The following is a 57,671-nucleotide window of genomic DNA, read 5'->3' on the forward strand; positions in this document are numbered from 1 at the left end:
CTCGATGTCACCATTCAGGCGCAGATTCTGCATATCATCAAAGATTTGCAGAAAGAGCTTGAAATGGCTGTCATTTTCATCACGCACGATATGGGCGTGGTAGCCGAAATGGCAGACGATGTTGTCGTCATGTGGAAGGGCAAAAAGGTTGAAGAAGGTCCGGTTGGCCGCATCTTCGACGCGCCAAAGCATCCATATACACAGACACTTTTGTCGGCAGTTCCGAAACTCGGCAGCATGACGGGCGAAGCGTTCCCGAAGCGTATGCCTGTCATGGTGATTCGCGATGGCGTACCTGTTCTGTCGGGTGAAGAGCGTATTCAGGACACGGCACGCTATAGCGACAAGCCGCTTCTTGCTGTCGATGATCTTTACGTGCGCTTTCCGATCAAGAAGAACATGTTGGGCAAAGTCACCCATGTTTGCAACGCGGTCTCGAAGGTTGCTTTCGACATCTATCCGGGTGAGACGCTGGCGCTTGTCGGTGAATCCGGTTCAGGCAAGTCGACCATCGGCCGTACGATCCAGCAACTCCAGTCGCCGCTTTCCGGTGACATCCGCTTTAATGGCAAAGCCTATTCGCAAATGAGTTCTTCTGAGCGCTATAAGATGCGCCGTGAGGTTCAATATATCTTTCAGGATCCGTTTGCCTCGCTTGATCCGCGCAAAACTGTTGGTTTCTCGATTGCAGAGCCGATCCGCACCCACGGCCTTCTTGATAACAACAAGGAGATCAATGCGCGCGTGGCGGAACTACTGGAACGCGTTGGCCTTGGTCCGGAATATGCTTCGCGTTACCCGCATGAGTTTTCCGGCGGTCAGCGTCAGCGTATCTGTATTGCGCGTGCGCTTGCTTCAAAGCCGAAGCTTATCATCGCTGATGAAGCGCTTTCGGCGCTCGATGTTTCCATTCAGGCGCAGGTTATCAACCTGTTTATGGATCTGCAGAAAGAACATGGGCTGGCTTATCTCTTCATCAGCCATGACATGGCCGTGGTTGAAAAAATGAGCCATCGCGTCGCTGTGCTCTATCTTGGACAGATTATGGAGCTTGGCTCACGTCGTCAGGTTTTTGAAACGCCAACGCATCCTTATACGCAGCGCCTGCTTTCAGCTGTGCCGGTTGCCGATCCTTCGGCACGGACTGAACGCGCAGCGCTTGAAGGAGAAATTCCAAGCACGACGCGTCGGATCGACGACAAGCCAACGATCTACAATCACCGCGAGGTTTCATCGGGCCATTTCGTCGCCGAAAGCGCCTGAGATATTGCCGCTTTTTTCATCGCATTATCCAACGAAAAACCGCTTCACACTTTTGCTGGAAATGCTTCAACTAAACCCAAAGGGGAAAATAATGATAAAGAAAGCACTGAAAGCCGCTCTTCTGGCTTCTGCCCTGTCGGCAGCTGTGATTGCATCGGCACCGGCTTTCGCCGCAGGCAAACTCACCGTTTCGTCGCCGCAGGATCCGGGCAGCTGGGATCCGATTGATACGTTCCTCGTCAACTGGGCGTCGGTCGCAACAAATATTTTTGATGGTCTCATCTATCGCGGCCCTGATCTGAAAATCGTACCAGGTCTGGCAACGTCGTGGGAAGAACTCGACGAAGGCAAACGCATCCGCTTCAATCTGCGTGAAGGTGTGAAGTTCCACGATGGCGAGCCATTCAACGCAGAAGCGGTGAAGTTCACTTTTGATCGTCTGCTTGGTGAGGAAGGCGCGAAAGGTCCGCAGCGTTCCAACTATATCGCAATCGAAAAGGTCGAAGTCATCGACGAAAAGACCGTCGATTTTCACCTCAAGACGCCAGATCCGGTGTTGATCACCAAGCTTGCCGGTTACGGCGCGATGATCGTTCCACCGAAATACATCACCGAAAAGGGTGATGATTATTTCAACACACATCCAGTCGGCACTGGCCCATTCAAGTTCGTATCCTATGAGCCAAAGGTCAACATCAAGCTTGAAGCTTTTGCTGACCATTGGGGCGGTGCTCCGAAGCTTTCGGAACTTGAATATCGTTTCATTACTGAGCCTTCGACAGCTGTAGCTGAACTTCAAGCTGGTCGCGTTGATCTGGTCATTCCACCAACTATCCCAATCGGCATGATCCCGACGATTGAAGGCGATCCAAAGCTTGAACTTGTTACAGCCTCGGGGCCGTCGGTTTATGCCCTTCGTTTCAACACGCGTGACGGCATCACCAAGGATGAGCGCGTACGTAAGGCGTTGATTATGGCTGTCGATCGCGATGCGATCATCCAGTCGATCCTTGCCGGACAGGCTGAAGCGATCGCAAGCTTCCAGGGTTCACTGTCGTTCGGTTTCGATCCAAACATGAAGCCGCTGCCTTATGATCCTGAGCAGGCTAAGAAATTGCTTGAAGAAGCAGGTGTTCAGCCTGGCGCAACGGTGCAGATTGACGTGCGCGGTCAGGATGCGAGCTTCAACGAAGTTGCACAGGCAGTTGCAAGCTTCCTGCAGATGGTTGGCGTGAATGCAACCATCAAGCCTTATGACACGAATGTTCTGCTCAATGACATTATCCCACAGGGCAAAACGGGTGCCATGTTCCAGCAAGCATGGGGTGGTTGGACCTTCGATTACGATAACACCGCTTACTCGATGTACCATTCGGGTGAAAAGTGGAACCCGTACGACAAGGATGAAAAGCTCGACAAGATGCTTGAAGCACAGCGTTCGGTTCTCGACCGTGGCGAACGTGAAAAGATGCTTCAGGAAATCGCGCATTATGCTGCCGACCGCGCGCTCGAAATGCCTCTCTACAACCTGAAGGCAATCTTCGGCGTCAATAAGCGCGTGAAGAACTTCGTGCCTGTTCCAGATAGCCGTCTGCGTCTCACCGACGTAACCGTCGATTAAACCAACTGATACGGCAAGCCGTTCATCGGCTTGCCGCTGCATTTCGGAGGCGCTCTGGTGGCTGGATTTCTTATAAAACGAATTTTGCAAGCGTTGTTCGTGTTGATCGCGATGACGTTGCTTGTCGCATATGCGATCCGCCTGACGGGCGATCCGGCGCTGATGTTGACGCAAGGTGCGGGCAGTATCACGGAAGCCGATCTCGAGCGCATCCGCGAGGGGTTGGGTTTGAACCAGCCATTCCTGGTTCAATATTGGCAATTCCTCAAAGGTCTGTTTACACTTGATCTTGGACGCAGCTTCCTCGGTGGTACGCAGGTTTCCGTTTTGGTCGGAAGCGCGCTGCCAGCCACACTTATGCTGGCTTTCGCCTCGCTGTTCGTTTCCATTGTAATTTCGGTGCCACTTGGCATCAAGGCGGCAGTTTCGCGCGGTAAATGGGCTGATCAGCTCATTCGCATCTGCTCACTTGTCGGTCTGTCTTTCCCGAACTTCTGGCTTGCGACGATGCTTGTCCTGCTGTTCGGCATTTATCTGCAATGGCTACCGCCAAGTGGTATGAGCGGTATTGCAAGCTTCGTGATGCCTGCGCTGACAATGGGCATTATTCTGACTGCAACCAACGTTCGTCTTGTGCGCACGTCGATGCTCGAAACACTGCAGTCGCAATATATCATGGTGGCTCGTGCCAAGGGTCTGAGCGAAAACAAGGTGCTCTATAAGCACGCGCTGCGTAACTGCGCTATTCCGCTGATTACCTATATCGGCTTGCAGTTCGGTGGCCTCCTGGGCGGTATCGTTGTGGTTGAACGCGTCTTCAACTGGCCGGGTATGGGCACGCTTGCATTCGATGCGGTTGCCGGACGCGACTATCCGGTCCTGCAGGCAACAATCGCAATCCTTTCGATGCTGATTATCGGCGTCAATCTTCTGGTGGACATCGCTTACGGCCTTGTCGATCCGCGAATTCGTACGGAGTAGAGCCTATGGCGACTAAAGTGGCGACCAAAACCTCAACACTCCAGCTTTCCCGCTTTGCCAGTCTGGAATTTATTGTTGGTTTTCTTCTCACCGGAACCATCTGTCTGGCAGTCATTTTCTCGAGCTATCTGTTTCCAGCCGGCGCGAACAAGATCGACCTGATGGCACGTCTGATGCCGCCATTCGTCAATCCGGCTCATATTTTCGGTGCTGACCCGCTCGGCCGCGACGTGCTTGCGCGTGTCGTTATCGGCGGCAAAATCTCACTTTTTGTGGGTTTCATCTCCGTCATTGGTTCGGTGATCATCGGCACGATCATGGGCTTGGTGGCAGGCTATTATCGCGGCTTCTGGGATATGGCGCTGATGCGCTTTGTCGATGTTCAGCTTGCGATGCCGTTCATCTTGCTGGCGATCACCTTCATGGCCATTCTTGGCGGCGGACTGGTCAACACGATCATCCTGCTGATTGTTTCGCAATGCGTGCAATATGCCCGGCTGGTGCGCGGCTCAGTGCTTTCGCTGCGCGAGCGCGAGTTCATCCTGTCTGCGCGCGCTATTGGCGTGAAGGACTGGCGCATCATTTTCCAACACCTGCTGCCAAATCTGCTCGGCCCGGTCATTGTTCTGATGACGCTGAATGTGGCCAACAACATCCTGCTTGAATCCAGCCTTACCTTCCTTGGCTTTGGCATTGATTCAACCATTCCAAGCTGGGGTGGAATGCTGGCCGATGGCCGCACCTATCTCCAGACTGCGTGGTGGGTGAGCCTGTTCCCTGGCCTTGCCATTCTTTTCACGGTGCTTGGCCTCAACCTTCTGGGTGACTGGCTGCGTGACAGCCTCGATCCAACTGGCAGGACTTCGCGATGAGCGTGATTTTTGAAAAGACCTATCCGCGTTCAATCAATGTGTTGATCGAACGCTTTTCAAAGCCGGAAATGCGTGGCGCTAACGTAGAAGTCTGGCTGTTCGATGACCAGCCAAGCCGCTTTGCTGCTGAAACAAAGCTGCGCGAGGCGGGCATCGATGCGCGTCTGCGTTCAGCCTATAAGCCGCTTCTGCATTTCTTTCTTGAAGAAGTGGACGGGACAGCACTCAAGGCTGCAACAATTCGCTATCCGCGCCATGACAATTGCGTAGAGAACCGTTTTCTGCTGGAAACCTATCCGCTGACAGCACTTCTTCCCGAAGCAAAGATCAGCTTCAGTGCGTCCGGTAAGGATGATTTCTTTTATGAAGTCGACCTCACATTTGCCGATGGTCGCACTGAAAATCATCGTGTTTTCGCACCCAATCGCGTGCATGAAGATTTTATCGGCGAAACGCTTGTCTCACCAACTGGCTGGCTGATTGTCGAGCATGAAGGCAGCGTTGAAAACGCGCGCTTTGAGACCGCTTATGAAAAGCTGTTTCATGATACGATTTCGACCATTGCCACCCATGACTGGGGCAGGGGCGAGCCCTATTTTGAAGAGCTGAACATTTCGGTCAACATGCCGATTACTGATCGACGCCTTGCCTATGATGAGGAAGCGCTGAGCCTGACGGAAGCTCTGCACGAGGATATCTATTTTTCGCTGCTCGAAGTTTTCCAGAAAAAGTCTGGTCGTCCGGTCGGTGATCGTGGCTTACAGCCCGGTCAGATCGTACCCGAAGTCCGCTTCCGTGATGCCGAGCCAACTGTAAAAGTGGAAACACGTCCGCTGGCAAGGTCAGATGCACTGACTGCCGAGCAAGTTCTGGAAAATGCGCAGGCTCCCCTTTCGGCTGACCAGATCCGCCGAGAGATTGCAAAGCTTGGCGGCTCACTTTTTGAAGCGAAGACTCGTGCAGGTCGCAGCGTGCGCGCGACCTATGTTTCGGGCCATGAAACGGCGATGATGATCAGTGCCGGGCAACATGCCAATGAAACGACTGGCATCGTCGGAGCGTTGCGTGCCGCGAGCCGCCTTAGCGCACGCGATGGCGCGCACTTCACGATCTCGCCGCAGGAAAACCCGGACGGATATGAAATCCATAAGCGTCTGTGCGTTTTGCAGCCACATCATATGCATCATGCGTCGCGCTATACTGCTCTGGGTGATGATCTTGAATATCGCAGCGGCGAGGGGCTTTTTGAGAAAGCAATCCGTGTAGAGGCGGAGGCGCGCACCAATGCGAAGCTGCATGTCAATTTACATGGCTATCCGTCGCATGAATGGACACGCCCGCTGTCTGGATATGTTCCTCGATCCTTTGCGATGTGGACGCTGCCAAAAGGCTTCTTCCTGATTATTCGCCATCATGCGTCATGGGAAAAAGAAGCCGAACAGCTGATGGATCACGTGACCAGGCATCTTGGTGCCATCGATGGTCTGCTTGATTACAACGATGCGCAGATCAAGCTTTTCGAGCAACATGCAGGCGAAACAGGTTTCCGCATTATCAACGGCTTCCCATGTCTGGTCGGTGTTGATGATCGTCACACAGTTCCGCTGACGCTGATTACCGAATATCCGGACGAAACCATCTATGGCGATGCCTTTGTCAAAGGCCATACGGCGCAGATGGAAACCGTGCTCTCGGCTTATGGAGCCTTGCAGCTGCTCTTTCCGAGCGAGCCGATTGCCTAACTAAAAGCGCATCCCGAAAAGTGTGAAGCGGTTTTCGGAAAAGATGCGCGTTAAAGAAAATTTTAGAGCGTTGAGCTGATTTAATCGGATCGGCGCTCTAAAGATAGTAAATGCCAATGCGATTGCCCCCGATCATTTCGACGGCAATCTCCATCTCGTAAATATCCCGCAGAATATCGGGCTGAATGAGTTCTTCCGGTGATCCCTGATGGACGACCTTGCCCTTGCGCATCGCAACGATATGGTCTGAATAGCAGGATGCGAAATTGATGTCGTGCAGCACCAGCACGACTGTCTTGCCCAGTTCATTTGCCGCACGCCGTAGCAGTTTCATCATCGAAGCAGAGTGCTTCATGTCGAGATTGTTGAGCGGCTCATCCAGCAGAACGTAATCTGTGTTCTGGCAGAGAACCATCGCCACGAAAGCGCGCTGGCGCTGTCCGCCCGAAAGCTCATCGAGAAAACGGTCGCTTAGCTCTTCTAGCTCGAGATAGCCGATTGCCTGATCGACGTGGTCGAGGTCTTCTCGTGTCGGGCGGCCCTTGGAATGCGGATAACGCCCGAAAGTCACCAAATCGCGTACTGTTAGGCGCGAGTTAATGGCATTGTCCTGCCTTAAGATCGAAAGCCGTTTTGCCAGCACATCACCCGACGTGGTCGATACATCCAGCCCATCGACCGTGATGCGGCCTTTACACATGGGAAGCAGGCGGCTGACCATGGAAAGCAAGGTGGACTTTCCAGCACCATTCGGTCCGATGATCGAGGTAATGCCGCGTGCTGGCAATTGCAGCGTCACATCATCAACGACGATCGCATCTCTATAGGATTTACTGACCTGGTTTATTTCGATCAACGTGCGTTTCCCCTGACGAGAAGGATGATAAAGACGAGCCCGCCCAGAAACTCGATGATGACACTGAGCGCAGTATCGAACGAAAAAACGCGCTCAAGAATGGTTTGTCCGCCGACAATGCATAGGATTGCGAGCAATACAGCAATAGGCAGCACGATACGATGCTTGGATGAACCAGCAATCATGTAAGCCAGATTGGCGACAAGCAGACCGAAGAAGGTGATAGGGCCAACGAGTGCTGTTGAGACGGAAACAAGGATCGTGACGATCAGCAGAATGCGATGCACAACGCGGCTATGATCGACGCCCAGATTGATTGCCGGATCGCGTCCCAGCGATAAAACATCAAAGACATTGAGAAAACGCAGGCCGTAAAGCGTGACCACTGCCACGATAATTGCTGCGAGCAACAGAATATCCGCGTTAACACTGTTGAAGCTTGCAAAGAAACGGTCCTGAAGCACGGCGAATTCATTCGGGTCGATCATGCGTTGCATGAGGTTCGACAGGCTTCGGAAGAAAACACCGAACACAATGCCGACAAGCATGACCAGATGCAGGCTGCGCGCAGCACCTGAAAACAGCCAAGCATAAAGTGTGCTGGCAAAGACCACCATTATTGCCGTCTCGGCGAAGAAACGGCCATTTGGGCCGATCCCGTTCACATGGATAGCGCCAAAGGCGAAAACTGCCAAAGTTTGGATCAGAATATAAAGCGCATCAAACCCCATGATGGAGGGAGTGAGAATGCGGTTGTTGGTGACGGTCTGAAACAGCACGGTCGAGACAGCAATCGAATAGGCTACCAGCACCATTGCCGCAAGCTTGGTGCCGCGGAAGGTAAGGATGAAAGACCAACTGCCCTTAGCTCCCAGCGTCATGAAAGCTGCGCAGGAAATAATGACGAGGATCGAAAGAAGCGCGATGATGAAGCCGGGACGTTTAAGCAAGGCGTGATCCCCGACGCAAAAGCAGATAGAGGAAGATCGCGCTGCCAACGACGCCCATCATCGTGCCGATGGGGATTTCATAGGGAAAGCGGATGATGCGCCCGACGATATCGCAGGCTAGCACCAGTCCAGCGCCAAGCACGGCCACCCATGGCACGGCGCGGCGCATATTATCGCCAATGAACATGCTGACCACATTTGGTACGATGAGGCCCAGAAAAGGGATCATGCCCACCGTCACGACCACGCTGGCACTTACCATAGACACGATCACAAGCCCGAGGGTCACAACGCGTCGATAGTTGAGACCGAGATTGGTCGTGAAATCTTCGCCCATCCCAGCGACTGTGAAACGATCAGCCGCAATATATGCGATGACGGTGAGGGCGAATGAAAGATACAGCAACTCATAACGACCGCGCAGCACGCCCGAGAAATCGCCGGTTGTCCATGAATTGAGCGCTTGCAGCAGATCATAACGATAGGCGATGAAGGTCGTCACGGCGCTGATTACGCCGCCCAGCATGATGCCGACAAGCGGCACTACGAGTACCGAACGCAATGGAATGCTGCGCAGGATGCGCAGAAAAAGCGCCGTGCCTGCAAGGGCCGTAACGGATGCTACCAGCATCTTGCCGAAAACCGGTGTGTCAGGTGCAAACAGAATAACGAGCAGAATGCCGAGGCTTGCAGATTCAACCGTTCCGGCTGTTGACGGCTCAACAAAACGATTGCGGGTCAGCATCTGCATGATCATTCCGGCCACAGCCATCGACATGCCGGCAAGAATGATTGCAAGCGTACGCGGTATGCGGCTGATCAGCAGAACTTCTGCTGCGCGATCAGTGCTATTTGCGCCAAACAATGTGCTGAGCGATACATCGCTGACGCCGATAAACGGGCTGATAAAAGCCAGTATGACGACAACAACTATAGCTGCGGCGAGTGCCTTCACGCTTAATTCCCGTTCTCTTGCCTTGTCATGAAATCGGGCCACAAATTGTGCGGCCCGAAATGACTGGGTCAGAAGATATTATTTCGCTTTGTCAAAAGCCGCTGAAAGCTGCTGGATCGTGTTGTGCAGTGCACCAAGGCCACCGCCGACGAGATACCAGTTCTGCGCGTTCAGATAGACGACCTGATCGTTCTTCCAGGCGTTGGTCTGACGCACGAGTTCATTGTCGAGCAATTGCTTAGCGGAAGTGCCTTCACGACCGATGGCTGCATCGCGGTCGAGCACGAAAAGCCAATCCGGATTGGTTTCAAGAATGAATTCCGAGCTGACTGGCTGGCCATGATTGCCGACAGAAAGATCGGGCGCTGCTGGTTCAACGCCGAAGCTGTCATGCAATACGCCGAAGCGTGAACCCGGACCATAGGCGCTGATTTTACCGCCGGACGTCAGGATCATCAGACCCTTGCCTTTGCCCTTGGTCTTTTCTTTCAGTGCTGCGAGTTCGCTATTGAGCTTGTCGACTTCAGCCTTGGCTTCGGTTTCCTTGCCAAAAATCTGGCCCAGCTTTTCGATATTGGCTTCGGTGCCGGAAATGAATTCCTTGGCTGGAACAGTCAGATCGATGGTCGGTGCAATCTTTGCGAGCTCACCATATTTTGCAGCCGAGCGACCGCCGACAATGATCAGGTCAGGTTCGGCTGCATTAACCGCTTCATAGTCAGGTTCAAAAAGCGTGCCGACTTTCGTGTAATCTGCGCCGTCGTATTTCTTGAGATATTCCGGGAAAGCGATGCTGCCAGGAACGCCGATGATCTTCACGCCAAGGCGATCAAGATTGTCGAGCGTTGCGAAATCGAACACGACGACTTTTTCAGGATTGGTTGCAACCGTTGTTTCGCCTTGGGCGTGTTTGACTGCCACATCAGCAGCGTTCGCGCCGGAGGCAAGGGCTGTGGCAACAAGTGCTGCGCCAAACAGACGGGAAAAATGTCGGCTGATTTTCAGCATGGCGTTCAATCCTTTCGTCAATCTTGTGCTTTATAGTCCGGTTTTCTTCCAGTCAAAGCCGGAAGACCACAATTCAGTTGTTTTGTTGGTCTGGGCTCTCATTGAGCAGGATGAATTTCAAGCTGTCTTCGACCGTGAGCGGGATCATCGAACCGTGGCTTTCGTTATCGAAGCGACGATAGGCGACCTCAAAGCCCGGAAGTTGTTTCAACTCGGTCTGAATGTCTGCACCCGAAGGTCCGCCGCGCAGCTTCTTCAGACGCTCAGTATCTTCCTTTGACTGACCTGGGCGTTCGCCGCGCTTGCCGGATGATTCAACAAGCAGTCGCATCGGTTTCGGATCGGCTTTGAATGCCTCCACAAACCGATCCTTGTCGGTGAGAATCGAGCGTCCATTCCACCAGATCGATGGGTCTGCGGCAGCATAAGTCTGAAATGAATCCGAATGATTGAAGAGCGCATAAAGCGTGAAAAGCCCACCCAGCGAATGCCCAAAAAGAGCCTGCTTGTTCTTGTCGATAGCAAAACGCTTTTCGACTTCCGCTTTTACCTGATGATCAATAAAATCGAAGAACGCGTCACGTCCGCCAGTTTTCGGAATATTGGTCTGAACAGGGATCAATTCGTCTGGTGTCGAAGGCGTGAGATCGAAATAGCGCAGGCGGACGATTTCGTCCTTGTCTTCGGTCGGATAACCGATGCCGACAAACACTGCGTTGAGCTGAGGATTATCTTCCATCAGCTTGGCTGCGATTGGCAACATCCGATTGCCATCACTCATATAGACAACGGGAAAACCATTGGCAGGCGCTTTTTCAGCGGGTGCAGCCACGAAAATTCGATAGTCGATGCCGTTCGCCTGCATGTCAAAGGAGTCGACTTGCGGCTTTCCAGCATGTGCAGAGGCGTTCACGAGAATGCTTCCGAACATGAGGCAGACCTTCAAAATTACGTTCTTTGTCTTGCTCACGGGAGCATCCATTTCATAAAGAAATGACGCCAGCCAAAATCAGCTGGCGTCATAATGTGCGTTAGAAGCGTGAGGTCATGCCGAGCCAGAGACGACGGCCTTCAACCACATTGTTGATTTCGTCCACTGTGACCTTCTTATCGAAGATGTTGTAGACGGCAGCATTGAGTGTGACGTTCTCACTGAATTCATAAGAGCCACCGAGGTCGAAAGTGGCATAGCCCTTATATTTGCGGGCGATAACCTGACCTCTGCTGTTATAGGCATATGGCTCACCAACAGTGCCGATACGCAGACCGGCGTTGATTTCAGGGCCGTGATAGTTACCAGCCGCCCATGCAGTCAGACCATCGACTGGTGTTTCCCAATCTGCGCGGATGTTTGCCATGTGCTTTGGCGTGCGAGCCAGAGGCAAACCTGCATATTCGCCGGTCTTCTGTTCAGAGTCGGTATAGGTATAGCTACCGCGCAGCTTAATCGTGTCGGTCGCTTCCCAATCTGCCGTCAGTTCTACACCCTGAATTGTCGCTTCATCGATGTTGTAGCTGTAATAGAGGACGTAGTTCGGGTCCTGAGCCCAGCGCAGTGGCTGGCCTGTGATTGGATCATACTGAATGTTGCTGGCGATCTTGTCTTTGAAATCGGTGTAGAAGTATGTCGCACCGAGACGCAGACCCTGCTGGTTGTCCCAAAGCGCACTGGCTTCATAGCTGGTGCTCTTTTCTGGCTGAAGGTTTGGATCACCGATAATGACGCCGCAGTTTCCGGTCGGGCCGTAGGTACAGTTGCCGCCGCCAGTCGTGTAAGCATAACCGGGTGCAATAGTGCGAATTTCAGGGGCGCGGAAGCCGGTTGAAATGCCGCCCTTGAGGGTCAGCTGATCCGTGGCGTGCCAAACGGCATAGCCACGCGGGCTCCAATGCGAACCGTAGATTTCGTGGTGATCCATGCGCAGGCCACCGGTCAGCGCAAAGTCTGGAGTGATCCACCATTCATCTTCAGCGAAAAGTGCCCACTGCTTGATCGTGAACTCTTCGTCCAAGCCTGTACGACGGCCCGGGTTCTGATCTGTCAGCGTGCCTTCGATAAACTGGCCGCCGGTTACAAGTGTGTGGTTGCCATAAAGCTCGAACGGAGTGGTGAACTTGCCGTCCAGTGTAGAGTTACGGATATGCGGTGAACGCAGGCTTTCAACAAAATCACCGCGAGTCTTGTTCCAAGTGTAGTTTGTTCTCTGAGCAGTTTCCTGCATGAAAGAGAACTCGGAAGTTGTTGGACCCCAACGGCCTGTGTGACTGATCGACCAGTGGTTTCGGTCGTTCATATTATAAGTGTCGAGCGGTGCCGTGCTGCCGGTTGCTACAGGGTTGATCGTGTTTCCAACCGATGAATCGCGGCGCAAGCGCGTCTTGCCAGCTTCAAAAACGATGTCGTGATCGGCGTTTGGCGTAATCGTCACGCGACCGGTGATGTCGATATCACGCTGCTCTGGCGTGCCGCTGATGATTTTGTCTTCCTGACGCTTGAGGCCGCGTCCCCACAGCTGCACACCAACCAAATTCGGAACGAGAGGGCCGGTCATGTAGTATGAGCCCTGTAGCGAATTACCGAACTTCGAGTGCTGCTGAACCGTCGTGTCGAAGCTCAGCGAGCCGCTCCACTTGTCCGAAACCTTCTTGGTGATGACGTTGATCACGCCGCCCATGGCGTCGGAACCATAAAGCGATGACATCGGGCCACGAATAACTTCGATGCGTTCGATAGCGTTGGCTGGCGGCAAGAAGCTCTGTTCAAAACCGGAGTTGCCGTTGGTGCGCGCGTCGCGTGTGCTCTGACGCTTTCCGTCAACGAGGATCAGCGTGTAGCTGCCCGGAAGGCCGCGAATGAAGATGTCACGTTCTGCTGCAGCCCCCGTCACAGCAACGCCCTGAACATCGCGCAATGCATCGCCTAGATCGCGATAAGAGCCTTTTTCAAGTTCTTCACCCGGTACAACCGAAATGCTCGCTGGAGCATCGGTTATGTTCTGCTCAAAACCTGTCGCCGAAACAACGATCTGGTTAAGCGTGATACCACCGGCAGCGTTTACCTGTTCGGTCGCCTGGGCTTCAGCCTGTTTCTTTTTCGCGGCTTCTTCTTCTGCTGTGGTTGCGGTCTGTGCGAAAGAAGCTGCGCCGCTTAGAATAAGTGCGGTCGAAAGGCATGTGCCCGCAAGAATGGCTTTTGCAAAAAGCGATCCGCTGGCCAATTGCCTGTTCTGCGAACCATTGGTACGCAATCCCCGAAACAAGCTGGTCATAAATATCACCCTTAAAGTTGAGTTTTCAGCTCTCCTTATGTATGGCAATAACGTGACGTCAATCGTCATGATTTATAAGAATTCCAAGTTTCAGAAAACGCAACTGAACGGATGTCGTAGCAATGTCGGGCAAGCGAATGAAAACTCAGGCAGAGGTTGATAAAGTGGAGGGCGAAAGCCTGAAACTGGGGCAGCTGCGCTTGCTGATTGCGCTTGATGCACTTCTTGTGGAAGGCAGTGTCGGCGGTGCTGCAAAGCAGATGGGATTGAGCATTGCGGCCATGAGCCGGCTACTCGGACAGATCCGCGAGAAGTTCGATGATCCGATCCTCGTGCGTTCGGGTCGAAACATGATTGCAACGCCAAAAGCCGAAGCTTTACGTGGTCGCTTGCGCAGACTGGCCAATGAAGCTGAAGCGCTCATGAGCTTCAACGGCAGTGATGCAGTGGAGACGCATTGCAAAAGAAAGCATGGGTGGGAGAGGGCGAGCGCTATTGTTGCGCCGCCGCCGTTGGGTATTCGTAAGGTAATCGAGCTCGAAAACCATCCCACCCCTGAACAGCTTGCGGCCCAATTTGCCAATATTCAGGATGAGAACGATCCTGTTCGGCGGCTCGCGAAATACATTGCAATCACCGGCCGTAAGGTTGGTCACACACGTCCGCTCGAAATGTACGAAGCGGAAGATGCTTTCACCACGATATTTGCAGGTGAAGCAGACCCCATGCAAATCAGCGCTTTATTGCGGCTTATTCATTATCGAGGTGAAACGGCTCCTGAACTTGCCGGTATGGCTCAGGCAGCCCGAAAATATTACTCAACGCAGGCCGACATTCGCCGCCCGGCACTCGACTGGCCTGCATATCTCTCGCCAAACTCACATCAGTCGCCATGGTTTATGCTGGCAGCAATTCTTGTTGCACGCGCTGGCTATCCGGTCGTGATGCATGGCAATTGCGGAACAGGTGAGCTTTCCGGGAAGCTGGAACTCGCAGCTGAAGCTGTCAATATCCCGGTTGCGGGTTCGCTATCATTGGCTGAAAGTGCGCTGAATGCGCATGGTATCTGCTTCATGCCATTGGCTGGTTTTGCACCACAGGTTCACGCCCTGCTCGCGCTTTATCCATTGTTTCACTCGAGGTCATCGATCAACAGTCTCGCGCATCTGCTTAACCCGATGCAGTTGTCCACATCGGTCCTCGGTGTCACTCAACCAACCTATCGTGAGTTGCATCGCGATGCGGCGGCGCTGCTAGATTTAAAGTCGGTTTCGGTCGTGTCGACGAGCCGCGATGTGGCGGAGCTGGTGCCGCACCATGCGCATACGGTTTACAGATGGCTCGGCGAACAGAAAACGGACCTCACATTGCCAACCTTGTCGAAGGCAGGAACCGATAAGCATTCCAGCCTCACTTCGTTTGAATACTGGCTCGCCGTTTGGTCGGGTGCCGCCGTTGATGAGCGTGCAGAGCTGACGATTATCGCATCTACCGCGATGGCGCTCATGACTGTTCTTGCTGCAGACAATGATAGTTACGGCCAGTTCTACAAAAAGGCAGAGGAACTTTGGAAAACGCGCCATCAACACTGAATGACGATAATTGTGTGATCAATTTTTAAGCAGGCGTCGAAAACTATTCTACTTATGCCATTTTGGGAAAAGCATTCCGGTTGCTGATGCAGAACAGCAAGCCGATGCTTTGTTTGCTCTTTTTATAAGCCCTATCGTTCCGCCGTAACTCTTAGTACGCAGCGGGGCGATTTGATGGTCAATCCTATATTCGGTGCATCTGGCACTTCCATTTTTGAATCCATGTCGCGCCTTGCTGCCGAAACCGGTGCCATAAATCTGGGGCAGGGATTTCCTGAAGGTTTTGAACCTCAAGAACTTGTCGAAGCAGCAATTCAGGCTTTACGTGATGGCCCTCATCAATATCCTCCGATGCTTGGGCTGCCTTCCTTGCGCAAGGCGGTTGCCGAGAATGCACGCCGCTTTCTGGGTCTTGAGATCGATTGGGAGACCGAGGTTCTAGTGACGTCAGGGGCCACCGAAGCGCTGACCGATACGTTCCTAGCGCTTCTTGAATCTGGTGATGAAGTCATCGTCTTTGAACCCGTTTACGATGCCTATGCCACGCTCATTCGTCGCGCGGGCGGTAAAGTTATCCCGCTTCGTCTGACGCCACCACATTGGGAATTGCCGCGTGAAGCGCTGGAAAAGGCCATCACATCAAAGACCAAGCTGATCGTCGTCAATACGCCAATGAACCCGATTGGCAAGATATTCGATCCGCAAGAACTTGAGTTTCTAGCTTCGCTTACGATCAACCACGACCTGACCATCGTGTCGGATGAGGTCTACGAACACCTGATTTTCGACGGGCGACCGTTTCATTCGCTTCTTGCTGTGCCCGGCATTCGTGATCGTGTCGTGCGGATTGGATCGGCTGGAAAGAGCTTTTCCGTGACAGGCTGGAAAGTTGGCTATGTGACGGCCGATGCAAAACTTCTCGCGCCCATTTCCCGCGCACATCAATATGTGACTTTCACCACGCCACCGGCCTTACAGGCGGCAGTCGCCGTCGGTCTTTTGCTGCCCGACAACTATTTCACCAAATTGCGCAGCACGCTTGCATCGCGTCGTGACTTGCTGGTTGGTGGACTAAGGGCAGCAGGCTTCGATATCGCAGACGTGCCTTCAACCTATTTCGCCGTGGCCGATGTGAGCGGCCTCGACCCTGAAGGCGACGACCTTGCCTTCTGTCGACGCCTGACGCTTGAGGCTGGTGTGACACCTGTGCCGGTTTCGTCCTTCTATGGCGAACGCGACGTGAAAAGCCATGTCCGCTTCTGCTTCGCCAAGACGGAAGCAACGCTTTCTGAAGCCGTCGATCGGCTTGCCCGTTGGTCAGAAAAACAGAACTGGCGCGCCGCCTCCTGATGCGCGCCTAAAATCACTTCGAGGAATATCTGCATGAAATATACCCCATTCATTCGTGGCGCTCTGTCAGCGGTCCTGTTGTCCATGCTTGCGGCTTCGCCCGCATTGGCAGAGAAAATCCGCTTGGGTGTTACGTCAGGTCCGCACGCCCAGATCGCCGAAGCGTTGGCACCCATCGCGAAAGCCAAGGGGCTCGAGATCGAGATCGTCGAGTTTTCCGATGGCGCAATGATTGATCCGGCAACGAATGACGGTGATCTCGATGCCAATGGTTTCCAACACACGCCTTATCTCAATCAGCAGAACAAGGATCGTGGGCTTAATCTTGTAGCTGTCGGTGGAAACACGGTCCTGCTGCCGATGGCCGGGTATTCGCATAAGTTCAAAACTTTGGCTGAACTTCCGGATGGTGCACAGATCACCATTCCTAACGACCCAAGCAATGCCGGACGCGCTCTAAAGCTTCTCGAAAAGGGCGGAGTCCTCAAGCTGACACCCGGCGTAACTTTCAATGCCACTGAACTCGATATTGTTGAAAATCCGAAGAATGTGAAGATCATCCCGATGGAAACGGCGCAGCTCGCCCGCTCACTGGAAGATGTCGATTTTTCGGTGATCACGTCTCACTTCGCGTTAAGCGCTGGGCTGGTTCCGAGCCGCGATGCGATCCTGATCGAAGATCAGCTTTCTGATTATTTTTGCCTCATCGCTGTTGCTGAAAAGAACAAGGACGCGCCGTGGGTGAAAACGCTGACCGAAGCGTACAAGTCACCAGAAGTCAAAGCCTTCATCGAGAAGAAGTTTGAAGGCAATATCATTGCGGGATGGTGAGATGAACCTTTCGGTTCGCATAGCTGAAGCAGAGCGGGACCGGATCGGCTCCGCTCCGCCTGTCATCGATGTAAAGTCGCTTACGAAGACTTACGATCCAAAAGCCGGTGCGGTTCTGGACGATGTTTCGTTACGCGTCGGCAAGGGGGCTATCCATGGTATCATCGGCCGCTCAGGCGCGGGCAAAAGCACATTGGTTCGTTGCCTGAACGGTCTCGTACAGCCGACCAGCGGTCAGGTGTTTGTTGCCGGGCGTGAAGTGAGCAAGCTTGAAGGACGTAATTTACGCCAAGCACGCCGCGATATATCGATGATATTTCAACATTTTAGCCTCTTATCTTCCCGAAGTGCTGCAGCTAATATAGCGTTGCCTATGGAATTGGCTGGTGTGCCGCGCGAAACCATTCGCAAGCGAGTGACCGAGCTGCTGGATCTGGTAGGTTTGAACGGAAAGGCAGACGCCTATCCATCGGAACTGTCTGGCGGGCAGAAGCAGCGTGTGGGCATTGCGCGCGCACTGGCTCTGGAGCCAAGTGTCCTTCTATCTGATGAAGCTACCTCTGCTCTTGATCCCGAAACCACCGAACAGATTTTGGCATTGCTTAAAGATATCAACCGGCGTTTGGGCCTGACCATCGTTCTCATCACGCATGAAATGGATGTGGTTCGCCAAATTGCCGACCATGTGACAGTGCTTGAAGGCGGCCGTGTGGTTGAAACCGGGCCGACATTCGACGTCTTTGCCTTTCCGAAATCAGCTATCGCGCGTTCATTTCTCTCAAGCATTGTGGCTCATGACCTGCCGCCGGAAGTTGCCCAGAGGCTTCTGCCTGATGCAGTTCCCGGATCAAGCCCGGTCTTGCGTATCATCTTTTCCGGAGAGGCCGCGCATTCGCCAGTGGTTGGGACGCTTATTCAGCGTTTTGGCATCAATCCCAATATTCTGCATGGTCGCATTGATTATATTGGCGGGAAGCCACTCGGGATCATGACGTTGATCGCTGAAAACGGCGAGCCTGATCTCGCAGATGTGCTCGCTTATCTAGCGTCGCTTGATTTACACGGAGAGGTGCTGGGCCATGTTGTCTGACCTGCTTTCACCCGCACTCGTCAATCTATTGCTGGAGTCGCTCAAGCAGACAATCATGATGGTGGCTGCGTCGGCAATTCTTTCCACGTTGATCGGTCTGCCACTCGGCATTGCACTGGTTGTCACGGCCCCCGGTCAATTTCTCGAACGACCACTTTTCAACCGTATAGCAGGCACTATCGTCAATCTTGTGCGGTCTACGCCCTTTATCATTTTGATGGTGGCGATCATTCCGTTTACCCGCCTTGTGGCAGGCACAACAGTTGGCACTTATGCGGCAATCGTACCGCTGACTGTTGCAATCATTCCGCTCTATGCGCGCCTCGCTGAGACCGCAATGCGTGAGGTAGATCAAAGTCTTATAGAAGCTGCTGAAAGTATGGGTGCAACACCCATGCAAATCATTTTCAAAGTTTTGCTTCCCGAGGCTTTACCCGGAATTATTGCTGGGCAGACGGTCACACTTGTAAGCCTTGTCGGCTATTCGGCGATGGCTGGTACAGTCGGCGGCGGCGGTCTTGGCGATCTTGGTATCCGCTTTGGTTATCAGCGTTTCATGCCCGAAGTGATGATCGCAGTCGTCATCATTCTCGTTGCTATCGTTCAATCTATTCAGGTTACGGGCGATTATGCCGCCCGGATCGTCAATCATCGTGTGGCGCGCAGTCGCCGCTCACGCTAGCATTCAGAGGAGACACAAAATGACCGCGCATTCGCATCCTATCAATCTGCCACTGCTCGATATTTCGCGTTACAACGGTACGCCGGAAGAGCGGAAAAGCTTTATCGATGAGCTTCGTCGCACCCTGCATGACCACGGCTTTTTCTATTTAACCGGCCATGGAGTCGATCCAAAGCTGATCGAAAATGTCGTGGCCACCGCCAAACGCTTCTTCGCGTTGCCGACCGAAGAAAAGCTCAAGATTGAGATGATTAACACGTCGCATTTCCGTGGCTATAACCGTGCAGGTCTTGAGCGCACTCGCGGTGAGCAGGATTGGCGAGAGCAGCTCGACATTAATACCGAGGCCGAGCCTGCCGAAATCGGTCCGGATAGCCCCGCGTGGAAGCGTCTAATCGGACCGAACCAGTGGCCGGATGCCTTGCCGGAACTAAAGCCATTGCTGCTTGCCTATCAGGCGGAAGTCACCCGCGTTGGCATTGATGTGCTCAAGGCGATTGCCGAAGCACTTGGTCAGAGCGAAGATTTCTTCGCGCAGATTTATGATCCTCATCCTTCACAACTTTTGAAGATTATCCGTTATCCGGGTCGTGATGTGGCCGAAAGCGATCAGGGCGTTGGCGCACACAAGGACGGTGGTTTCGTTACCGTTCTGCTCCAGGATGTTGTTCCGGGCCTTCGTGTACAGCGTGAAGATGGCGTCTGGATTGATGCGCCGCCTGTGCCGGGTACGTTTGTCATCAACACTGGTGAATTGCTTGAATTGGCAACCAATGGCTTTGTTCGCGCCGATGTTCATGGTGTTGTTGCGCCGCCCGCCGGAACAGAGCGTTTCTCTGTCGCCTTCTTCCTTGGTGCTCGCTATGACGCGACGATCCCAGTCATTGATCTGCCGGAAGAACTTAAAACCAAAGAGCGCGGTGTGAGCGTTGATCCGCTTAACACGCTGTTCCGTGAGGTGGGCCAGAACAATCTCAAGAGCCGTCTGCGCTCGCATCCAGATGTTGCTCGCGCCCATCATCAGGATCTTCTGGATTCACCGGAGTTCGCAAGTCTGAAGCTGGGTGCAGCTTACTGATAAACCCATCCCTTGACGGTTGATTGCTGTGTTTGTCTTTCGTCCGTCAAGGAACAGGTTCGGGGGTACAAAGCCATCATGTGCCCGTTTTGCCACTTAGGGTAGCTGGCAGGATTCCCATTAAAAAAGCGCCGGGTTTCCGGCGCTTTTCATTTCAACACGGTGGATGCGTTTAGCCGCTGATAAGCTTCACTTCCATGAAGTCTTCCAGCCCCCACTTGCCGCCTTCGCGCCCATTGCCGGATTGCTTGTAGCCGCCAAATGGGCTGCCGGGCGCACGCGACGTTCCGTTGATCTGGATCATGCCAGCGCGGAGTTTACGTGCCACGCGTTTTGCGCGTTCCGGGCTACCTGTCTGAATATAGGCAGCCAGGCCATATGGCGTATCATTGGCGATAGCAATGGCTTCCTCTTCCGTATCGAAAGGGATCATCGCCAGCACGGGCCCGAAGATTTCTTCGCGTGCAATAGTCATTTCGTTGTTCACATCGGCGAAGATGGTTGGCTTGACGAAATCGCCTTCAGAAATGCCATCGGGGCGACCTGTGCCGCCTGCAACGAGACGCGCACCTTCATCAATACCCTTCTGGATCAACGCCTGCACCTTGTCGAACTGGATTGATGACGACAGTGGGCCGATATGCTCGCCCTCCTTGGATGGGTCATCGACCGTCGTTTTTGCCGCAGTCTTCTTGGCAAAATCGACCGCCTGTTCATAGATCGAGCGTTCAACCAGCATACGTGTTGGCGCGTTGCAGGACTGGCCGGTGTTTTCAAAACAATGGTTCACACCACGTTCGATTGCCTTTTCCAGATCACTATCAGCAAAAACGATATTAGGTGACTTGCCACCGAGTTCCAGCGAAACGCGCTTGACGGTCGCAGCCGCTGCACGCGAAACAGCCGTTCCTGCGCGGGTCGAACCGGTAAATGACATCATGTCGATGTCTGGATGCTGTGACATGGCTTCGCCAACGACAGGACCTTCGCCGTTAACGAGGTTGAATACGCCCTTCGGCAAACCTGCTTCATCGACAAATTCAGCAAATAGCATCGCCGACATTGGTGCGATTTCGGATGGTTTGAGCACGACTGTGCAACCAACGGCAAGGGCAGGGATGACCTTGAGTGCGATCTGATTCATCGGCCAGTTCCATGGCGTAATCAGTCCGCAAACGCCAATAGGTTCATGCACAATGGCTTGATTAGGATGCTTTGGCGATAGAATTTCTTCGAATTCAAAATTCTCAAAAGCAGCGATGAAAGCCTTGGTATGCGACAGACCGGCCGCGGCCTGAGATTCGCGCGCAAGCTTGATTGGGGCACCCATTTCCTTGGAAATAGCCTGGGCCATTTCTTCAAGGCGACGCTCGTAGATTTCAACAATACGGCGCAGATAGTCGATACGTTCTTCAGCAGGCGTTTCGCTCCAAGAAGGAAACGCTTTGCGCGCTGCAGCTACTGCGAGATCAATATCCGCTTCAGAGCCTGCAGAAATCGCTGCATAAGGCTTCTCATTGGCTGGATTAATGACTTCGATGGTCTTTGCTTCAAGCGGGGACCGCCATGCACCGTCGATATAGAAATCCGTTTTCTGATCCAGATTTTTCTGAAGCATGATGAAACCCTCCAATGCTTTGAATTTTATCCTAAGGGTGGCGAACCACCCGTTTCCCTAGTTGCCGCGCAGACTAACCGCCAGCTATGACGCCGTCAAAACACAACGATCAATGGAAACATCAATTTTTCTTATTCATTATCGTAGGCTTCAAACTCGATACCGAGCGTTTCCAAACCTTCTTCGATGTAGTCGCCCAAGAGTGGTATGCCGAGCAGGTACTTCGCTTCGCGTCCATTGTGACGATCACTTGCGGTCGCAAGCGCGTCATCCCATTCTTCAGCGCTAAAATCCCCGCGACCAACCCAGACCAAAGCCAACAACTCAACTTTCTCGTCTTCATTCAGAGAACGAATTGCCGCGACAAGCTCCTTGCGCGTCGGATTATCAACCGAAGCATCAAGAATATCGATATCGCCGTCATCGGAAGCATTGGAACCAGGGTTTTCATCGACCGCCGGAACTTGCACATCATATTCGCGCGCCTTGGCGATAATGAATTCGATGTTTTCGATATTGTTGACCAGTTCAACCATAATGATTTGCCTCCATGACGTCATTGTTTAACGAACGCAGGGCTGGTGGTTCTGGTTCCGTCACAGGCGAACCATCAGAGCATCTTTGCCGCAGCACGTCCCGCTGTTCGTCCAGAAAAGATGCAGCCACCAAGGAAGGTTCCTTCCAGCGCATTATAGCCATGATATCCGCCGCCACCAAAGCCTGCTGCTTCGCCAGCTGCATAAAGGCCAACAACCGGCGCGCCGTTCTTGTCCAAAACAGCTGCGTTAATGTCGGTATGCAGCCCGCCTAGTGTTTTTCGGGTCAAAATATTAAGTTTGACTGCAATCAGCGGACCATTGGCTGGATCAAGCAAAGCATGAAGTGGGACAGCGCGGGTCAGCTTGTCGCCGATATAGGAACGCGCATTGTGGATGGCCATGATTTGCGCGTCCTTGGAATAGCGATTGGTGACTTCCCGGTCGCGTGCTTCAATCTGGTTGCGGATATGTGTTGCATCCAGCAGCTTACTGTCGGTTAGCTTGTTCATCTTGGCCACAAGCTCTTCAAGGCTCTTCGCCGTGACGAAATCCTCGCCATGGTCAATGAATGCCTTGACTGGCGGGGGCGGGGCTTTGCCTAATCTGCTTTTGATAAGCAGTTTCCAGTCTTTGCCGGTCAGGTCGGGATTTTGTTCAGAACCGGAAAGCGAGAATTCTTTGCGAATGATTTTTTCGGTCAGTATGAACCACGAATATTCATGTCCCGTTGCGAGAATGTGCTTCAAGGTGCCGAGTGTATCGAAGCCAGGGAGGCAAGGTGAGGGCATCCTGTTGCCTTCCGCGTCGAACCACATGGATGATGGTCCCGGAAGAATACGAATGCCGTGATTGGGCCATATCGGATTCCAGTTTCGGAGCCCCTCTGTATAGTGCCACATGCGGTCACCATTGATCACATGCCCGCCAGCGGCGATGGCGATGTCTATGCCGCGCCCATCCACATGCGCTGGTACGCCAAGCACCATATTCTGAGGTGGATTGCCAAGGCGATCACGCGGCCATGCCTTGCGAACACGTTCCGGATCGCCGCCAATGCCGCCCGAGGTGACAATCACGCAATTGGCTGTAAGCTCAAACTGGCTCTCAACATCGCGTGATGATGATTGCCCGCGCTCGACGGTCGATGGCGTCAGGATATCACCACGTACGCCGCTTGCTCGTCCATTGGTTGTTATAATCTCATTGACGCGGTGGCGGCATTTGAGTGTCAGCAGGCCACTAGAGATTGCTTCTCGCATAAGGCGCTCAAAAGGAGCCACCACGCCTGGCCCTGTGCCCCACGTTACATGAAAACGTGGAACCGAATTGCCATGGCCATGAGCCTGTCCGCCGCCACGCTCTGCCCAGCCAACGACCGGAAACCATCGCATACCCAAACTGTGCAGCCAGGAACGCATCTCACCCGCTGCAAATTGTAGATAGGCTTCTGCCCATTGTTTCGGCCAATGATCCTCGGGGCGATCAAATTGTGCCGATCCGAGCCAATCCTGGCGGGCGAGGTCGAGATTATCTTTTATGCCAAGACGTCGTTGCTCAGGGCTGTCCACCATAAACAGGCCGCCGAGCGACCAGAAGGCCTGTCCGCCGACCGAATTTTCGCCTTCCTGCTCAAGTAGAATGACCTTTCTGCCCGCACTTGTCAGTTCATGTGCTGCCACAAGCCCGGCAAGGCCCGCACCAATTATGATCGCATCCGCATTTTTCATACCCGCATCCTCCCTCACGGGCAGAGTGGCTTATGCAAATGCGGCTGGCAAGTGCCCGTCAGGCTGAGAGGAATGGCAGAACCCAGTCGGCGATCAACTTGATTGAAAGACCGAAAAGCGTGAGCTGCACCAAAAGAAAAAACGGACCGTCCGGCATGATGCGTGTGAGCTTTGCGCCAACGAACGTACCGATAATAGCGGCAGGCAAAAGCCAGAGACCGAGTGACCAGTCGAGATTGGAAAACTGCTGCAACTGCCAGTAAGGGATGAGCTTAACCGCATTGACGATTGCAAAAAGAATGGTCGAAGTGCCTGCGAAGACTAGCTTTTCGAGATGTTGCGGCAGGACATACATTTGAAATGGTGGTGCGCCAGAATGCGAAACGAAGCTGGTAAGACCGGTGATGATACCCCAGAAGGTGCCACGGGGAATATCGGCTTTGCGCGCCTGACGGCGGTACTTTGCGCCAACCCAGACATTGAAGCAAAAGAAGAGACCGACAAGCCCCACAAGCATCCCAATGAACGTGCTTGAAAGGTGCGAGCTGAAGAACCAGCCAAGGCCGATGCCGACGATGGCGGCTGGCGTCAGGATCGCCAGATTACGTTTCGAGAAATGATGACGGTAAAGATAGAGACCAAACATGTCGCTGACGACATAGATCGGCAGCAGAAGAGCTGCTGCCGTTACAGGTGAGATCACCAACGCCATCAGAGGCACTGAAAGCGTGCCGACAGATGGTAAGCCACCCTTTGATAAGCCTACCAGAAAGGCTGCAACAACGGCTACTGTCATAAACAAAGGGGTATGCTCAAGCATTCAGGCAGTAACCGTTATTGGAATCAAACGAGGGTTTAAGCTGTATTTATCAGCTATGCGCCCATTCCCAGTAGAGCGAACGCGCGCGCTTGGCTATAGCGCCATACTCGAGTTTACGTTCATCAAAACCGATGATCGGCACCACCTTGCTCATATTGCCGGTAGAGAAGATTTCTTCTGCTTCGCGGAAATCCTGCACCGAGAGCGTGGTTTCATGAACGCTGACGCCTGCTTGGCGGAGCAGTCCGATCACGCGCTGACGCGTAATGCCATTGAGGAAAGTACCATTCGGAACTGGCGTGAAGACTTCTCCACCGCGCACCATGAAAACGTTGGATGTAGCAGTTTCGGCAACATTGCCGAGAACGTCTGTAACCAGCGCATTGTGAAAGCCTTTAGCTTTTGCTTCAAGGAGCATACGGCCGTTATTCGGATAAAGGCATGCGGCCTTGGCATTGACGGGCATCACCTCAAGATAAGGGCGACGAAAGGATGTTGTCGTGATAGTAAAGCCTTTTGGCTCGACCATAGGGATTGCTTCGAGACACAGCGCAAAATCTGTCGATTCAGGTGCGGCGGCAACCGTGCTGGTATCGCCTTCTTCGGCCCAGTACATTGGGCGAATATATACGTCAGTGCCGGGCTCGAACTTTTTGAGGCCTTCGCGAGCCAAAGCTTCAATATCGTTGCCGCTGAGCGTTGGTGCCAGACCGAGCGCACGCGCTGAGTCATTTGCGCGCGCGGAGTGGCGATCAAGATCAGGTGTTACACCTTCAAAAAGGCGAGCGCCGTCGAATACGAGCGAACCAAGCCAGGTCGCGTGGGAGGCAGCGCCAAGAATACGAACATCGCCTTCATGCCATTCGCCTTTGTAATAGGTCCACATTGCCCGGTTCTCGGCCATCGTCTTCATCCTTCTTCAATCTCGTTGTCGTGCCAAATCCCGCGCAGGACGCTTTTGATTGACTGATGGAATTTCAGGTAGAAGCGTGGGCGGGACATGAACGTGAGCCGTTATAGCACGTCACCCGAAACTGAAAACCAGTTTCGGGTTTGATATCGCCCTATAATAATCAATCCTGTGAGAGGATTGGGCTATTTCTCTTCTGCCAAAGCGGGCGATGGATCGGAAGTAGCTACTGCCGCCGGACCTTCCACACCACGCTGGCGTTCGCGAACGAAAGTAAACAGGCCGGAAATTGTGATCAGGATAATGCCGATAAGCATCGGCAGATCGATATGGTCATGGAAAATGAAATAGCCGAATAGAATTGCCCAGATCATCTGGCTGTATTGCGGGGAGGCGATAGCGCTTGCCGGTGCACGTTGTGCTGCCAGCATCAGCAGAATATTTGCAAGGGCTGCAAGCAGTCCATAGCCCGCGAGATAGCCCCATTGAACGGCTGAAGGTGTCTGATAGCTCGGGATCATCAATGCGCCGCAGATAAGGATCGGTCCGATAAGGCCAGCGGTATAAAGCGAGATACGCTTTTCCTTCTTACCCATTGCGCGAAAGATTACGATGCTGAATGCGCCGCCAAGCCCGCCGCCCAACGCGCCGAGATGACCGATAGAGAGTTCGCGAAAACCAGGGCGCAGCACAACAAGCACACCGATAAAACCGATAATCACGGCCGACCAACGACGCCAGCCGACCTGCTCTTTGAGAAAGAGCACGGAAAGGATCGTCACAAAGGCCGGAAGCAGAAAGATAAGCGCGAAAGCTTCGGCCATCGACAGATGTGTGAAGGCGACAACGCTGCCGATGACACCCATCGCAGCGGTAAGTGTGCGAAGTAACCACAGCTTTATATTTGTGGTTCGAAACATATCGAGCCATTCATCTTCGGGCTTCTTGATGAACGGTATGGCTAACACACCCAGAACGGCACCATAAAAGGCGATTTCGTAAGGCGACAATGTGCCGTCGAGAAACTTGACGCAGGCGTCGCTTATAGCGAATGCAGCATAGGACGCAAACGCGAGAAAAATACCGTAAAGCATGGTGACATCCGCAGGGGGGCTAGAGATAATCTCCTCCAATGACCGGATTAATCGATTGAAGCCGGTTTTGCAAAAGACAATTTGGTAAAAACTCAAAAAATCGACTTACCGCTATCCCCTATGGCGTAGGCGATTGCGGCGTTTTCAAGAAGACGAGCTCCACCGAAAACGCATGCCTCATTTGCAATCATATCCGTGGTGGAATTTTGTGCAAAAGACTATTTAAGAGGCATCCAACGAGGAGAAAAGAAATGAACATTCGTCAGAAATTCCAGCAGTACGTTTCCCGTCGTCGCGCAATCCGTGAACTGGGTGCAATGGACGACCATCTTCTTGCCGATATCGGCGTATCGCGTTCGCAGATCCAGAGCGCAGTTTTCGGTAAGTAATCACTGATGGTGCGGCTGATAATTGATCGCCCCGAAAGTGAAACTGAAATAATGTAACAAAGCGTCGGTGCTCCAGTCCCGGCGCTTTTGTTATTTAATAAGTATATTATACATTTATTCTGTTGAAGGGCCGTTTTCTGCGCCCGTAAAGTTTCTCAGAAAATTCCGTATCCGACCAAAGGCTGCAGACTTATTCGCGCCTTGTTCTGGCAACGGCCAATGAGACAAAACGATATCTAATATGGGACTTCTGTCACTTGAACAGCAGAGCGCTCTCGATATATCCAAGTGTTGCGGGGGCTGGCGATGAAGACGGCATCTCAAAAGATGCCAATGATAGTTTATCAGTCTTCATCGCCGCCAAATTATCGAGCCTTTCATGACCGAAAAACTACTTCGACTGTTAACACGAAGCATATTTGCGTTTGTCTTATTGTCGAGCAGTCATTCAAACTGATTATATGCCTTGCGTGTCGGGTGGTCACACGGTTATGTGGCTACCCGATACCGCGAGGACCAGCCCATGCTTAATCTCATCGTCAATGGTATATTGATCGGAACTCGTGCGACGATCGTAATGGACGTCTGGGCATTGGTTCTATCACTGCTTCCCGGTCAATCTCGCCCCAACTGGGGGCTCGTCGGCCGCTGGTTCTGGCATTTGCGTGACGGGCAGATATTCCACGATGACATCTCAGCATCAAAGCCTTATGCACACGAAGTTGCACTTGGCTGGATCGGCCATTACGCGGTCGGCATTCTTTATGGCATTATCTTTGCGCTTTATGGCGGCGCGGCGTGGTTTGCGAATCCAATTTTCCTACCTGCATGGATATTCGGCATCCTGACTGTTGCAGCTGGATGGTTTCTGCTTCAACCAGGATTGGGAATCGGTTGGGCTGCATCGCGTTTGCCAAACGCGCGAAATGTCCGTATCCTCAATCTTGTCGCACATACGTTTTTCGCTTTCGGCATGTATGGAACCGGCATCTTGCTAAAAACTACCACTTAATCAGATAGATAGCTTTAAGATTGGCAACTTAGACAGCTACCATTTTTGAAGCTCTTTCAAAAATTAAAGCCTGAATAGGTGACTGGCGCGGTTTTGAAAGTCAGTCCAAACTAAATCACGTTAATAAACAGGCATTCTTGCGGCAGAACTGTGTTTTTGATCGCGTTGGGTGTATGGGGAACAAATCCGCTCGCGTAAAATGCGGCTGCGGCTAACAAATACGGCAATCGCAACAGATTGCACCGATTTCAACCGGCTGGTCGCAAGCAATTGCGCTCGGCTGTTTATTGGTGCCTTTCAATGCGCGCTTTTTGCCCTGGAGGGATCATGCTGGAAAAGCTGTTCAAATTGCAGGAACATGGCACGTCGGTGAGAACGGAAGTGATCGCTGGTGTGACCACCTTCCTGACGATGTCTTACATTATCTTCGTCAATCCTGATATTCTGTCCACTACGGGCATGGATCGCAATGCGGTATTCGTAGCCACCTGTCTTGCGGCAGCTCTTGGTTCGATTGTCATGGCGCTTGTCGCCAATTGGCCAATCGGCATGGCACCGGGCATGGGCCTCAATGCCTTCTTCGCCTTTACCGTTGTTGGCGCTATGGGTTTTTCCTGGCAGCAGGCACTCGGCGCGGTCTTCATTTCGGGTGTCATCTTCCTGTTCCTGACAGTGACAGGTATTCGGCGTTGGCTGGTTGAAGGTATTCCGCATTCGCTAAGAAGTGCGATTGCTGCCGGTATCGGTATGTTCTTGGCGCTGATCGGTTTGAAGAGCGCAGGCGTCGTCGTCGACAATCCTGCAACGCTCGTCGGTCTTGGCGATCTGCGCGAAGCTGGTCCTCTTCTGGCGATTGCTGGTTTCTTCATCATTGCAGCTCTCGATGCGCTCAAGGTTCGCGGTGCGATCCTGATCGGTATTCTTGTCGTTACCATTGCGTCGATTTCGCTTGGCATTACGCAGTTTGGTGGCGTGTTCTCCGCTCCTCCGAGCCTTGCGCCTACATTCCTGCAGCTCGATATCATGGGTGCACTGCACACCGGCATTCTGCACGTCATTCTGGTTTTCGTACTGGTTGAAGTGTTCGATGCGACCGGCACGCTGATCGGCGTCGCGAAGCGTGGCGGACTGATTGAACCGGGCAAGCCAAACCGTCTGGGTAAGGCATTGTTTGCGGATAGCACCGCAATTCTCGGTGGTTCGCTGCTCGGTACGTCTTCCACGACCGCTTATGTTGAAAGCGCTTCTGGCGTTCAGGCTGGTGGCCGGACGGGTCTTACGGCACTCGTCGTCGCCCTTCTATTCCTCGCAGCGCTCTTCATTTCGCCACTGGCTGGTTCTGTACCTGCCTATGCTACGGCACCGGCGCTTGTCTATGTCGCATGTCTGATGATGCGTGAACTGTCGGAAATCATGTGGGATGAAATCACGGAAGCAGCTCCAGCCGCTCTTACGGCACTTTCCATTCCGTTCACCTACTCTATCGCCAACGGTTTGGCTTTTGGCTTCATCAGCTACGTTGTGCTGAAGTCTGTAACGGGTAAGGCTCGTGAAGTTCACTTGGCGACCTGGATCGTCGCGGCACTGTTTGTGATCCGCTTCGCATTCTTCCCAGAATAACACGAAACGCCGGGGCAACACCCCGGCGTTTTTCTTTCTAGTCTAAGGGAGTTGAGGTAATGACATCGGATGAATTGAAACTGCTCGAAAAACTGATTGAGGTTGTCGAAAAAGACGTCATACCCTTGACTGAACAGGGTGTTGCAGAAGGCAACAAGGTTTTTGGTGCGGCTCTGCTGAACAAGTCTGATTTATCTCTGGTGCTTGCCGAAACTAATAATGAGACCGAAAATCCGCTGTGGCACGGCGAAGTCCACACGTTGAAGCGTTTCTATGAAATGCCTGAGCAGGGACGTCCAAATACGAAGGAAATGGTTTTCCTTTCCACACACGAGCCATGCTCCATGTGTTTGTCTGCGATAACCTGGAGTGGTTTCGATAATTTCTACTATCTGTTCAGCCACGAAGATTCACGCGACGCTTTTTCGATCCCGCATGATCTGAAAATTCTCAAAGAAGTCTTCACGCTGGAGCCAGGTGGTTACAACCGCGACAACAGCTTCTGGCACAGCCATTCGATTCCGAAGATGGTGGCTTCGCTACCGGAGCCCGATCGCTCACGACTGGAAAAACGACTTGATGCTATTCGCGCAAAATATGACGCGATGTCGGGCACTTACCAATCTTCCAAAGATGGCAATGCCATTCCATTAAGCTAATAAAAAAGGCCGCATATCATCTGATATGCGGCCTTTCTAAGTATCAAATTCTGTCGAGCAGATTGCGCTTCTGCAGGTTCTGGATCAGCGCGCGAACACCGAAAGTCCATTCGGCGCAATTATCGGTACGATCAACCCAGTTGACGAGTCGTCCAAGCTTAGGCGTCGAAATCTCCACCTTGTCGCCGATTTCGTGCGTGAATCCTTGACCAGCACCGCGACGGTCTTTGACCGGTGCAAACATGGTGCCCAGGAAAAGAACAGCGCCATCCGGATACTGATGGTTGCGGTTCATCATCTGTCCGGCAAGGTTTTCCGGATCACGGCTGATCGCTTCCATCGGGCTTTCGCCGGTCATCTCGAAACCGTCAGTACCAGTTACTTTCAGCGATAGCTTAAGCTTACGCAAAACATCCATTGTGAAATTGCCGTCAAAGAGCCGGATGAATGGACCAATGGCGCATGATGCATTGTTGTCTTTTGCTTTGCCAAGCAGAAGTGCCGAGCGGCCTTCCACGTCACGCAGATTAACGTCATTGCCAAGCGTTGCGCCCACGATGCGACCGTCAGATGCAACAGCAAGCACCACTTCCGGCTCAGGATTGTTCCATTGTGAAATTGGCAAAATGCCGACAGTATTACCGCAGCCCATCGAAGACATTGGCTGCGACTTTGTGAAAATTTCAGCATCGGGGCCAATGCCGACTTCCAGATACTGCGACCAGAGGCCCATCTCCTGAAGCAACGCCTTGACCTGTGCCGCCTTCTCAGAACCTGCCGCTACGCCGCGCAGACTGTCGCCGATGACAGGTGCCAGACGGTCACGTACTTCACGCGCAAGGCTTGGATCACCCTTCGCCTGCTCTTCGATCACACGTTCGAGCATACTGTCGGCGAAGGTAACACCTGCTGCCTTGATCGACTGAAGATCAATTGGAGCAAGCAATTCACCCTTTTCGCCAGAAAGATAATCGTCAAGCGCACCAAGGTTAGCAAAACGGCTGATGTCTTTCAGCTCCCCTACCAACTCCTTGCGTTCCAGCAGACCCGATACGGTTGCAGAAAGGCTGGAAAGATCATGCACATGGCCATTTACAACCAATACGGGGCAGGGACCATTTTCAGCCTTCGACCACACGCGCCCAATGAGCACTGCCGACGCGCTGTCTTCAGGCAAAATGATGGACGAGTTCAGAGTATGCTTGTCTTGCACGGATATTCCTCCCGGTTTGTTCAGTTCAAGATGCTATTGGATGGTTTCGGCGCGGAGACGCGACTATGTCCAGATCAGAATCGGATCATTTCCGTCTGTGCTGAAAAGTTCACAATCTAACTCCTCCAAAATTATATTGTAGGGTTGTCTGATAACTATATATTCAAAGCTTGAAAACTCTTTTATGCGTCGAACAACGCAATTGGGATGAATTAGCCTGCCGAACTGCCGCTATTTCGGGTCGATCGAAGTCTTCTGCGAAGCGGTGTTGTCGTTGGGTGCGAGGTTTTGACATGCAGGAAGTGCTGGAAATGAACACGGAACAGCAAGAAGCGCTGAAGCAGGCGCTTGGAATTGATATGGTCCTGACCGATCCAGATGCGATGCAACGTTTCTGCCGCGATTTTCCTGGCGATGTGGAATATGGCGCAGTTGCCGTCTTGCGTCCGCGGAGCACAGAAGAAGTTTCGCTAGCAGTTAAAGCGAGCCGCGCACTGGGGCTTGGAATCATTCCTCAGGGTGGAAACACTGGTCTGGTGCAGGGCGGTGTACCCGATGGTCAGAGTGACGTGGTAATTCTCAGTCTTGAGCGTATGAACCGCATCAGGCAAGTCGACCCTGACGATTTTTCAGCCATTGTAGAAGCTGGCTGCATTCTCCTCGAAATGAAGAACCAGCTCGCGGCGCAGGGCATGTTTTTCCCGCTGGCGCTTGGAGCACAGGGAAGTTGCCGTATCGGCGGCAATGTCAGCACCAATGCCGGTGGCGTCAATGTGTTGCGCTACGGTATGACACGGGAATTGGTGTTGGGACTTGAGGTTGTTCTGCCAGACGGCTCAATTTTCAACGACCTTTCCACCTTGCGAAAAGATAACCGCGGGATTGATCTCAAGCAGCTGTTTATCGGTGCAGAAGGCATTTTCGGTATTGTTACAGCTGTTGCAATCAAACTGATGCCTTTGCCCGACAAAGTCGAAACCGCGATGCTTGGGCTCAATTCGCTCGAAGATGCGATTGCGCTTTATCGTCGAGCGCGTGTTCAGTGCTGCGATTTGATGTCCGCCTTTGAATTCATGCCGCCGATGGCATTTACCCTTGCACAAGAGGCCATTCCGGATCTCGTAGCTCCATTGGGGCAATATCCCGCTTATGTGTTGATGGAGATTTCAGGCTCGGGTCTGGTCGATACTGCGGCCTTGATGGAATCATTTTTGAGCGAAACATTGGAAAGCGGCCTTGTGCTTGATGGCACCATCGCTTCGTCGCGTGCACAAGCGCAAAACCTTTGGCAATTTCGTGAAGGAATGAATGAAGGTCAGGCGCTGCGTGGTAAACACCTTCGCACCGATATCTCTGTACCTCTATCAAAGCTCGCAGCATTCGTAGCGGAGGCAGAGGCAGAACTTGCTGCAGTCCTGCCAGAATTCCTTGCGATTTCTTATGGTCATGTCGGTGACGGCAATGTGCATCTTAATGTCATCCCGCCAAACGACCTCGACCTCGCAATCAAGGATAAGAAAATCAAACTCGCTAAAGAGACGATCAACGCAGTTCTTGATCGCTATGCTGGCAGTATCAGTGCCGAACACGGCATTGGGCGTTTGAAGCGCGATGATTTCGAAAAGCGGCTTGATCCTGTGAGAAAAGCTCTTCTATCAAGCCTTAAACATGCTCTTGATCCAGATGCGATCATGAATCCCGGATGTCAGCTTTCGCTTGACTTGGTTCAGGACTGACGACAAATCAGATCTAAGGAATACAGAGGGAGGAGCGGAACGTGTTCGGTGAAATCAGGCGCAACGAGCAACTTCCGGCCCGTATTGCTTCAGAGATTGTGCGACAGATAACTGAAGGCAGTTTTCTGCCTGGGCAAAAACTGCCGACCGAACACAATCTTGCACAGAGCTTCGGCGTTAGCCGTTCGGTCATCCGTGAAGCGATTGCCCAGTTGCGTAATGAAGGATTGATCGAAACGCGTCAGGGTGTTGGTGCATTCGTCACCGAACCCGACCGTCGCCAAGCGATCCGCATTGAACCGGAAACACTCGCGGACCGGGATCATTTTCAAAGCCTGTTTCAGCTTCGTATGGCGCTGGAGATTGAAGCCGCAGGCCTCGCCGCTGTGCATCACACAGCCGAAGACATGAGCAGGCTAGACGAAGCTCTCGCTGAAATGACTGGCCGAGAAAAGTGGACGGATGAGGGGATCGCTGCCGATCTCGCTTTTCACCGGGCGGTCGCAGCTGCCACGCATAATGAATATTTCCCGCTTGTGCTTGGTTTCATAGCGGAGCGTATCAGTCAGGCAATACGTGCTGCACGCGCGCGTGCGGTGCTTGAAGAGATCGTCGAAATCACGATCGCGGAACATCAGGCGATCCGTGATGCGATTGCGGTGCGTGATCCTCTCAAAGCACGCGAAGTCATGCGCCAGCACGTTGTGGGTGCAGCCAGCCGCGTCAATCTCAAGCTCGAAACATTTTAAGGACAATGAATTTGCATATCATCGTTATGGGTGTGTCCGGGTCTGGAAAATCGACGGTTGGCGAAAAGTTGGCAGAGTCTCTTCATCTGCCCTTTCTGGAGGGTGATAGTCTTCACCCAAAATCCAACGTCGATAAAATGGCGTCCGGCATTCCTTTGCAGGATGAAGACCGATGGCCGTGGCTTGATAAAATCGGCGAACGAATGGCCGCTGCAGAGCAGGGGCTTATTGTTTCATGTTCATCGCTGAAAAAGAGCTATCGGGATCGCTTGCGTGCAGCGGTTAGTGGACAACTGGCTTTCGTGTTTCTCGATGGAAGCTTTGAAGTTCTGCATGAACATATGGGGCATCGTACTGGCCATTTTATGCCGGTAACAATGCTGGAAAGCCAGCTTGCCACGCTGGAAAGCCCGGTTGGTGAACCTTTGGTGTTTCGCGTGGATGTTGTCGATCCGATCGAGGAAATCGTCGCAGAAAGCCTTGAGTGGCTCCGCTCTGCGAAGGCTGAGCTATCTTAGAGGCCAGAAGAACATCAGTGCAGGCACAGTCACAAGCGCGATAATGATTGATAGTGGCAATCCAAGTCTCGGATAATCACTGAACTTGTAGCCGCCCGGTCCCATCACAAGCGTATTGCACTGGTGCCCGATTGGTGTGAGGAAATCGCAACCCGCGCCAATTGCCACGGCCATAAGGAAAGCTTCCGGTTTAAAACCAAGGCCAGAGGCAAAGCTTGTCGCAATCGGAGCCATCACCAGCACAGTTGCCGCATTATTGAGAAATGGCGTAACCATCATGGCCGTAACCAGAATAAGTGCCAGCGCGCCAGCTGGTGGTAGCTGGTGACCGATACTGGCCAAGCCTTCGGCAATCAGTTCAGTGCCACCCGTTGTTCTTAAAGCATCGGATACCGGGATAAGCGCTGCGAGCATCACCAGAATAGGCCCGTCAATCTCGTCATAAACCTCATTGATCGGTATGACCTTGAAAAGCAGCATCGCAACTGCTGCAGCAAAGAATGCCACGGCAACGGGAACAAGACTGAGCGCGGTAGCGCCAATCGCTGCAATCAGGATGGCAAGCGGGATAAGCCCGCGCCTCACACTGCCAAGCATCAACTTGCGGCGAGCCAATGGCAGCAGCTCAAATTCTGTCAGAAAGTTAGAAAGGCTTGCCTGCCTGCCCTGCAGAACCACAACATCGCCAAAACTCAGACGCACTTCACTAAGCCGTTCGGAAATGCGCTGGCCGGGACGACTGACCGCCAGCAGATTGACCTCATAGCGGGCGTAAAGATCAAGCTGTTGCGCATTGAGGCCGACCAGCCGGGAATTGGTTCCAATCACAGCTTCAACAGTTTCGATTTCTGTTGAGCCGCTCGTTTCTGATGGGTTACGGTTCTTGGACAGGGTAAGCTTGCCAGAGCTGACTACCGTATCTAACGCCTTTGGATCACCTTCGAGCAGAACGATATCGTTCTCGACAATCACAGTATCGGGCAAGGGCGTGATGCGGCTGTTTTTGCGAATGATCGACGTCACCATAGCTTCGCCCTCGGCGGGCTTGATGAGATCGCTGATGCGCTTGCCGACGATGGTAGAGTTGCCAAGCACGCTTGCTTCTGAAGCGTAATTCTTGATTTTGATGGCTTCATCAAGCGAAATGTTTTCACGCGTGCGCTGCGGAACCAGCCAATAAAACGTAACCAGATAAACAAGGCCTACCGCTGCCAGAACCGCGCCGACTGGCGTGAAGTCGAACATTGTGAATGGCTCGCCAACCATTTCACCTCTTATTCGAGAAACGACGATATTGGGCGAGGTGCCCACTTGCGTCATCAGGCCACCAAGAAGTGCGCCAAATGCCATCGGCATCAGAAAGGTAGAAGGTGAGACGTTGGAGCGTCGGGCAAACTGAAAGGCAACCGGGATCATGATCGCCAGCGCGCCGACATTTTTCACGAATGCGGATAGAACGGTCACAATGGCAACCAGTACCGCGAGCTGCAATCGCACGCTGTTAATATCTGGCAGGAATCGTTGCACGGCTTCCTGCATCAGACCCGAACGGGCGACCCCAGCACTTACAATTAGAGCACTGCCGACAATAATAACGATATCATCGCTGAAACCGGTAAATGCCTGATCGAAAGGGACGACGCCAACTGCAACAGCCAGCAGCAGCGAACAAAGAGCCACAATATCGTAGCGAAATTTGCCCCAGATAAATGCCCCCATCATGAGAATAATCACTGCGAAGGACAGTATCTGCTGATGGGTCATGTAATGCGCATTCCTCAGAAAGAGAAAAATATTCTACTTTTTGTAGCGCATAACAAAGAAAACGAAAACGGATAATTATAGCATTTCCAGCAAAAGTGCGAAGCGGTTTTGCGTAGGATAATTCGTAAAAACAAGCAGTTACAGCGGTTCCTACGATTCATTCTTAACTGGAACCGCTGTAAATCGAATTCTAATGCATTGGGCGCTCAAAATCCTGAACGCCCAATGTTGAAATTAGTTGCCTGCGCGACGACCGTCGGCACCAAAAATATGAACGTCTTTTGCCGACGCACCAATCTTCACAACTTCATCAATCGTATGTTCAGAACGGCCCTGAACGCGGAAGATCAGTGGCTTGCCGTCAGTGAGTGAACTATGGATATAGCTTTCAGCACCAACGAGTTCGATGGCTTCGATGCGAACTTCTGCATTGAATCCGTCGGCTTCCGGTTCACCGTTCTCGATGATGCGAATGTCCTCAGGGCGTACGCCGAACGTGTATTTGTCCGAAGGAAGCGTTACAGCCTTGCCCGGCTGCCAAAGGTTCTTCTCGCCGCTTTCCAGAAGGTTCATGGACGGTGAGCCGATGAAGGTCGCAACAAAGGTCGAAGCTGGCTTTTCGTAAAGTTCGATTGGCGTGCCAACCTGTTCGATATTGCCGGCGTTCAGCACCACTAGACGGTCTGCCATGGTCATGGCTTCCATCTGGTCGTGAGTTACATACACGCTGGTTGTTCCAAGCGACCGCTGGAGACGCTTGATTTCAACGCGCATCTGTACGCGAAGTTTCGCATCAAGGTTCGACAGTGGTTCATCAAAAAGGAATGCAGCCGGTTCGCGCACGATAGCGCGCCCCATAGCAACGCGCTGACGCTGACCACCAGAAAGCTGACGGGGCTTGCGATCAAGGAACTGCTCGATTTCAAGCGCTTTCGCAGCCTTGGCGATGCGGCGCTCGATCTCGTCCTTTGGCGTTTTACGGTTCTTCAAGCCATAAGCGAGGTTATCGCGAACCGACATATGCGGGTAGAGCGCATAGTTCTGAAACACCATTGCGATGTCACGTTCGGCTGGTTCCACATCGTTTACAACGCGGTCGCCAATAGAAATTGTGCCGGCAGTGATGCCTTCAAGGCCTGCAATCATGCGCAGAAGCGTGGACTTGCCGCAGCCGGATGGACCAACCAGAACGACGAACTCACCGTCCTTGATCTCCAGCGAAACGCCTTTGATGACTTCAACACCGCCGCCATAGCTCTTGCGGACATTATCAAGAATGATCTTGCTCATTATTTTTCCGTTTCCACGAGACCTTTGACGAACCAGCGCTGCATTAGCACAACAACGAGGATCGGCGGTATGATAGCCAGAATGGCCGTTACCATGACGTAGTTCCACGGTGTGGAAGCATCAGCGAAATCCACCATGCGACGCAAGCCGATGATGATGGTGTTCATTTTCGCATCGTTGGTAACGAGCAGCGGCCAAAGATACTGGGTCCAGCCATAAATGAAGAGAATGACGAAGAGGGCAGCGATATTCGTCTTTGACAGAGGCAGCAGGATATCGCGCATAAAGCGGAATGGCCCTGCATTGTCGATGCGTGCAGCTTCTACCAGTTCACCCGGAATGGTGAGAAAGAACTGACGGAAGAGGAACGTCGCTGTCGCCGATGCCATAAGCGGTAGCGTGAGACCTGCATAGGTATCGATCATGCCAAGATCAACGATGACCTTATAGGTCGGCAGGATACGCACTTCGACCGGCAGCATGAGCGTGACGAAGATCATCCAGAAGAAGAACATGCGGAACGGAAAGCGGAAGAACACAATCGCGAAAGCCGACATGAAAGAAATGATAATCTTGCCGACTGCGATCAACATCGCAACCACGAACGAGTTCCATAGAAGCCGTTCGAGGCTCACGCCAACCACACGCTCAACGCCACCGAAAATGGCGTCGCCATAATTCTCCATCATATGCCCACCGGGCAAAAGCTGGATTGGCGGGCGAATAATATCGCCTGAGGTAAGTGTCGATGCGACAAAGGTATAATAGATCGGAAAGGCAACCACGATGATCCCGATAATGAGGATCAGATGGCCTAACAGATTTGAGACTGGGCGTTTTTCAATCATGGTCGCCTCACTCACGAATAATGCACGCGCTTCTCAATGAAGCGGAACTGGAATGCGGTCAGGGCGATCACGATAATCATCAGAATAACCGACTGCGCCGAGGAGGAGCCGAGGTTAAGATTGACGAAGCCGTCGTTATAAACCTTGTAGACCAGGGTTTCAGTGGCTTTGGCAGGGCCGCCGCCGGTTACAGCATGGATAATGCCGAATGTATCGAAGAACGCGTAGACCGTATTGACCACCAGCAGGAAGAATGTGGTTGGTGCCAGAAGCGGGAATACGATCGACCAGAAACGCCGCGCGCCGCGCGCGCCATCAATGGCCGCTGCTTCAATAAGCGATTTCGGAATTGCCTGAAGTCCTGCAACGAAGAACAGGAAATTGTAGGAAATCTGTTTCCAGGCCGCAGCACCTACGATCATAGCCATGGCTTGATTGCCATTGAGCAATGGGTCCCATGCAAAACCGCTGCTGCGAAGCAGATAGGCAAGCGTGCCCATGGCAGGATTGAACATGAACAGCCACAACATACCTGCAACGGCAGGCGCTACGGCATAAGGCCAGATCAGAAGGGTACGGTAGAATGTCTTGCCGCGAATGACACGGTCGGCAGCAGTTGCAAGCAACAAGGCTGCGCCCATGGCAACAAAAGCGGTCAGAAGATTGAAGACAATCGTAACCTGAACGGAATGCAGATAATTGGAGTCGGATAGCACATTGGTAAAATTGGCTAACCCGACAAATGTAGATTTCAGCCCGAATGCGTCTTCACGCATGAAGGACTGATAAATCGCCTGACTTGCTGGCCAGAAGAAGAAGATCACAGTCAATATGATCTGCGGTGCCAGCAGGAAGTAGGGTAAGATTATATTTGGAAACGTGACTTTCTGCACGGGGAGTTTCCTTGCGGATAGCAATGCCGCCAAACCCTTGAGGCAGGCGGCACGCTTTAGTTCATCAGATTATTGAGCTGCAGCAATCGCTTCGTTCGCGCGTTTTACAGCGTTATCGAGAGCAGTCTTTGCATCCTGCTTGCCGCCGAGCATGGCTTCGAATTCTTCGTTCAGAATATCACGCACCTGTGGCAGGTTGACGAGGCGCACACCCTTGGAGTTTTCTGTTGGTGCCTTGCCCATCATCTGAAGGATTGGCGTTTCGCGACCCGGGTTCTTTTCATAGAAGTCCGAGTTCTTGGTTGCTTCATAGGCAGCCATAGTCACAGGCAGGTAGCCGGACTTTTCATGCAGCTTCTGCTGAATTTTGGTCTGCGAAAGGAAGTTGAAGAACTGCGCAATGCCTTTGTACTGGTCATCGCTGAGACCAGCAAACACCCAGAGACTGGCGCCGCCCGGAATTGTGTTCTGAGGGCCATGGCCTTCATAATAAGGAAGCTGACCGATACCGTAGTTAAGGCCAGACTTAATAACGTCACCAAGGCCGCCCGACGATTCCGTCAGGATTGCGCATTCACCGGAAGTGAAAAGCTGCTTGGCTTCAGATGTACGACCGCCATAACGGAAGGTGCCATCCTTGGCGAGATCGGCAATTGCCTGGAAGTGCTCAACGAAGAGCGGCTCATTAATCTTGAGTTCGACGTTGGTGCCGCCAAGACCGTTTTCATTGGTGCCATAGGAAACATTGTTCCATGCGGCAAAATTTTCAGTCTGAATCCATGTGAGCCATGTCGAGGTAAAGCCGCAAGCAGAAGCGCCGCTCGACTTGATCTTCTTGGCTGCTTCAAAAACTTCCGGCCAGGTCTTTGGTGGGTTGTTTTCGTCAAGACCAGCCTTCTTGAATGCGTCCTTATTATAATAAAGGATCGGCGAAGACGAGTTGTATGGGAACGACAGCATGGTGCCGTCTGGCTTCGAATAATAAGCAACAATACCTGGCAGATACTGCGACTTGTCGAACTTGAATCCACCCTTTTCAAGCACTTCTGCAGCAGGAACCATAGCGCCTTCGGCAGCCATCATGACACCGCTACCAGCGTCGAAAACTTGAATGATCGCTGGCGGCTGCTTGGAACGGAATGCAGCAATGCCTGCGTTCAACGTTTCAGGATAGCTACCCTTGTAAACAGGAACGATCTTATAATCGCTCTGGCTTTCATTGAACTCTTTTGTAAGTTCAATGATCATTTCGTTGTTGGCGCCAGTCATACCGTGCCACCAGCTTAGCTCCGTCTGAGCGAAAGCCTGTGAACCAATGGTGAGAGCAAGAGCGCCAGTGAGCGCCGAAGTCGTGATCAGACGGGTAAGCATATTTCCTCCTCGGAAATGAGGTTACGTAAACATCAAGAGCGAATTTATCGCTCAAGGTGCCGGAACCTGCATTATGGTTATTACACTTTTATGACTGCAATTTTGCTCGGGATCAACTTCTCACTCGCAATAATAGAATAAATTCGAAAATGTTAATGGTTAAAAGGAAAAAAAACGAAAAAGAATCGATAAATATTGGGGAGAAGATGTGGATAGCTTGCCAAGCAGTCTCTGACGAGAAGAAGTCAATGGAGGTATGTCGTTAGCCGCCTCACAAAGCCGCCATTCATGGCGTTGCCAATTACATAAGCGATAATGTATTTAACGCACTATTAAAAGTAACCCATAAAATTCAATATTCTCAGGGGCTTGCGCGGGAGAAAGAATCCGAATTATCTGCTGTCGATTTTGCGACGCTGCCGGAGTTTTCACTTAATCTTCAGGCAATCTACGCAAACGTACATTATGACATTCGCATACATGGAGCCGCGAAGGTTCCATGAACCGCCTGACGGAGTTTCCATGCCCATTCATGCTGACTGGAATGCAGCGTCTTTATCTGCAAAAGTTTTTTCCAGAACGTGGAGCAAGAATGAACCCGGCGGGGTAATCATCGGATTTGACGCCCATGGTGTGAAGTTTGCCTATGCAGGTGGTTTGGAAAGCCTGCCGTCCGGCACGCCTTTTACGGCCAATACGGTCGTTCGTTATGCATCCATTACCAAGCATGTATTTTGCGCCATGGTGTTGCGTCATGCTGATGTAATCAGTCTGAATGACAGGCTTGGCGATCACCTTCCAGAACTGCAAAGCCCACTGGCAGATGTTTCCGTCGGACGCGCACTTGATATGACATCAGGTCTGCCCGATGTGCGCGAAAGTCTGACCTTATTGGGCTTATCGGTCTACACGTATACGGACGCGGACAGCCTTATCGACTTTCTGTCGTCGATGACGCGGCTGAACTTCAGTGCTGGCAGTGAGATCTCCTATTCGAATACGGGATATAGGTTGGTTGAAGCAGCACTGGAGCGCAAAGGACTGAGTTTCAACGACTTTGTGAAATCTGAAATCAATGCGGTGCTGGACACTTCCCTTGAAGTTCCAGATGTCTGGGCCGACCCGGTTAAAGGGCTTGTTCCCGGCTATTGGAAAAACGGAGATAAATGGCAGGAAAGTTCGGCAGGCTTGCATCTATCAGCATCGGGCAGCCTTGCAGGTAGTGGAATGGCTCTCACCAACTGGGCGCAAGCGCTCCTTAAAGGTGAAGGTGCATTTAGTGGGTTGCTTTCGACGCTTTCAGCGGAACACTTTTTGAGCGACGGTCGCCCGACAGGCTATAGCCTTGGCCTGCGGTGGAACGAAATCAATGGCAAGCGCTTCGTCGGCCATGGTGGATCGCATCCCGGCTATAAAAGTTATTTTCTTCTCGACCCCGCAGACAAAACAGGCATGATTGTTGTCTGTAATCGAGAAGATGCTGATACATATAAGATTGCCCGTGACTGCATGGCTGCTCTCAACGGGCTGTCGCTTCCTGAAATGACGACAGCTATCCCTGATGGATTATATGTCGCCGATGCAGGTCCATTCTGGCTTGAGATGCGTGGCGGTGTTGCCAATTATCTTGGCGCTGAAGATCGGCTCTACAATATAGGAGAAGGCTGGGCCTCTTCATTATCGCCATCGTCGCCGATGAAATTGCATTGGAACGGTGAGGTGCTTCAAGGCGAAATAGGTCATGTGAAGCGAGAGTTGCTTCCGGTTCAGGCGAGACCAGTCAATAAAGAGTTTGACGGTCACTGGAGCGCTCCGCTTTATGGTGCATCTTTCACCATCGATAACGGCCATATCATTATGGGTATCGGACCTACGCGTCAGCTTATGCCGCTTGAAGATCTTGGTAATGGAAGAGCTTTGTTCACGTTGCGGGATGGTCCATGGAACAAGCGCATTTGCGTCCGCCTGCTTGGCGACAACAGGCTTGAATTGGTACTCAACCGCTGCCGTATGATTGAATATCAGCGTTGAAACCGCTTCATTATGTTATTTTCGGGAAATTGATTCCGAAAATGATTTGAATGGAGTGAGCCAATGTTTGAACAGATGATCGATCAAGGTGCCGGTCGTGAGCCTGCCGATATCGTGTTGAAAGGTGGCCGCTTCTTCGATCTCGTGACAGGCGAACTGGTTGAAAGCGACATTGCGATCAGCGGTGATCGTATTGTGGGAACGTTCGGCAACTATCAGGGCAAGAGGCAAATTGATATTTCCGGCCGAATTGTTGTGCCGGGTTTTATCGATACGCATCTCCATATTGAATCGTCCAATGTGACACCGCATGAATTTGATCGTTGTGTGCTGCCACAGGGCGTCACAACGGTCATTTGCGATCCGCACGAGATTGCCAATGTTCTCGGCGTAGAAGGCCTGCAATACTTCCTCGATAGCTCGCTTGAAACGATCATGGATATTCGGGTACAGCTTTCAAGCTGTGTGCCTGCGACCCACATGGAAACATCCGGTGCCGAACTGCTGATCGATGATCTGCTGCCTTTTGCCGATCATCCGAAGGTCATCGGCCTTGCTGAGTTCATGAATTTCCCCGGCGTGCTTTCAAAAGACCCTGAATGCATGGCAAAGCTCAAGGCTTTTCAAGGACGTCATATTGATGGTCATGCGCCGCTTCTGCGTGGGCTGGATCTGAATGGCTATATTGCTGCCGGTATTCGCACCGAGCATGAAGCAACCAGTGCCGAAGAAGCGCTGGAAAAGATGCGCAAGGGTATGCATGTGTTGGTCCGTGAAGGCTCGGTTTCCAAAGACCTACATGCTTTGATGCCGATCATCACTGAACGGCACTCGCAGTTTCTGGCGCTTTGCACGGATGATCGCAATCCACTCGATATCGCTGATCAGGGCCATCTTGATTATCTCATCCGCACGGCAATTGCTGGTGGTGTTGAACCACTTGCTATTTATCGCGCGGCAAGTGTTTCGGCAGCGCGCGCTTTCGGGCTGTTTGATCGCGGACTTGTTGCGCCGGGGCAGCGCGCCGATCTCGTGGTCGTCGACAGTCTTGAAGGTTGCAATGCTGAAATCGTTCTGTCTGCGGGCAGGGTGGTTTCGGAAGAACTGTTCTCAACACGTGGATCAGTTGCGGAAGTCGGACGCAACAGCGTGAAAGCGCCCACTGTCAGTGCATCAAGCTTCAGATCACAATCCAACAGCGGCAAAACGCGTGCAATTGGCATTATTCCGGGAAAGATCATCACGGAAAGCCTGGAGTTTGATCTTAAAGTTGGTCCGCATGGTGTGGAACCCGATCTTGAGCGCGATGTGGTCAAAATCGCGGTCGTTGAGAGACATGGTAAAAATGGCAATATCGCCACCGGCTTCGTGCATGGTTTTGGCCTTAAAGCCGGAGCTATTGCTTCAACCGTCAGCCACGACAGCCACAATATCTGCGTGGTCGGTGTTTCAGATGAAGACATTGCAGCTGCGGCAAACCGCTTGGGCGAAATCGAAGGCGGATTTGTCGTTGTACGCGATGGCAAAGTGCTTGCGGAAATGCCTCTGCCTATTGCCGGACTGATGAGCGTTGAACCTTACGAAACCGTCCGAGAGCAACTACGTGCGCTTCGCCATGCAGCTGAAGAGCTTGGTTCGGTATTGGAAGAACCGTTTCTGCAGTTGGCTTTTGTTGCGTTGCCAGTTATCCCACATCTGAAGATCACAGACCGCGGACTAGTCGATGTCGATAAATTTGAGTTTGTTGGCAACTGAGCAGGCTGACATTATCGTCATAATTGCATTAATCTGATCTGCTAACGCACTGGCATAAATCGGATTTTTGACTATGCAGTTTGTGAATACCTTTGATCTTTATCCATTCCTCGACACGGCGGTGAGCTTCACCGCCGCGTTCATCTTTGGCACGATGATCGGCGCCGAACGTCAATATCGCCAGAGAACTGCTGGATTGCGTACCAACGCGCTTGTTGCGCTGGGGGCAGCTGCTTTCGTTGATCTGGCTGCGCGTCTTGCAGGTAGCGCCGAGGCGTTGCGTGTTATCGCTTATGTCGTTTCTGGCGTCGGGTTTCTGGGCGCAGGCGTCATAATGAAAGAGGGCATGAACGTCCGTGGGCTGAACACAGCTGCGACGCTCTGGTGCTCAGCAGCTGTTGGTGCCTGCGCAGGCACAGACATGCTGGCGGAAGCTGCCCTTCTGACCCTATACGTTTTGCTGGGAAATACGTTATTGCGACCGCTCGTTAATCTCATCAACCGTATTCCAATTGATGAGCAGGCGTTGGAGCAGACCTATGAGGTGCGCGTTATTGCATCTCATCAGGCCATGGAAGAAATGCGCAAATTGCTAGTCGAGAAGCTGGACGAGGCGAAATACCCGGTCGGAGATGTCGAAATCACGGATCGCAACGCCGAGACTGTCGAAATTTTGGCAACCCTCGTCAGCACATCGATTGACCCGGAGGAAATCGATGCCGTTACGCATTTCATGGAGAAGCAACCCGGTGTGTTTTATGCAGGTTGGGAAGGCAGTTCGAAGGACTGACTATCGATCAATCCGCGTCGACAGAATGATAGAAGACATGGTGCGTTCGACACCTTCGAGCGCACCAATCTTATCGAGAAAAATATCCAGTTCCTGAATCGACGGCGCTTCGACTACAACAATCATATCAAAATGACCGCTGACCGAGTGAAGTGTTCGGACAGCCATGATGCTGCGAAGTGCTGTTTCAACCTTCGGCGCGAACTTCGGAAGCGCTGTCACCAGCACATGCGCGCGCACCAGATCGCGCTCAAATTCAGGAGCGATTCGAACGGTATAGCCTTCGATTACACCGCGCTTTTCCAGCTTTTCCAGCCTGCTTTGTACGGTCGTGCGCGACACGCCGAGCCTTCTTGCAAGGTCGGCGGTTGAGGCGCGGGCGTTCTCGCGCAGCAGGGCTATAAGGGTCAGGTCAGCATTTGTCGTCATAATGCATATTAGATACGTCATATAGCACAAACAAACAACGTGAAATCGTCAGTTTAAATGCTTCTTTTCGCCGAAATTTGTGAGATTCTTTATCTATCGAAATTGCATTACCCAAACAGACTTATAGGGGAAAAGACATGAAAGAGATCGTTGTTGTAGGCGCGGGCAAAATTGGCGCGACCATTGCCGATCTTCTCGCTTCGACGGGTGATTATGCTGTGACGGTTGTTGACCGTTCGCAGGCACAGCTCGACGCGCTGGATACCGGTGCGGAAGTCAAGACACAGGCTCTCGACATTGCAGATGCTAAGGCTCTTGAAGCCGTTCTCACCGGCAAATTTGCAGTTCTGAGTGCTGCTCCATTCCAGCTCACCACGCTGATCGCAGAAGCTGCAGCCAAGACCGGCGTGCATTACCTCGATCTTACCGAAGACGTGGCCAGCACCAAGCGCGTCATGGAATTGGCACAAGATGCAAAGACTGCATTCATTCCGCAGTGTGGTCTGGCTCCAGGCTTCATCTCGATCGTTGCTTACGATCTCGCAAAGCGCTTTGACACGCTCGAAAACGTGCGTATGCGCGTTGGCGCTCTGCCAGAGTTCCCATCAAATGCTCTCAACTACAACCTGACCTGGAGCACAGATGGTCTGATCAACGAGTATATCGAGCCATGTGAAGCCATCGTAAATGGCAAGCTGACCAAGGTTCCAGCTCTTGAAGAGCGCGAAGAATTCTCGCTCGACGGCGTAACCTATGAAGCATTCAACACTTCGGGCGGTCTCGGCACACTTTGCGACACGCTCGAAGGCAAAGTTCGCACGCTCAACTACCGCACGATCCGTTATCCAGGTCACGTAGCGCTGATGAAGGCGCTGCTTAACGATCTTGGCCTGCGTCATCGTCGCGAAGTGCTCAAAGACATCTTTGAAAACGCTCTGCCAAGCACGCTTCAGGACGTTATCGTCATTTTCGTAACTGTTTCGGGCACCAAGAACGGTCGTCTGGTTCAGGAAACCTATGCGAACAAGGTTTATGCCAATCAGGTCGGCAAGATCGTTCGTTCGGGCATCCAGATCACGACAGCATCGGCAATCTGCGCCGTGCTCGACATGCTTGCTAAGGGCGAAATTGCACAGAAGGGCTTTGTTCGTCAGGAAGACATCACGCTTGATGCATTCCTCGCAAACCGCTTCGGCAAAGCCTATGCACAGGACGATCATTCGACGCGTCTCGTTGCCTGAAAGCACCGTTGAGGCCATATCAGACCCGTTGCGCTAAACGCGCAGCGGGTTATTTTGCGTTTTGATATGACCAAAGTTGCAATTGAATTTGTTCGGCTTTGCGGGCAATCCGAACTGTGGACTTCATAAAAAGCCCGTGTCTAACAAGTGGAATAGGGAAGCAATGTTTAAAACAATTTTGCTGGCCGGTCTGGCCTCCGTCGTTCTGGCAATGCCTGTGCAGGCTAAGGAATGGAAAGAAATTCGTATCGCCAGTGAAGGTGCTTATCCACCCTTCAATTATATGTCGCCAGACGGCAAGCTGGTTGGTTTCGACATCGACATTGCCAATGCAGTTTGCGAAGCAATGGAAGCAAAGTGCACAATCGTTGCAAATGACTGGGATGGTATGATCCCGGGCTTGCAGGCAAACAAGTTCGATGCAGTCATTGCTTCCATGGCCATTACGCCAGAGCGTGAGCAGCAGGTTGCTTTCTCAGAGCGCTATTACACGACGCCACTGGCAGTCGTTGTACCGAAAGACACCGACATTGCCTCGCTTGAGCCATCGGCGTTTGATGGCAAGACTGTAGGCGCACAGGCTGGCACAACGCAAGGCAACTATGCCGATGACGTTTATGGCAAAGCGGGCGCGGATGTGAAGCTTTATCCGACGGCTGACGAAGCTAATGCTGATCTTGAAAGTGGTCGCCTTGATGCCATTGCTGCTGACAAGTTCCTTGCTGCCGACTGGCTGAAGAAGCAGGGCGCTGATTGCTGCAAGTTCCTTGGCGATATTCCGGGGTCTGAAACCAAGATCGCTGTTGCTCTGCGCAAGGGTGACGATGATCTGCGTGAACAGTTCAACGCTGCAATCAAAAAGATCCGTGACGACGGTACTTACGAGACAATCCGCAAGAAGTATTTCGACTTCGATATCTACTGATAAAATTATCGGACGCCGCCAGATGTTTAACTTGAAACAGGCGGCGTCCGGTGCTTCATTCTATCCATAATATTGCGGGCGGGAAACCTGCAAAACAGAACCATAACAACGGTCAAGGGGAATATTATGTTGAAATCAATCCTGTTCGCAGGCGTGGCCTCCATTATCGCTGCACTTCCAGCGCAAGCCAAAGAATGGAAAGAAATCAAGATCGCAACTGAAGGTGCTTATCCGCCCTTCAATTTTGTTGCGGCTGATGGTTCTTTGCAGGGACTGGATGTTGATATCGCCAATGCGCTCTGCAAAGCGATGGAAGCCAAATGCACCATCATTGCCAATGACTGGGACGGCATGATTCCGGGTCTTCAGACCAATAAGTTTGATGCCGTTATCGCGTCGATGAGTGTGACGGAAGAACGCCAGAAGCAGGTATCCTTTACCGACAAGTATTATTCCACACCACTGTCTGTTGCGGTTCCGAAAGACAGCCCGATTACAGCGCTCGATGCCGACGCTTTCAAAGGCAAATCAATAGGCGCGCAGGGATCAACCACACAGGGCACTTATGCGGAAGATGTCTATGGCAAAGCTGGAGCAGACGTAAAACTCTATCCAACAGCCGATGAAGCCAATGCCGATCTTAAAAGCGGTCGTCTTGATGCAGTGATTTCAGACAAGTTCCCGATTTCCGATTGGATCAAGGGTGACGGTGCTGATTGCTGTAAGCTGATTGGCGATGTGCCTGGTACACAAACAGATACAGCCATTGCACTGCGTAAGGACGACAACGACCTGCGTGAACAGTTCAACGCGGCTATCAAAAAAATTCGCGATGACGGCACCTATGCGACCATCGTGAAGAAATATTTCGACTTCGACATTTACTGATCGAAGATATGTGACTTGTAAAAGTCTCCACTCTTTGCTGTATGCGGGAGCGCGCTGAAAATCGATCAGCGCGCTCTTTCACTTCATGGAATTGGCGGGAATACCATGCAGAAACAAGACGTCATTGTACTGGGCGCGGGTATCGTTGGGGTTTCGGCTGCACTTCACCTGCAAGCGCGAGGGCGGTCGGTTACGCTGATTGATCGTGGTGATCCGGGGCAGGGCACGAGTTTCGGTAATGCCGGTCTAATCGAACGTTCGAGCGTCATTCCCTATTCGTTTCCGCAAGGTTTCTGGACGCTGTTGCGTTACGGCCTGAATCGCCGTTCAGATGTGCGATACGACCCGTTTTATGTATCGCGAATGGCCCGCTGGCTGTTCCAATATTGGCGCGAATCTTCGCCAGAGCGCCTGAAAATTGCGACAAACGCTATGTTGCCATTGGTCGAAGCAAGTGTTCATGAGCATGATGCGCTTATTGCCCAAGCTGGCTGCGAACGACTTGTGCGTGCGCAGGGCTGGATCGAAGTTTTTCGCAATGAAGCAGCTTTCAACGCTGCCGTGCAACGCTTGCCGCAATTGCAGCAGTTTAATCTGGCCTATGATGTCCTAGATTCAGCGTCGCTGAAACAACGGGAAACAACGCTTGGCGATGTTGCGGGCGGCATTCACTGGCTTGACCCAAAAACAATCGTCAATCCGGGTGGCTTGGTTGAAGCTTACGCTGATCTTTTCCGCGCGAATGGGGGCACATTTGTTCATGGAGATGCAGCTTCACTCGTTGAAAATGGCGATGGCTGGCAGGTAACGACTGAAGAAGGCCCGATAATTGCGCGCGATGTGGTGGTGGCTCTCGGACCGCAATCCGGATTGATCTTCAAGAAGTTTGGTTACTCAATCCCGCTCGGTATCAAGCGTGGTCATCATATGCATTTTGAAATGCAGGATGATGTGCGGCTCGGTCATACGGTTGTTGATGAAGAAGCAGGCTATGTACTAGCGCCTGTGGTGCATGGTGTTCGACTTTCAACCGGCATAGAGTTCGCTTCACCAGATGCGCCTGCCAATTTCATTCAACTTAAACGTGCTGAGAAAGTTGCACGACGTCTTTTGCCGCAACTGGGGACGCCAGTAGAATCCAAGCCGTGGCTCGGTCTGCGCCCGTGCCTGCCGGATATGCGGCCGGTTATTGGACTCGCACCGCGCCATAAGGGACTATGGTTTGACTTTGGCCATGCTCATCATGGGTTGACGATTGGCCCGGCAAGCGGGCGTCTGCTGGCCGAATTGATGACCGGTGAGAATACATTTACTGATCCTGCACCATATTCCGCAAAACGGTTTCTCTAATCGCTTTCAATTTTCAGCGAGCGGCCTTGTCAGGCGCGGCACAGCGGGGGTAAGACTTTAGCCCCGTCAAATCCGCGTTCTGCGGGCAAATCGATCCGGAAAAATCTCGTGAAAATGAAACCTTTGGGCCGTACAGGCCTCAATGTTACCGAAATCTGTCTCGGCACCATGACCTGGGGCGTACAGAACACTGAAAACGACGCACATCAGCAACTTGATTTCGCTGTCGATGCCGGCGTCAATTTTATCGATACCGCTGAAGGTTATGCTATTCCGATGAGCCCGGAAAGCTATGGCAAGACTGAAACCTACATCGGCAACTGGTTCAAGAAGTCTGGTAAGCGTGATCGCGTTATTCTCGCCAGCAAGATCGCCGGAGGCGGTCGCCAGGAGTGGATTCGTGGCGGTGCAAAGCCAAGCCGCGCAAGTGTTACTGAGGCAGTCAACGACAGCTTGAAGAGACTGCAGACCGATTACATCGACCTCTATCAGATTCACTGGCCATCGCGTCCGCATTATCATTTCGGTCAGGGCTGGGGTTTTGATCCCTCCCATGTTGACCCAAAGGCTGAACGTGAACAGATTCATGATGTTCTGCTCGGCCTTGAAGATGCGGTTCGCGCAGGCAAGATTCATCACGTCGGTCTTTCCAACGAAACGGCTTGGGGTACGATGCAATGGCTGAAGATTGCTGAAGAGCACAATCTGCCACGTATGGCGTCTATCCAGAATGAATATGGTCTGCTGCAGCGTGAATTTGATCATGACATGGCAGAAGTATCGCTGTTTGAGCAAGTTGGTTTGCTTGCCTATTCAACGCTTGCTGCAGGTGTTCTAACCGGCAAATATCTAGGCGGGAAAATCCCCGAAGGATCACGCGCTTCGGTGACAGATGGCGGCCTTTGGCGTGATAATTCCTATTCGGAACCGGCAATTCGCGCTTACATCGATATTGCTAAGAAGTATGGGCTCGATATTGCGCAGATGGCGATTGCGTTTTCGTCTTCGAGACCTTTCATGACATCTGTCATTATCGGCGCCACGTCTGTCGAACAGCTGAAGATCGATATTGCTGCAAGCGAAGTGACGCTTTCAGCAGAAATGCTGGCAGACATTGAAAAAGTCTACCGCTCTCATCCGCGTCCACTTTGATTAAAAACCGGCCAGCCACATCTTTGTGGCTGGCTTTTATCCTTTAAGCTGTATCTCGTGCTTTACGTGCCATTCATCGATCGGCGTCTCGCTTGATGAACTCACGATCACCAGCCGGTCGAAGCGCAGCTTTCTACCTGAAAGCTCTTTGGCAAGCCGCTGCATTTCCGTTTGTTTCTGCGTTGTATCCTCAACACCATAAGCCAATGAGACATGCGGCATGAAGCTCTGCAAGCTGGCCTCGCCGGATATTTCAAGCGAATCTTGTTTCAGGCGCATCAGCGCCGGTGCTTTTTCAAGCGCTGCGTAGAAAGAGCGAAAATAGGCTTCGCTTCCCGTTACATCCTCAATCAAAAGTTCAAACGGTTTGCGGCCGATCGCAAGGCTTACCACCTGTGGAAGAAGCTCTTCTGCAGATCGATTCATATCCGGTACGAGCGTTGCGTGCGGCTCAAATACCGGTGAGTTAAATAGCCCGCTCAAATCCCGTACGATTTTCTCAAGGAAAACAAGATCATCATGCGCGGGGCGCAGCCAGATAGAATGATCGGACATTCAGGGTTTGCTTCCGTTAGAAGAATTTTCCGTTTTAAGCGGGCGCACGCTGCCTCGCAAAATAAGTGGAGTGTCGATCATCACCATCTGTGGCGGCTCGTTGGGTGCACTTTGTCGTTCATCAAGCATACGGATGATTTCAGCAGACAGGCGTTCGGCATTCTGGTCGAAGGTTGTGAGACGATATGCGCCCCATCGTGCTTCGGTGACATTATCAAATCCGATCACCGACAGGTCTTCCGGAATCGAAAGATTAAAAACGTCGCGTGCGCAATCAATCAGGCCAAATGCCATCAGATCATTGACGCAAAATACTGCCTCAACACGGTCGCGCTCACTCAGAAGAAGCGACGCTGCAGCAAAGCCGCCATCGTAGTCAGTCAGTTCTCCGCGCTGTACGCTGACATCTAGGCCTAAGTTTTTAGAGCGAGCAACGTAGGCTTCTTCGCGTTCCAGCAGATTGGGGCTGCGAACATTTGATGTCACAAGCCCGAGCCTTTTCATGCCGCGCGCGGCAAACACATCGACAGCTGTTTCCGCCGCTTGTTTATTATTGATCCGGATATGGTCAGGACCATCTTCGTTACGGCCCACAACGATCAGCGTATGACCGTTGCGCTGGGCCAACTCGACAAACGACGATGACGGCATCCCAGACAGAACGACAGTCGCTTCGGCCCGATAACGAAGAAGCGTCTGGTGGGCCGCGGAGAGATTCTCGCCGTGCTGACCGGTTGGGATCAGCACCGGCACGCTGCCACGCGCCGTCAATCGACGTGATAGGGCCGCGATCTGGCGTGAGCGAAAAGGACTTGCCGGATCGGCTGCGATCATGCCGACGATGCGGCTACGCTTGGCAAGCAGGCCGCGCGCTAGATCATTGACCTGATACCCAAGTTTTTCAGCTGCCTTCAGCACTTTCTCACGCGTTGAGGGAGATACGCTGGCTCCGGGCGTAAAGGTGCGAGAGACCGCCGAGCGAGAGACGCCCGCTTCCACTGCAACTTCATGTGCACTGATGAAACGCGGTTGGTTTTCGGGAATCTCGTCCTGAAAACGATCTTTGTCGGCCATAGTTATCGACCCACTTTCGAGAGAACATCGGCGCGCAGAAAACGCTCGACCACGAACATGAACGCAATGGACGGCACCAGCAGGATTAGCGCACTGATCGACGCTATCTGATAGTTGCCACCGGAGCTTGCTGTATAAAGCATCAGCGGCAATGTTGTAATGTCGGGCGCACCCACAAAATATGTCCCAGTGAATTCATCAAGTGATTCAAGGAACACGAAAATAGCGCTGGCGAGCAGGCCGGGAGCAGCAATTGGCATTGTAATGTGGAAGAAGGTCTTCATGGCGGAAGCGCCCATGGAGCGTGCGGCCTCTTCCAATTCGCGATCAATCGCGGAGAAAGCGGCTGTTGCAATCCACACCGCATAGACCAAGCCATGGGTCACATGAACCAGAACCACGCCGGTAATCGTACCGTTTAAACGTAGCGAATAGAACATTTGCGCAATATTGACGTAGATTGGCAGGTTCGGAAATGCCTGTGGGATCAGCAGGATAAGCAAGATCAATCCGCGAAATGGCAATTTCAGCCGTGCCAGTGCATAGCCAGCCGGAATGGCAAGACCGAGAGAGACAACCACAGTAAGGCTTGCAATAACGACGCTTGTTCCAAGTGATGAAAGAGCGTTGCCGCGTGGCGAAAACACATTGGCCCAAAAGGAAAAGCCATACTGAATAGGCAACGTATGCGGAAAATACCAGCGTTCAGCCACGGCCCAGAGAAGCAGATTGGCAAGCGGGCCGAAGATTGCAAAGGCCAGCAACCCAAGTAGAATTCCGCGCGGTATCCAGCGCCAGTCGAGTGCGGTGCTCATCAGCCGTGCTCCTTCATGGTTTGTCTGAGATAAATCCATGCAACCAGACTGGTCATCAGGAGCGATATTGTGCCGAGCGCATTGGCGACGCCGTAATCGCCATAGGCATTGATACGGAAAGCCATATTAGCGGTGATCATGGTTGGAGATTGAGCATTGATCATCAGCGGCACAGAAAGTACCGACATCATGGTGACGAAGCTGAGGATCAAGCCAACGAGCAGGGTGGGGCGCACTTGTGGAAGCACGATTTCGATCAAAATGCGCAGCCGTCCAGCACCGAGATTACGCGCAGATTCGATCGTACTACGATCAATCGATGCCATTGCCCCCGCAAGGAGTAATGTAACGAAGGGTGTCTGTTTCCAAACAAATGCAATGACGATGCCGCGCCAGTCGAGAAAGCTCATAGCCTGAAGCGGTGTGAGAATACCGCCTTCAATCAGAAGGCTGTTCATCAGGCCGTTTTTAGCGAGAAACGTACGCAATATCTGGCCGACCACAATGAATGGAATGAACAGCGGCCAACGATAGAGCCAGCGCAGCACGGTAACGGCACGCTGATTAGAGCCGAGCGTTAGATAGCCACCGATGGCGATTGCAAAAAGTGCGATCAGCGCAGAAGAAAGCGTCACGATCACTAGGGTGAACAGCATGTCGCTTGAATAAAGCTCGAAAGCCTTGGTGAAATTGCCGAAACCCCAGTCCTCACCAACATGAAATGCTCCGGTTATCGCGCCAAACAACGGCACGATGAACAGAAACAACACGATTGCCAATGCTGGCGCGACCAGCAGAAAACCCGTCATTCTCTGCGACATTGATATTCCCCGAATTTTTGATTTAGGGACCGGGTCCGTGTTTCACGTACCCGGTCTATGCTTTAGTGCAAGCTGATTAGTTGCCGACCTGACGCTCGTAAGCTTCGAGGATTGCAGTGTTGTATGGTGCAATCGGAAATGGCTTGCCGTAATTGGCCAGATCTTCCGGCGAGATATCGGTGAAGAGCTTATTCCAGGTATCGGCATTGAGTTCTGCTTTGACGTGATCAGCATCAATGCCCGGATACCAGTTGAAGCGTTCAACGATGCCTTCAGCCTGAACTTTGGGGCTGGTTGCAAGTGCCACGAACTTTTCAGCAAGTTCCTTGTTTGCGCTCTTTTCTGGAATAACATAATGCATTGGCTGCCCCGGCATGCCTGGCGAAGGCAGAACAAGTTTCATTTCCGGAGGAAGCTGGCCATTGGCCTTCCATGAATAGAACATGTCAACCCAGACCGGACCCATGGCGATTTCACCGCGGCTCAGCATATCGAGCGTACCGGCATTACCCGGCGTCAACGTTGCATTCGTCGTGAAGTCCTTGAGCGATGCAAAGGCCTTGTCCCAGTTCTTGGCTTCTCCTTCTTCGAACGGGCCTTTCATCAGCTTGTCGGCATCGCCACCATAGGCATAGATCCAGCCCATTACGAAGCTCACGCCCGATGCACCACCCTTGATACCGTTATAGCCGAACTGCTTCGGGTTTTCCTTTGCCCATGTGACCAGCTCATCATAGCTCTTTGGTGGATTTGCAACGAGAGCCGGGTTGTAGGCGAGGGCTGTCTGGCTGTTGAACATTGGCATGACATAGCCGTCAACATTGGTGCCGAGCGCCATCTTCGCATTGTCGCGCGTGACGAGCTTACCGCTGTCGATCTTGCTGCGATAGTTTTCGAGGAACTTCTTTTCGACCATCGGGCCTGCGAATTTCTCATGAACGACAGCAACGTCTGCGTCCCACTTTTCAACGCCAGCTTTCGACTGTGCTTCAAAGCGTTCAAGAATCTTCTGTGAACCAGCGTCGCCTGGGCCGGTGCCAACAACACGAACTGTTGTGCCTGGATTTTCCTTCTCGAACAATGGGCCGAGATATTCGTTCACGTAATCGACCATGTTCTGATCACCTGCGGTCAGAACGGTCAATTCATTCGCTGCGGCGGGTGATGCCGTCAGGCCGAGGACAAGAGCTGTTTTCAGGATCGTCTTCATCGAATAATTCCTGCTTTTATATCCGCATGGCGGAAGATTTCGGCGATTGGATAATTGTGTATCCGGTGAGGTGTGATCGGGAATTTTGTGCGGCTGCGGGCGGTTGAAGGCCCGCAATCCTCTTCTGAGCAGGCGAGCCTGCTAGTGATCGACTTGATGACAACTCCATACCTATGCACACCTGTGCATGGTAGAAACAGTTACGTATTGAGCCGATCAGGTCACTTGTCGAACAGGAAGAGAGCCTGTTCGGGAATGCGGATTTCAACCTGCGAACCGGGTTGATGGCTCTCTGTTGCATCAACCAGAAGATGCCTGCCGCCCACACTTATCATGTGCCGCCAAAGGCCACCCGGATAGCTCGTCTGGTCGACGGTGCCCGTCAGGATAAGTTCAGGTGCTGTGCAAGAATTTGGAGCACCGGGACTTGTAAGCTTTGCGGCTTCACTGCGGAAGCGTGCTGTTGCGATGCCATCGGACAGATTGCGACGGCCAGCCGGGATTGTGCTTGCCTTGTTTTGTGGCCCTGCGGCGATCTCGATGCGGTCTGCTTTAACACTGACAGGAAGCTCGATGAGGTTCTCAGCACCCATAAAGGCCGCGACGAAGTCAGATGCCGGATGATTATAAACTTCTTCTGGTGCGCCGGCCTGTGCCACTTCACCATTATTCAGGATCACGATGCGATCAGCCATAACCATGGCCTCTTCACGATCATGCGTCACATGCACTGCAGTGATACCAAGGCGGCGCTGCAGAGCGCTGATTTCATGGCGCACCGACAGGCGAATGCGGGCGTCAAGGTTTGAAAGCGGCTCATCGAGCAGTAGAATGTCTGGCTCGATTGCCAATGCGCGACCGAGTGCTACGCGCTGACGCTGACCGCCGGAAAGTGCGGCTGGCTTACGATCAAGCAGCGCATCAAGCCCCAGAAGGCGCGCAACTTCCTGAACTTTCTGCCTGATGGTATCTTTCGCTGTACCGCGAATACGCAGGCCGTAGCCGATGTTTTGCGCAACCGTCATATGCGGCCAGAGCGCATAGGACTGGAACACCAGTGCCATGCCGCGCTTGTCAGGCGGCAATCGAGTGACGTCCTTGCCCCCAACGCGAATAGCTCCATCGCTGGGTGTATTGAATCCAGCAATTGCACGCAGCAAAGTGGTTTTGCCACAACCGGAAGAGCCGAGCAGCGCTACGAATTCACCCTTCTTCACCGAAAGGTCTACACCTTTAAGAATCTCATTATTGTCATAACGGACGCGTGCATCCGCTACCTCCAAAAACGCAGGCATATGCGTATCCTCCCCAGGATCGACGGCCGGTTTTATTTTTTCTGCACAGCCGTGCAATCGGGATTGAAGCATTTTTATTTTACCTCGACAAGCGACAAATTATAGTGCGCTGGAAAATAGCGAACGGTGTTTAGGCACCGCTCGCTATTATGGTTATCTATCGAGGATTTATAACAGCCATATGACTGATGCTGCGCAGCTGTGCAAAAACGTGGACAGCTTTGAAAAGCTGTCCACGCTGCACGCAAGCTGTTCCGACACGAAAGGAGACAGCTTACAATAAGGTTTCAGGCCGTTTCTGCCTCATGCCGCGTTTCTGCGCGTGCGGTTCGCCAGCTTGAGAACAGAAAAGCTGCAATGAAGATCACTGTCATCAGCAGAACAATTGTCGGTGCAGGGGCGCTGTCTATGAAGAACGACAGATATACGC

52 protein-coding genes (2 of these 52 running past the window's edge) are annotated in these 57,671 nt (G+C 52.4%); 26 read left to right on the forward strand and 26 right to left on the reverse strand.

Translation table 11 applies throughout. The features are described from left to right. From CEV34_RS23855 to CEV34_RS23875, 5 genes are all read left to right on the forward strand, one after another. Nucleotides 1-1,263, forward strand: partial view of an ABC transporter ATP-binding protein gene (locus tag CEV34_RS23855; protein ID WP_007879423.1) — the 3' portion only. 585 nt of this gene lie to the left of the window's left edge; 1,263 of the gene's 1,848 nt are visible here — the last part of the coding sequence; the start codon falls outside the window, past its left edge; it ends in the stop codon at nucleotides 1,261-1,263. Nucleotides 1,264-1,354: 91 nt separating this feature from the next. Further along, a complete protein-coding gene (locus tag CEV34_RS23860) occupies nucleotides 1,355-2,884 on the forward strand; it encodes an ABC transporter substrate-binding protein (protein ID WP_007879421.1) in 1,530 nt (509 codons plus the stop codon). Between the two features lie 57 nt (nucleotides 2,885-2,941). Continuing rightward, nucleotides 2,942-3,865, forward strand: a complete 924-nt coding sequence (locus tag CEV34_RS23865; RefSeq protein ID WP_007879420.1) for an ABC transporter permease — start codon at nucleotides 2,942-2,944, stop codon at nucleotides 3,863-3,865. A gap of 17 nt (nucleotides 3,866-3,882) precedes the next feature. Then, the gene (locus CEV34_RS23870) at nucleotides 3,883-4,737 is read left to right on the forward strand and encodes an ABC transporter permease (RefSeq protein ID WP_039860841.1); all 855 of its coding nucleotides are present in this window, start codon (nucleotides 3,883-3,885) and stop codon (nucleotides 4,735-4,737) included. Next, nucleotides 4,734-6,479 carry a M14 family metallopeptidase gene (locus CEV34_RS23875; protein WP_007879418.1) on the forward strand — a complete coding sequence of 582 codons (1,746 nt, stop codon included), beginning with the start codon at nucleotides 4,734-4,736 and terminating at the stop codon, nucleotides 6,477-6,479. Before CEV34_RS23870 ends, CEV34_RS23875 begins: the two co-directional genes overlap by 4 nt. 97 nt (nucleotides 6,480-6,576) lie before the next feature. On the opposite strand, the gene CEV34_RS23880 is transcribed toward CEV34_RS23875, so the two are convergent. The 6 genes from CEV34_RS23880 to CEV34_RS23905 all read right to left on the reverse strand — a co-directional run bounded on the left by CEV34_RS23880 (nucleotide 6,577) and on the right by CEV34_RS23905 (nucleotide 13,517). Then, nucleotides 6,577-7,335, reverse strand: a complete 759-nt coding sequence (locus CEV34_RS23880) for an iron ABC transporter ATP-binding protein (protein ID WP_007879417.1) — start codon at nucleotides 7,333-7,335, stop codon at nucleotides 6,577-6,579. Then, nucleotides 7,332-8,285: an iron chelate uptake ABC transporter family permease subunit gene (locus tag CEV34_RS23885; protein WP_094544711.1), complete on the reverse strand. Its 954-nt coding sequence runs from the start codon at nucleotides 8,283-8,285 to the stop codon at nucleotides 7,332-7,334. The genes CEV34_RS23880 and CEV34_RS23885 overlap by 4 nt, the downstream gene beginning before the upstream one ends. Next, nucleotides 8,278-9,240: an ABC transporter permease gene (locus CEV34_RS23890; RefSeq protein ID WP_007879415.1), complete on the reverse strand. Its 963-nt coding sequence runs from the start codon at nucleotides 9,238-9,240 to the stop codon at nucleotides 8,278-8,280. The genes CEV34_RS23885 and CEV34_RS23890 overlap by 8 nt, the downstream gene beginning before the upstream one ends. Nucleotides 9,241-9,318: 78 nt before the next feature. Further along, nucleotides 9,319-10,248 carry a siderophore ABC transporter substrate-binding protein gene (locus CEV34_RS23895; protein ID WP_007879413.1) on the reverse strand — a complete coding sequence of 310 codons (930 nt, stop codon included), beginning with the start codon at nucleotides 10,246-10,248 and terminating at the stop codon, nucleotides 9,319-9,321. A gap of 73 nt (nucleotides 10,249-10,321) precedes the next feature. Next, nucleotides 10,322-11,218 carry an alpha/beta hydrolase gene (locus CEV34_RS23900; protein WP_039860831.1) on the reverse strand — a complete coding sequence of 299 codons (897 nt, stop codon included), beginning with the start codon at nucleotides 11,216-11,218 and terminating at the stop codon, nucleotides 10,322-10,324. Nucleotides 11,219-11,279: 61 nt separating this feature from the next. Continuing rightward, nucleotides 11,280-13,517 carry a TonB-dependent receptor domain-containing protein gene (locus CEV34_RS23905; protein ID WP_235819170.1) on the reverse strand — a complete coding sequence of 746 codons (2,238 nt, stop codon included), beginning with the start codon at nucleotides 13,515-13,517 and terminating at the stop codon, nucleotides 11,280-11,282. Nucleotides 13,518-13,654: 137 nt separating this feature from the next. On the opposite strand from CEV34_RS23905, the gene CEV34_RS23910 reads away from it, so the two are divergent. From CEV34_RS23910 to CEV34_RS23935, 6 genes are all read left to right on the forward strand, one after another. Further along, nucleotides 13,655-15,109 (forward strand): glycosyl transferase family protein, encoded by a 1,455-nt coding sequence (locus CEV34_RS23910; protein WP_235819171.1) that lies wholly within the window; start codon nucleotides 13,655-13,657, stop codon nucleotides 15,107-15,109. A gap of 174 nt (nucleotides 15,110-15,283) precedes the next feature. Continuing rightward, nucleotides 15,284-16,459, forward strand: a complete 1,176-nt coding sequence (locus CEV34_RS23915; protein WP_007879404.1) for an aminotransferase — start codon at nucleotides 15,284-15,286, stop codon at nucleotides 16,457-16,459. Nucleotides 16,460-16,492: 33 nt separating this feature from the next. Beyond that, nucleotides 16,493-17,290 (forward strand): MetQ/NlpA family ABC transporter substrate-binding protein, encoded by a 798-nt coding sequence (locus CEV34_RS23920; RefSeq protein ID WP_007879402.1) that lies wholly within the window; start codon nucleotides 16,493-16,495, stop codon nucleotides 17,288-17,290. A gap of 1 nt (nucleotide 17,291) precedes the next feature. Then, nucleotides 17,292-18,380 carry a methionine ABC transporter ATP-binding protein gene (locus CEV34_RS23925; protein WP_007879401.1) on the forward strand — a complete coding sequence of 363 codons (1,089 nt, stop codon included), beginning with the start codon at nucleotides 17,292-17,294 and terminating at the stop codon, nucleotides 18,378-18,380. Continuing rightward, entirely contained in the window at nucleotides 18,370-19,062 is a 693-nt protein-coding gene (locus tag CEV34_RS23930; RefSeq protein ID WP_007879400.1) for a methionine ABC transporter permease, read from the forward strand. The genes CEV34_RS23925 and CEV34_RS23930 overlap by 11 nt, the downstream gene beginning before the upstream one ends. A 19-nt stretch (nucleotides 19,063-19,081) precedes the next feature. Then, nucleotides 19,082-20,140: an isopenicillin N synthase family dioxygenase gene (locus CEV34_RS23935; RefSeq protein WP_007879399.1), complete on the forward strand. Its 1,059-nt coding sequence runs from the start codon at nucleotides 19,082-19,084 to the stop codon at nucleotides 20,138-20,140. Nucleotides 20,141-20,312: 172 nt separating this feature from the next. Here CEV34_RS23935 and CEV34_RS23940 read toward each other — a convergent pair whose 3' ends face one another. From CEV34_RS23940 to CEV34_RS23965, 6 genes are all read right to left on the reverse strand, one after another. After that, the gene (locus tag CEV34_RS23940; protein ID WP_007879397.1) at nucleotides 20,313-21,758 is read right to left on the reverse strand and encodes an aldehyde dehydrogenase family protein; all 1,446 of its coding nucleotides are present in this window, start codon (nucleotides 21,756-21,758) and stop codon (nucleotides 20,313-20,315) included. A gap of 131 nt (nucleotides 21,759-21,889) precedes the next feature. Further along, the gene (locus CEV34_RS23945) at nucleotides 21,890-22,294 is read right to left on the reverse strand and encodes a DUF3775 domain-containing protein (RefSeq protein ID WP_007879395.1); all 405 of its coding nucleotides are present in this window, start codon (nucleotides 22,292-22,294) and stop codon (nucleotides 21,890-21,892) included. Between the two features lie 74 nt (nucleotides 22,295-22,368). Next, nucleotides 22,369-24,024 (reverse strand): FAD-binding dehydrogenase, encoded by a 1,656-nt coding sequence (locus CEV34_RS23950; RefSeq protein WP_094544713.1) that lies wholly within the window; start codon nucleotides 24,022-24,024, stop codon nucleotides 22,369-22,371. Between the two features lie 58 nt (nucleotides 24,025-24,082). After that, the gene (locus CEV34_RS23955) at nucleotides 24,083-24,844 is read right to left on the reverse strand and encodes a sulfite exporter TauE/SafE family protein (protein WP_007879389.1); all 762 of its coding nucleotides are present in this window, start codon (nucleotides 24,842-24,844) and stop codon (nucleotides 24,083-24,085) included. A gap of 49 nt (nucleotides 24,845-24,893) precedes the next feature. Beyond that, on the reverse strand, nucleotides 24,894-25,748 hold the full coding sequence (locus tag CEV34_RS23960; RefSeq protein WP_007879387.1) for a branched-chain amino acid aminotransferase: 855 nt from the start codon (nucleotides 25,746-25,748) through the stop codon (nucleotides 24,894-24,896). Nucleotides 25,749-25,939: 191 nt separating this feature from the next. Continuing rightward, nucleotides 25,940-26,848, reverse strand: coding sequence for a DMT family transporter (locus CEV34_RS23965; RefSeq protein WP_007879386.1), 909 nt, complete (start codon nucleotides 26,846-26,848; stop codon nucleotides 25,940-25,942). A 251-nt stretch (nucleotides 26,849-27,099) separates the two neighbouring features. Here CEV34_RS23965 and CEV34_RS23970 point away from each other — a divergent pair, with 251 nt between their 5' ends. The 4 genes from CEV34_RS23970 (at nucleotide 27,100) to CEV34_RS23985 (ending at nucleotide 30,528) form a co-directional block, all read left to right on the forward strand. Beyond that, entirely contained in the window at nucleotides 27,100-27,237 is a 138-nt protein-coding gene (locus CEV34_RS23970) for a DUF1127 domain-containing protein (protein ID WP_007879385.1), read from the forward strand. A gap of 523 nt (nucleotides 27,238-27,760) precedes the next feature. After that, nucleotides 27,761-28,249 carry a DUF2938 domain-containing protein gene (locus CEV34_RS23975; protein WP_094544714.1) on the forward strand — a complete coding sequence of 163 codons (489 nt, stop codon included), beginning with the start codon at nucleotides 27,761-27,763 and terminating at the stop codon, nucleotides 28,247-28,249. A gap of 327 nt (nucleotides 28,250-28,576) precedes the next feature. Further along, the gene (locus CEV34_RS23980) at nucleotides 28,577-29,869 is read left to right on the forward strand and encodes an NCS2 family permease (RefSeq protein ID WP_007879383.1); all 1,293 of its coding nucleotides are present in this window, start codon (nucleotides 28,577-28,579) and stop codon (nucleotides 29,867-29,869) included. Between the two features lie 59 nt (nucleotides 29,870-29,928). Continuing rightward, complete coding sequence (locus tag CEV34_RS23985) at nucleotides 29,929-30,528, forward strand: deaminase (RefSeq protein WP_007879382.1); 600 nt, start codon at nucleotides 29,929-29,931, stop codon at nucleotides 30,526-30,528. Nucleotides 30,529-30,571: 43 nt separating this feature from the next. On the opposite strand, the gene CEV34_RS23990 is transcribed toward CEV34_RS23985, so the two are convergent. After that, the gene (locus tag CEV34_RS23990) at nucleotides 30,572-31,741 is read right to left on the reverse strand and encodes a fumarylacetoacetate hydrolase family protein (protein WP_007879381.1); all 1,170 of its coding nucleotides are present in this window, start codon (nucleotides 31,739-31,741) and stop codon (nucleotides 30,572-30,574) included. 293 nt (nucleotides 31,742-32,034) lie between these two features. On the opposite strand from CEV34_RS23990, the gene CEV34_RS23995 reads away from it, so the two are divergent. Genes CEV34_RS23995 through CEV34_RS24005 form a run of 3 tightly spaced genes read left to right on the forward strand, consistent with a single transcriptional unit; the run spans nucleotide 32,035 to nucleotide 34,744 of the window. Next, entirely contained in the window at nucleotides 32,035-33,477 is a 1,443-nt protein-coding gene (locus CEV34_RS23995; protein ID WP_007879379.1) for an FAD-binding oxidoreductase, read from the forward strand. A 41-nt stretch (nucleotides 33,478-33,518) separates the two neighbouring features. Continuing rightward, complete coding sequence (locus CEV34_RS24000; RefSeq protein ID WP_007879377.1) at nucleotides 33,519-34,226, forward strand: FadR/GntR family transcriptional regulator; 708 nt, start codon at nucleotides 33,519-33,521, stop codon at nucleotides 34,224-34,226. Nucleotides 34,227-34,231: 5 nt separating this feature from the next. Beyond that, on the forward strand, nucleotides 34,232-34,744 hold the full coding sequence (locus tag CEV34_RS24005; protein WP_007879375.1) for a gluconokinase: 513 nt from the start codon (nucleotides 34,232-34,234) through the stop codon (nucleotides 34,742-34,744). Here CEV34_RS24005 and CEV34_RS24010 read toward each other — a convergent pair. The 5 genes from CEV34_RS24010 to ugpB form a co-directional block, all read right to left on the reverse strand. Continuing rightward, the gene (locus CEV34_RS24010) at nucleotides 34,736-36,508 is read right to left on the reverse strand and encodes an SLC13 family permease (protein ID WP_007879373.1); all 1,773 of its coding nucleotides are present in this window, start codon (nucleotides 36,506-36,508) and stop codon (nucleotides 34,736-34,738) included. The genes CEV34_RS24005 and CEV34_RS24010 overlap by 9 nt on opposite strands. Nucleotides 36,509-36,742: 234 nt before the next feature. Continuing rightward, complete coding sequence (locus tag CEV34_RS24015; RefSeq protein WP_007879371.1) at nucleotides 36,743-37,798, reverse strand: sn-glycerol-3-phosphate import ATP-binding protein UgpC; 1,056 nt, start codon at nucleotides 37,796-37,798, stop codon at nucleotides 36,743-36,745. Further along, a complete protein-coding gene (gene ugpE, locus CEV34_RS24020) occupies nucleotides 37,798-38,646 on the reverse strand; it encodes a sn-glycerol-3-phosphate ABC transporter permease UgpE (protein ID WP_007879365.1) in 849 nt (282 codons plus the stop codon). The genes CEV34_RS24015 and ugpE overlap by 1 nt, the downstream gene beginning before the upstream one ends. Before the next feature lie 11 nt (nucleotides 38,647-38,657). After that, nucleotides 38,658-39,539 (reverse strand): sn-glycerol-3-phosphate ABC transporter permease UgpA, encoded by an 882-nt coding sequence (ugpA, locus tag CEV34_RS24025; protein WP_007879363.1) that lies wholly within the window; start codon nucleotides 39,537-39,539, stop codon nucleotides 38,658-38,660. A 69-nt stretch (nucleotides 39,540-39,608) separates the two neighbouring features. Then, on the reverse strand, nucleotides 39,609-40,910 hold the full coding sequence (gene ugpB, locus CEV34_RS24030; protein WP_007879361.1) for a sn-glycerol-3-phosphate ABC transporter substrate-binding protein UgpB: 1,302 nt from the start codon (nucleotides 40,908-40,910) through the stop codon (nucleotides 39,609-39,611). Nucleotides 40,911-41,432: 522 nt separating this feature from the next. Between ugpB and CEV34_RS24035 the strand changes: the two genes are divergently transcribed. From CEV34_RS24035 to CEV34_RS24045, 3 genes are all read left to right on the forward strand, one after another. Further along, nucleotides 41,433-42,941, forward strand: a complete 1,509-nt coding sequence (locus CEV34_RS24035) for a serine hydrolase domain-containing protein (RefSeq protein WP_007879360.1) — start codon at nucleotides 41,433-41,435, stop codon at nucleotides 42,939-42,941. A 63-nt stretch (nucleotides 42,942-43,004) separates the two neighbouring features. Further along, nucleotides 43,005-44,696 carry an adenine deaminase gene (gene ade / locus CEV34_RS24040; RefSeq protein ID WP_007879359.1) on the forward strand — a complete coding sequence of 564 codons (1,692 nt, stop codon included), beginning with the start codon at nucleotides 43,005-43,007 and terminating at the stop codon, nucleotides 44,694-44,696. 73 nt (nucleotides 44,697-44,769) lie between these two features. Next, on the forward strand, nucleotides 44,770-45,486 hold the full coding sequence (locus CEV34_RS24045) for an MgtC/SapB family protein (RefSeq protein WP_007879358.1): 717 nt from the start codon (nucleotides 44,770-44,772) through the stop codon (nucleotides 45,484-45,486). On the opposite strand, the gene CEV34_RS24050 is transcribed toward CEV34_RS24045, so the two are convergent. Beyond that, nucleotides 45,487-45,915 carry an Lrp/AsnC family transcriptional regulator gene (locus CEV34_RS24050; protein ID WP_179253654.1) on the reverse strand — a complete coding sequence of 143 codons (429 nt, stop codon included), beginning with the start codon at nucleotides 45,913-45,915 and terminating at the stop codon, nucleotides 45,487-45,489. A 137-nt stretch (nucleotides 45,916-46,052) separates the two neighbouring features. Here CEV34_RS24050 and CEV34_RS24055 point away from each other — a divergent pair, with 137 nt between their 5' ends. The 5 genes from CEV34_RS24055 (at nucleotide 46,053) to CEV34_RS24075 (ending at nucleotide 51,471) form a co-directional block, all read left to right on the forward strand. Next, nucleotides 46,053-47,156, forward strand: coding sequence for a saccharopine dehydrogenase family protein (locus CEV34_RS24055; protein ID WP_007879351.1), 1,104 nt, complete (start codon nucleotides 46,053-46,055; stop codon nucleotides 47,154-47,156). Nucleotides 47,157-47,319: 163 nt separating this feature from the next. Beyond that, complete coding sequence (locus CEV34_RS24060) at nucleotides 47,320-48,081, forward strand: ABC transporter substrate-binding protein (RefSeq protein ID WP_007879350.1); 762 nt, start codon at nucleotides 47,320-47,322, stop codon at nucleotides 48,079-48,081. Nucleotides 48,082-48,207: 126 nt separating this feature from the next. After that, nucleotides 48,208-48,969, forward strand: a complete 762-nt coding sequence (locus tag CEV34_RS24065) for an ABC transporter substrate-binding protein (protein WP_007879349.1) — start codon at nucleotides 48,208-48,210, stop codon at nucleotides 48,967-48,969. 105 nt (nucleotides 48,970-49,074) lie between these two features. Next, a complete protein-coding gene (locus CEV34_RS24070; RefSeq protein WP_007879348.1) occupies nucleotides 49,075-50,319 on the forward strand; it encodes an NAD(P)/FAD-dependent oxidoreductase in 1,245 nt (414 codons plus the stop codon). Nucleotides 50,320-50,433: 114 nt separating this feature from the next. After that, a complete protein-coding gene (locus tag CEV34_RS24075; protein WP_007879347.1) occupies nucleotides 50,434-51,471 on the forward strand; it encodes an aldo/keto reductase in 1,038 nt (345 codons plus the stop codon). Between the two features lie 36 nt (nucleotides 51,472-51,507). On the opposite strand, the gene CEV34_RS24080 is transcribed toward CEV34_RS24075, so the two are convergent. From CEV34_RS24080 to CEV34_RS24110, 7 genes are all read right to left on the reverse strand, one after another. Beyond that, on the reverse strand, nucleotides 51,508-52,026 hold the full coding sequence (locus CEV34_RS24080) for a 2'-5' RNA ligase family protein (protein ID WP_007879345.1): 519 nt from the start codon (nucleotides 52,024-52,026) through the stop codon (nucleotides 51,508-51,510). Next, entirely contained in the window at nucleotides 52,027-53,100 is a 1,074-nt protein-coding gene (locus CEV34_RS24085) for a LacI family DNA-binding transcriptional regulator (RefSeq protein ID WP_007879339.1), read from the reverse strand. It abuts the gene before it with no gap. A 2-nt stretch (nucleotides 53,101-53,102) separates the two neighbouring features. After that, nucleotides 53,103-53,915, reverse strand: a complete 813-nt coding sequence (locus CEV34_RS24090; RefSeq protein WP_007879337.1) for an ABC transporter permease — start codon at nucleotides 53,913-53,915, stop codon at nucleotides 53,103-53,105. After that, nucleotides 53,915-54,736: an ABC transporter permease gene (locus CEV34_RS24095; RefSeq protein WP_007879335.1), complete on the reverse strand. Its 822-nt coding sequence runs from the start codon at nucleotides 54,734-54,736 to the stop codon at nucleotides 53,915-53,917. Before CEV34_RS24095 ends, CEV34_RS24090 begins: the two co-directional genes overlap by 1 nt. 76 nt (nucleotides 54,737-54,812) lie before the next feature. Continuing rightward, nucleotides 54,813-55,946, reverse strand: coding sequence for an ABC transporter substrate-binding protein (locus CEV34_RS24100; RefSeq protein ID WP_007879333.1), 1,134 nt, complete (start codon nucleotides 55,944-55,946; stop codon nucleotides 54,813-54,815). A gap of 221 nt (nucleotides 55,947-56,167) precedes the next feature. After that, on the reverse strand, nucleotides 56,168-57,241 hold the full coding sequence (locus tag CEV34_RS24105) for an ABC transporter ATP-binding protein (protein WP_007879331.1): 1,074 nt from the start codon (nucleotides 57,239-57,241) through the stop codon (nucleotides 56,168-56,170). A gap of 287 nt (nucleotides 57,242-57,528) precedes the next feature. Next, nucleotides 57,529-57,671, reverse strand: partial view of a metal ABC transporter permease gene (locus tag CEV34_RS24110; RefSeq protein WP_094544716.1) — the 3' portion only. It continues 712 nt past the right edge of the window; only the last 143 of its 855 coding nucleotides appear in the window; its start codon lies off the right edge, out of view — the gene reads right to left on this strand; it ends in the stop codon at nucleotides 57,529-57,531.

Origin of the sequence: Brucella pseudogrignonensis, from assembly GCF_002252525.1 — a bacterium.
Classification (GTDB): Bacteria; Pseudomonadota; Alphaproteobacteria; order Rhizobiales; family Rhizobiaceae; genus Brucella; species Brucella pseudogrignonensis.

Coding starts and splice junctions, on each gene's coding strand:
- CEV34_RS24100 (WP_007879333.1), bottom strand. CDS start 55,946: ATGAAGACGATCCTGAAAACAGCTCTTGTCCTCGGCCTGACGGCATCA.
- CEV34_RS23980 (WP_007879383.1), top strand. CDS start 28,577: ATGCTGGAAAAGCTGTTCAAATTGCAGGAACATGGCACGTCGGTGAGA.
- CEV34_RS23985 (WP_007879382.1), top strand. CDS start 29,929: ATGACATCGGATGAATTGAAACTGCTCGAAAAACTGATTGAGGTTGTC.
- CEV34_RS24080 (WP_007879345.1), bottom strand. CDS start 52,026: ATGTCCGATCATTCTATCTGGCTGCGCCCCGCGCATGATGATCTTGTT.
- CEV34_RS24085 (WP_007879339.1), bottom strand. CDS start 53,100: ATGGCCGACAAAGATCGTTTTCAGGACGAGATTCCCGAAAACCAACCG.
- CEV34_RS24055 (WP_007879351.1), top strand. CDS start 46,053: ATGAAAGAGATCGTTGTTGTAGGCGCGGGCAAAATTGGCGCGACCATT.
- CEV34_RS23875 (WP_007879418.1), top strand. CDS start 4,734: ATGAGCGTGATTTTTGAAAAGACCTATCCGCGTTCAATCAATGTGTTG.
- ugpE (WP_007879365.1), bottom strand. CDS start 38,646: ATGATTGAAAAACGCCCAGTCTCAAATCTGTTAGGCCATCTGATCCTC.
- CEV34_RS24060 (WP_007879350.1), top strand. CDS start 47,320: ATGTTTAAAACAATTTTGCTGGCCGGTCTGGCCTCCGTCGTTCTGGCA.
- CEV34_RS23975 (WP_094544714.1), top strand. CDS start 27,761: ATGCTTAATCTCATCGTCAATGGTATATTGATCGGAACTCGTGCGACG.
- CEV34_RS24070 (WP_007879348.1), top strand. CDS start 49,075: ATGCAGAAACAAGACGTCATTGTACTGGGCGCGGGTATCGTTGGGGTT.
- CEV34_RS24095 (WP_007879335.1), bottom strand. CDS start 54,736: ATGTCGCAGAGAATGACGGGTTTTCTGCTGGTCGCGCCAGCATTGGCA.
- CEV34_RS24065 (WP_007879349.1), top strand. CDS start 48,208: ATGTTGAAATCAATCCTGTTCGCAGGCGTGGCCTCCATTATCGCTGCA.
- CEV34_RS23970 (WP_007879385.1), top strand. CDS start 27,100: ATGAACATTCGTCAGAAATTCCAGCAGTACGTTTCCCGTCGTCGCGCA.
- CEV34_RS24010 (WP_007879373.1), bottom strand. CDS start 36,508: ATGACCCATCAGCAGATACTGTCCTTCGCAGTGATTATTCTCATGATG.
- CEV34_RS23945 (WP_007879395.1), bottom strand. CDS start 22,294: ATGGTTGAACTGGTCAACAATATCGAAAACATCGAATTCATTATCGCC.
- CEV34_RS23910 (WP_235819171.1), top strand. CDS start 13,655: ATGAAAACTCAGGCAGAGGTTGATAAAGTGGAGGGCGAAAGCCTGAAA.
- CEV34_RS23950 (WP_094544713.1), bottom strand. CDS start 24,024: ATGAAAAATGCGGATGCGATCATAATTGGTGCGGGCCTTGCCGGGCTT.
- CEV34_RS23920 (WP_007879402.1), top strand. CDS start 16,493: ATGAAATATACCCCATTCATTCGTGGCGCTCTGTCAGCGGTCCTGTTG.
- CEV34_RS24105 (WP_007879331.1), bottom strand. CDS start 57,241: ATGCCTGCGTTTTTGGAGGTAGCGGATGCACGCGTCCGTTATGACAAT.
- CEV34_RS23935 (WP_007879399.1), top strand. CDS start 19,082: ATGACCGCGCATTCGCATCCTATCAATCTGCCACTGCTCGATATTTCG.
- CEV34_RS24015 (WP_007879371.1), bottom strand. CDS start 37,798: ATGAGCAAGATCATTCTTGATAATGTCCGCAAGAGCTATGGCGGCGGT.
- CEV34_RS24005 (WP_007879375.1), top strand. CDS start 34,232: ATGAATTTGCATATCATCGTTATGGGTGTGTCCGGGTCTGGAAAATCG.
- CEV34_RS24050 (WP_179253654.1), bottom strand. CDS start 45,915: ATGACGACAAATGCTGACCTGACCCTTATAGCCCTGCTGCGCGAGAAC.
- CEV34_RS23915 (WP_007879404.1), top strand. CDS start 15,284: ATGGTCAATCCTATATTCGGTGCATCTGGCACTTCCATTTTTGAATCC.
- CEV34_RS23965 (WP_007879386.1), bottom strand. CDS start 26,848: ATGCTTTACGGTATTTTTCTCGCGTTTGCGTCCTATGCTGCATTCGCT.
- CEV34_RS23930 (WP_007879400.1), top strand. CDS start 18,370: ATGTTGTCTGACCTGCTTTCACCCGCACTCGTCAATCTATTGCTGGAG.
- ugpB (WP_007879361.1), bottom strand. CDS start 40,910: ATGCTTACCCGTCTGATCACGACTTCGGCGCTCACTGGCGCTCTTGCT.
- ade (WP_007879359.1), top strand. CDS start 43,005: ATGTTTGAACAGATGATCGATCAAGGTGCCGGTCGTGAGCCTGCCGAT.
- CEV34_RS24075 (WP_007879347.1), top strand. CDS start 50,434: ATGAAACCTTTGGGCCGTACAGGCCTCAATGTTACCGAAATCTGTCTC.
- CEV34_RS24035 (WP_007879360.1), top strand. CDS start 41,433: ATGCCCATTCATGCTGACTGGAATGCAGCGTCTTTATCTGCAAAAGTT.
- CEV34_RS23895 (WP_007879413.1), bottom strand. CDS start 10,248: ATGCTGAAAATCAGCCGACATTTTTCCCGTCTGTTTGGCGCAGCACTT.
- CEV34_RS23995 (WP_007879379.1), top strand. CDS start 32,035: ATGCAGGAAGTGCTGGAAATGAACACGGAACAGCAAGAAGCGCTGAAG.
- CEV34_RS24090 (WP_007879337.1), bottom strand. CDS start 53,915: ATGAGCACCGCACTCGACTGGCGCTGGATACCGCGCGGAATTCTACTT.
- CEV34_RS24045 (WP_007879358.1), top strand. CDS start 44,770: ATGCAGTTTGTGAATACCTTTGATCTTTATCCATTCCTCGACACGGCG.
- CEV34_RS23905 (WP_235819170.1), bottom strand. CDS start 13,517: ATGACCAGCTTGTTTCGGGGATTGCGTACCAATGGTTCGCAGAACAGG.
- CEV34_RS23940 (WP_007879397.1), bottom strand. CDS start 21,758: ATGCTTCAGAAAAATCTGGATCAGAAAACGGATTTCTATATCGACGGT.
- CEV34_RS23960 (WP_007879387.1), bottom strand. CDS start 25,748: ATGGCCGAGAACCGGGCAATGTGGACCTATTACAAAGGCGAATGGCAT.
- CEV34_RS23955 (WP_007879389.1), bottom strand. CDS start 24,844: ATGCTTGAGCATACCCCTTTGTTTATGACAGTAGCCGTTGTTGCAGCC.
- CEV34_RS23860 (WP_007879421.1), top strand. CDS start 1,355: ATGATAAAGAAAGCACTGAAAGCCGCTCTTCTGGCTTCTGCCCTGTCG.
- CEV34_RS23925 (WP_007879401.1), top strand. CDS start 17,292: ATGAACCTTTCGGTTCGCATAGCTGAAGCAGAGCGGGACCGGATCGGC.